Origin of the sequence: Loktanella salsilacus, from assembly GCF_024206795.1 — a bacterium.
GTDB lineage: Bacteria > Pseudomonadota > Alphaproteobacteria > Rhodobacterales > Rhodobacteraceae > Loktanella > Loktanella salsilacus.
The window spans coordinates 1734776-1789225 of record NZ_CP072994.1 but is presented as its reverse complement, the minus strand read 5'-3'; the positions used below and the strand labels follow the sequence as shown (position 1 = coordinate 1789225).

61 protein-coding genes and 1 tRNA gene (2 of these 62 only partly in view) are annotated in these 54450 nt (G+C 61.2%); 28 read left to right on the top strand and 34 right to left on the bottom strand.

Going from position 1 to position 54450, the window contains the following annotated elements; all coding sequences use genetic code 11:
- Window positions 1-189: the beginning of a nucleoside hydrolase gene (locus KBW81_RS08780; RefSeq protein ID WP_254246913.1), read on the bottom strand. It extends 747 nt beyond the left edge of the window; only the first 189 of its 936 coding nucleotides appear in the window; its start codon is at window positions 187-189; its stop codon lies beyond the left edge, outside the window.
- 165 nt (window positions 190-354) lie between these two features.
- On the opposite strand from KBW81_RS08780, the gene KBW81_RS08775 reads away from it, so the two are divergent.
- Entirely contained in the window at window positions 355-639 is a 285-nt protein-coding gene (locus tag KBW81_RS08775; RefSeq protein ID WP_254246912.1) for a hypothetical protein, read from the top strand.
- Window positions 640-687: 48 nt separating this feature from the next.
- On the opposite strand, the gene ilvN is transcribed toward KBW81_RS08775, so the two are convergent.
- The 4 genes from ilvN to yghU all read right to left on the bottom strand — a co-directional run bounded on the left by ilvN (window position 688) and on the right by yghU (window position 5361).
- Window positions 688-1260, bottom strand: coding sequence for an acetolactate synthase small subunit (gene ilvN / locus KBW81_RS08770; protein WP_090187604.1), 573 nt, complete (start codon window positions 1258-1260; stop codon window positions 688-690).
- 93 nt (window positions 1261-1353) lie between these two features.
- On the bottom strand, window positions 1354-3105 hold the full coding sequence (locus KBW81_RS08765) for an acetolactate synthase 3 large subunit (protein WP_090187607.1): 1752 nt from the start codon (window positions 3103-3105) through the stop codon (window positions 1354-1356).
- Between the two features lie 261 nt (window positions 3106-3366).
- On the bottom strand, window positions 3367-4443 hold the full coding sequence (locus KBW81_RS08760; RefSeq protein ID WP_254246911.1) for a YihY/virulence factor BrkB family protein: 1077 nt from the start codon (window positions 4441-4443) through the stop codon (window positions 3367-3369).
- A 54-nt stretch (window positions 4444-4497) separates the two neighbouring features.
- Window positions 4498-5361 carry a glutathione-dependent disulfide-bond oxidoreductase gene (gene yghU, locus KBW81_RS08755; RefSeq protein WP_090187613.1) on the bottom strand — a complete coding sequence of 288 codons (864 nt, stop codon included), beginning with the start codon at window positions 5359-5361 and terminating at the stop codon, window positions 4498-4500.
- Between the two features lie 173 nt (window positions 5362-5534).
- Between yghU and KBW81_RS08750 the strand changes: the two genes are divergently transcribed.
- The gene (locus KBW81_RS08750) at window positions 5535-6182 is read left to right on the top strand and encodes a Type 1 glutamine amidotransferase-like domain-containing protein (protein WP_090187616.1); all 648 of its coding nucleotides are present in this window, start codon (window positions 5535-5537) and stop codon (window positions 6180-6182) included.
- 18 nt (window positions 6183-6200) lie between these two features.
- Here KBW81_RS08750 and KBW81_RS08745 read toward each other — a convergent pair whose 3' ends face one another.
- Window positions 6201-7046 (bottom strand): arginyltransferase, encoded by an 846-nt coding sequence (locus KBW81_RS08745; protein ID WP_090187769.1) that lies wholly within the window; start codon window positions 7044-7046, stop codon window positions 6201-6203.
- 159 nt (window positions 7047-7205) lie between these two features.
- Between KBW81_RS08745 and KBW81_RS08740 the strand changes: the two genes are divergently transcribed.
- A complete protein-coding gene (locus KBW81_RS08740; protein WP_254246910.1) occupies window positions 7206-7901 on the top strand; it encodes a YoaK family protein in 696 nt (231 codons plus the stop codon).
- 14 nt (window positions 7902-7915) lie between these two features.
- On the opposite strand, the gene KBW81_RS08735 is transcribed toward KBW81_RS08740, so the two are convergent.
- Both KBW81_RS08735 and KBW81_RS08730 read right to left on the bottom strand, forming a co-directional pair.
- Complete coding sequence (locus KBW81_RS08735) at window positions 7916-8368, bottom strand: RDD family protein (RefSeq protein WP_090187620.1); 453 nt, start codon at window positions 8366-8368, stop codon at window positions 7916-7918.
- A 66-nt stretch (window positions 8369-8434) separates the two neighbouring features.
- On the bottom strand, window positions 8435-8875 hold the full coding sequence (locus KBW81_RS08730; RefSeq protein ID WP_411914363.1) for a DUF2852 domain-containing protein: 441 nt from the start codon (window positions 8873-8875) through the stop codon (window positions 8435-8437).
- A 321-nt stretch (window positions 8876-9196) separates the two neighbouring features.
- Between KBW81_RS08730 and KBW81_RS08725 the strand changes: the two genes are divergently transcribed.
- Both KBW81_RS08725 and KBW81_RS08720 read left to right on the top strand, forming a co-directional pair.
- On the top strand, window positions 9197-11968 hold the full coding sequence (locus KBW81_RS08725; protein WP_254246909.1) for a [protein-PII] uridylyltransferase family protein: 2772 nt from the start codon (window positions 9197-9199) through the stop codon (window positions 11966-11968).
- On the top strand, window positions 11965-12237 hold the full coding sequence (locus KBW81_RS08720) for a hypothetical protein (protein WP_254246908.1): 273 nt from the start codon (window positions 11965-11967) through the stop codon (window positions 12235-12237). Before KBW81_RS08725 ends, KBW81_RS08720 begins: the two co-directional genes overlap by 4 nt.
- A gap of 101 nt (window positions 12238-12338) precedes the next feature.
- On the opposite strand, the gene eda is transcribed toward KBW81_RS08720, so the two are convergent.
- Window positions 12339-12980, bottom strand: coding sequence for a bifunctional 4-hydroxy-2-oxoglutarate aldolase/2-dehydro-3-deoxy-phosphogluconate aldolase (eda, locus tag KBW81_RS08715; RefSeq protein WP_254246907.1), 642 nt, complete (start codon window positions 12978-12980; stop codon window positions 12339-12341).
- A gap of 74 nt (window positions 12981-13054) precedes the next feature.
- Window positions 13055-14860 (bottom strand): phosphogluconate dehydratase, encoded by a 1806-nt coding sequence (gene edd, locus KBW81_RS08710; RefSeq protein WP_254246906.1) that lies wholly within the window; start codon window positions 14858-14860, stop codon window positions 13055-13057.
- Window positions 14861-15014: 154 nt separating this feature from the next.
- Between edd and KBW81_RS08705 the strand changes: the two genes are divergently transcribed.
- The gene (locus KBW81_RS08705) at window positions 15015-16211 is read left to right on the top strand and encodes an RSP_2647 family RNA methyltransferase (protein WP_245754160.1); all 1197 of its coding nucleotides are present in this window, start codon (window positions 15015-15017) and stop codon (window positions 16209-16211) included.
- A gap of 14 nt (window positions 16212-16225) precedes the next feature.
- Window positions 16226-16765 carry an RSP_2648 family PIN domain-containing protein gene (locus tag KBW81_RS08700; RefSeq protein WP_254246905.1) on the top strand — a complete coding sequence of 180 codons (540 nt, stop codon included), beginning with the start codon at window positions 16226-16228 and terminating at the stop codon, window positions 16763-16765.
- A gap of 57 nt (window positions 16766-16822) precedes the next feature.
- Here KBW81_RS08700 and KBW81_RS08695 read toward each other — a convergent pair whose 3' ends face one another.
- The 7 genes from KBW81_RS08695 to KBW81_RS08665 form a co-directional block, all read right to left on the bottom strand.
- A complete protein-coding gene (locus KBW81_RS08695) occupies window positions 16823-17506 on the bottom strand; it encodes a M48 family metallopeptidase (protein ID WP_254246904.1) in 684 nt (227 codons plus the stop codon).
- Window positions 17507-17561: 55 nt separating this feature from the next.
- The gene (locus KBW81_RS08690) at window positions 17562-18167 is read right to left on the bottom strand and encodes a DedA family protein (RefSeq protein WP_090187638.1); all 606 of its coding nucleotides are present in this window, start codon (window positions 18165-18167) and stop codon (window positions 17562-17564) included.
- Window positions 18164-18535 (bottom strand): hypothetical protein, encoded by a 372-nt coding sequence (locus KBW81_RS08685; RefSeq protein ID WP_254246903.1) that lies wholly within the window; start codon window positions 18533-18535, stop codon window positions 18164-18166. The genes KBW81_RS08690 and KBW81_RS08685 overlap by 4 nt, the downstream gene beginning before the upstream one ends.
- A gap of 66 nt (window positions 18536-18601) precedes the next feature.
- Window positions 18602-19786 (bottom strand): vWA domain-containing protein, encoded by a 1185-nt coding sequence (locus KBW81_RS08680; RefSeq protein ID WP_254246902.1) that lies wholly within the window; start codon window positions 19784-19786, stop codon window positions 18602-18604.
- Window positions 19787-19960 (bottom strand): hypothetical protein, encoded by a 174-nt coding sequence (locus KBW81_RS08675; RefSeq protein ID WP_175499214.1) that lies wholly within the window; start codon window positions 19958-19960, stop codon window positions 19787-19789.
- Between the two features lie 18 nt (window positions 19961-19978).
- Window positions 19979-21319, bottom strand: coding sequence for a DUF2927 domain-containing protein (locus KBW81_RS08670; protein WP_090187643.1), 1341 nt, complete (start codon window positions 21317-21319; stop codon window positions 19979-19981).
- A gap of 346 nt (window positions 21320-21665) precedes the next feature.
- On the bottom strand, window positions 21666-22511 hold the full coding sequence (locus KBW81_RS08665; protein ID WP_254246901.1) for an AAA family ATPase: 846 nt from the start codon (window positions 22509-22511) through the stop codon (window positions 21666-21668).
- 225 nt (window positions 22512-22736) lie between these two features.
- On the opposite strand from KBW81_RS08665, the gene dksA reads away from it, so the two are divergent.
- Both dksA and KBW81_RS08655 read left to right on the top strand, forming a co-directional pair.
- Window positions 22737-23159: an RNA polymerase-binding protein DksA gene (gene dksA / locus KBW81_RS08660; RefSeq protein ID WP_090187648.1), complete on the top strand. Its 423-nt coding sequence runs from the start codon at window positions 22737-22739 to the stop codon at window positions 23157-23159.
- The gene (locus KBW81_RS08655; protein WP_254246900.1) at window positions 23125-24264 is read left to right on the top strand and encodes an FAD-dependent oxidoreductase; all 1140 of its coding nucleotides are present in this window, start codon (window positions 23125-23127) and stop codon (window positions 24262-24264) included. The genes dksA and KBW81_RS08655 overlap by 35 nt, the downstream gene beginning before the upstream one ends.
- Here the strand turns inward: KBW81_RS08655 and KBW81_RS08650 are convergent.
- The 3 genes from KBW81_RS08650 to KBW81_RS08640 all read right to left on the bottom strand — a co-directional run bounded on the left by KBW81_RS08650 (window position 24261) and on the right by KBW81_RS08640 (window position 25928).
- Complete coding sequence (locus KBW81_RS08650) at window positions 24261-24503, bottom strand: hypothetical protein (RefSeq protein WP_254246899.1); 243 nt, start codon at window positions 24501-24503, stop codon at window positions 24261-24263. The genes KBW81_RS08655 and KBW81_RS08650 overlap by 4 nt on opposite strands.
- Before the next feature lie 77 nt (window positions 24504-24580).
- Window positions 24581-25360, bottom strand: a complete 780-nt coding sequence (gene xth / locus KBW81_RS08645; protein WP_254246898.1) for an exodeoxyribonuclease III — start codon at window positions 25358-25360, stop codon at window positions 24581-24583.
- Window positions 25361-25601: 241 nt separating this feature from the next.
- A complete protein-coding gene (locus tag KBW81_RS08640) occupies window positions 25602-25928 on the bottom strand; it encodes a HesB/IscA family protein (RefSeq protein WP_254246897.1) in 327 nt (108 codons plus the stop codon).
- A 70-nt stretch (window positions 25929-25998) separates the two neighbouring features.
- Between KBW81_RS08640 and KBW81_RS08635 the strand changes: the two genes are divergently transcribed.
- From KBW81_RS08635 to KBW81_RS08600, 8 genes are all read left to right on the top strand, one after another.
- Entirely contained in the window at window positions 25999-27171 is a 1173-nt protein-coding gene (locus tag KBW81_RS08635) for a deoxyguanosinetriphosphate triphosphohydrolase (RefSeq protein ID WP_254246896.1), read from the top strand.
- Window positions 27161-29008, top strand: a complete 1848-nt coding sequence (locus KBW81_RS08630; protein WP_254246895.1) for a cation:proton antiporter — start codon at window positions 27161-27163, stop codon at window positions 29006-29008. Before KBW81_RS08635 ends, KBW81_RS08630 begins: the two co-directional genes overlap by 11 nt.
- A gap of 70 nt (window positions 29009-29078) precedes the next feature.
- Window positions 29079-30821, top strand: coding sequence for an arginine--tRNA ligase (gene argS, locus KBW81_RS08625; RefSeq protein ID WP_090187659.1), 1743 nt, complete (start codon window positions 29079-29081; stop codon window positions 30819-30821).
- Between the two features lie 58 nt (window positions 30822-30879).
- On the top strand, window positions 30880-31959 hold the full coding sequence (locus KBW81_RS08620; RefSeq protein ID WP_254246894.1) for an SPOR domain-containing protein: 1080 nt from the start codon (window positions 30880-30882) through the stop codon (window positions 31957-31959).
- A complete protein-coding gene (locus KBW81_RS08615) occupies window positions 31949-32938 on the top strand; it encodes a glycoside hydrolase family 3 N-terminal domain-containing protein (protein ID WP_254246893.1) in 990 nt (329 codons plus the stop codon). Before KBW81_RS08620 ends, KBW81_RS08615 begins: the two co-directional genes overlap by 11 nt.
- Before the next feature lie 12 nt (window positions 32939-32950).
- On the top strand, window positions 32951-33745 hold the full coding sequence (locus KBW81_RS08610) for a segregation and condensation protein A (protein WP_254246892.1): 795 nt from the start codon (window positions 32951-32953) through the stop codon (window positions 33743-33745).
- Window positions 33738-34358 carry an SMC-Scp complex subunit ScpB gene (gene scpB / locus KBW81_RS08605; protein ID WP_254246891.1) on the top strand — a complete coding sequence of 207 codons (621 nt, stop codon included), beginning with the start codon at window positions 33738-33740 and terminating at the stop codon, window positions 34356-34358. The genes KBW81_RS08610 and scpB overlap by 8 nt, the downstream gene beginning before the upstream one ends.
- An 82-nt stretch (window positions 34359-34440) precedes the next feature.
- The gene (locus KBW81_RS08600) at window positions 34441-35820 is read left to right on the top strand and encodes a GGDEF domain-containing protein (protein ID WP_254246890.1); all 1380 of its coding nucleotides are present in this window, start codon (window positions 34441-34443) and stop codon (window positions 35818-35820) included.
- Here the strand turns inward: KBW81_RS08600 and KBW81_RS08595 are convergent.
- The 8 genes from KBW81_RS08595 to KBW81_RS08560 all read right to left on the bottom strand — a co-directional run bounded on the left by KBW81_RS08595 (window position 35817) and on the right by KBW81_RS08560 (window position 41233).
- The gene (locus KBW81_RS08595) at window positions 35817-36914 is read right to left on the bottom strand and encodes a 2'-deoxycytidine 5'-triphosphate deaminase (protein ID WP_254246889.1); all 1098 of its coding nucleotides are present in this window, start codon (window positions 36912-36914) and stop codon (window positions 35817-35819) included. The genes KBW81_RS08600 and KBW81_RS08595 overlap by 4 nt on opposite strands.
- Window positions 36915-36979: 65 nt before the next feature.
- Window positions 36980-37056 (bottom strand) — tRNA-Pro (locus KBW81_RS08590).
- A gap of 68 nt (window positions 37057-37124) precedes the next feature.
- Window positions 37125-37781 (bottom strand): MerR family transcriptional regulator, encoded by a 657-nt coding sequence (locus tag KBW81_RS08585; protein WP_254246888.1) that lies wholly within the window; start codon window positions 37779-37781, stop codon window positions 37125-37127.
- Window positions 37782-37792: 11 nt separating this feature from the next.
- Window positions 37793-38095, bottom strand: coding sequence for an integration host factor subunit alpha (gene ihfA / locus KBW81_RS08580; protein WP_090187678.1), 303 nt, complete (start codon window positions 38093-38095; stop codon window positions 37793-37795).
- A 93-nt stretch (window positions 38096-38188) separates the two neighbouring features.
- The gene (locus KBW81_RS08575; RefSeq protein WP_254249025.1) at window positions 38189-39160 is read right to left on the bottom strand and encodes a beta-ketoacyl-ACP synthase III; all 972 of its coding nucleotides are present in this window, start codon (window positions 39158-39160) and stop codon (window positions 38189-38191) included.
- Complete coding sequence (gene plsX / locus KBW81_RS08570; protein WP_254246887.1) at window positions 39157-40254, bottom strand: phosphate acyltransferase PlsX; 1098 nt, start codon at window positions 40252-40254, stop codon at window positions 39157-39159. Before plsX ends, KBW81_RS08575 begins: the two co-directional genes overlap by 4 nt.
- Before the next feature lie 40 nt (window positions 40255-40294).
- Window positions 40295-40498 (bottom strand): 50S ribosomal protein L32, encoded by a 204-nt coding sequence (rpmF, locus tag KBW81_RS08565; protein ID WP_090187686.1) that lies wholly within the window; start codon window positions 40496-40498, stop codon window positions 40295-40297.
- A gap of 159 nt (window positions 40499-40657) precedes the next feature.
- The gene (locus tag KBW81_RS08560; RefSeq protein WP_090187688.1) at window positions 40658-41233 is read right to left on the bottom strand and encodes a YceD family protein; all 576 of its coding nucleotides are present in this window, start codon (window positions 41231-41233) and stop codon (window positions 40658-40660) included.
- A 110-nt stretch (window positions 41234-41343) separates the two neighbouring features.
- Between KBW81_RS08560 and bamE the strand changes: the two genes are divergently transcribed.
- Window positions 41344-41805: an outer membrane protein assembly factor BamE domain-containing protein gene (gene bamE / locus KBW81_RS08555; RefSeq protein ID WP_090187787.1), complete on the top strand. Its 462-nt coding sequence runs from the start codon at window positions 41344-41346 to the stop codon at window positions 41803-41805.
- A 73-nt stretch (window positions 41806-41878) separates the two neighbouring features.
- Here bamE and msrB read toward each other — a convergent pair whose 3' ends face one another.
- Window positions 41879-42271: a peptide-methionine (R)-S-oxide reductase MsrB gene (gene msrB, locus KBW81_RS08550; RefSeq protein ID WP_392338421.1), complete on the bottom strand. Its 393-nt coding sequence runs from the start codon at window positions 42269-42271 to the stop codon at window positions 41879-41881.
- Window positions 42272-42337: 66 nt separating this feature from the next.
- Here msrB and KBW81_RS08545 point away from each other — a divergent pair, with 66 nt between their 5' ends.
- From KBW81_RS08545 to KBW81_RS08535, 3 genes are all read left to right on the top strand, one after another.
- Window positions 42338-43063: a GNAT family N-acetyltransferase gene (locus tag KBW81_RS08545; RefSeq protein ID WP_254246886.1), complete on the top strand. Its 726-nt coding sequence runs from the start codon at window positions 42338-42340 to the stop codon at window positions 43061-43063.
- A 177-nt stretch (window positions 43064-43240) separates the two neighbouring features.
- Entirely contained in the window at window positions 43241-44380 is a 1140-nt protein-coding gene (gene ctaA, locus KBW81_RS08540; RefSeq protein ID WP_254246885.1) for a heme A synthase, read from the top strand.
- Between the two features lie 2 nt (window positions 44381-44382).
- Window positions 44383-45843, top strand: coding sequence for a carboxypeptidase M32 (locus KBW81_RS08535; protein WP_254246884.1), 1461 nt, complete (start codon window positions 44383-44385; stop codon window positions 45841-45843).
- A 182-nt stretch (window positions 45844-46025) separates the two neighbouring features.
- Here the strand turns inward: KBW81_RS08535 and KBW81_RS08530 are convergent, their stop codons facing one another.
- Window positions 46026-46811 (bottom strand): enoyl-CoA hydratase, encoded by a 786-nt coding sequence (locus tag KBW81_RS08530; RefSeq protein WP_254246883.1) that lies wholly within the window; start codon window positions 46809-46811, stop codon window positions 46026-46028.
- A 51-nt stretch (window positions 46812-46862) separates the two neighbouring features.
- Between KBW81_RS08530 and KBW81_RS08525 the strand changes: the two genes are divergently transcribed.
- Entirely contained in the window at window positions 46863-47282 is a 420-nt protein-coding gene (locus KBW81_RS08525) for a PaaI family thioesterase (protein WP_254246882.1), read from the top strand.
- Window positions 47283-47341: 59 nt separating this feature from the next.
- Here the strand turns inward: KBW81_RS08525 and KBW81_RS08520 are convergent, their stop codons facing one another.
- On the bottom strand, window positions 47342-47569 hold the full coding sequence (locus tag KBW81_RS08520; protein ID WP_090187705.1) for a DUF1127 domain-containing protein: 228 nt from the start codon (window positions 47567-47569) through the stop codon (window positions 47342-47344).
- Window positions 47570-47654: 85 nt separating this feature from the next.
- Between KBW81_RS08520 and KBW81_RS08515 the strand changes: the two genes are divergently transcribed.
- From KBW81_RS08515 to KBW81_RS08490, 6 genes are all read left to right on the top strand, one after another.
- Window positions 47655-49094 (top strand): aminotransferase-like domain-containing protein, encoded by a 1440-nt coding sequence (locus KBW81_RS08515; RefSeq protein ID WP_254246881.1) that lies wholly within the window; start codon window positions 47655-47657, stop codon window positions 49092-49094.
- A gap of 160 nt (window positions 49095-49254) precedes the next feature.
- A complete protein-coding gene (gene rplM, locus KBW81_RS08510; protein WP_090187709.1) occupies window positions 49255-49716 on the top strand; it encodes a 50S ribosomal protein L13 in 462 nt (153 codons plus the stop codon).
- The gene (gene rpsI / locus KBW81_RS08505) at window positions 49716-50219 is read left to right on the top strand and encodes a 30S ribosomal protein S9 (RefSeq protein WP_090187712.1); all 504 of its coding nucleotides are present in this window, start codon (window positions 49716-49718) and stop codon (window positions 50217-50219) included. The genes rplM and rpsI overlap by 1 nt, the downstream gene beginning before the upstream one ends.
- Window positions 50220-50409: 190 nt before the next feature.
- Entirely contained in the window at window positions 50410-51285 is an 876-nt protein-coding gene (locus KBW81_RS08500) for an ABC transporter permease (RefSeq protein ID WP_254246880.1), read from the top strand.
- The gene (locus KBW81_RS08495) at window positions 51282-52082 is read left to right on the top strand and encodes an ABC transporter permease (RefSeq protein ID WP_254246879.1); all 801 of its coding nucleotides are present in this window, start codon (window positions 51282-51284) and stop codon (window positions 52080-52082) included. The genes KBW81_RS08500 and KBW81_RS08495 overlap by 4 nt, the downstream gene beginning before the upstream one ends.
- Window positions 52079-53158 carry an ABC transporter ATP-binding protein gene (locus KBW81_RS08490; RefSeq protein ID WP_254246878.1) on the top strand — a complete coding sequence of 360 codons (1080 nt, stop codon included), beginning with the start codon at window positions 52079-52081 and terminating at the stop codon, window positions 53156-53158. Before KBW81_RS08495 ends, KBW81_RS08490 begins: the two co-directional genes overlap by 4 nt.
- Here KBW81_RS08490 and KBW81_RS08485 read toward each other — a convergent pair.
- The 3 genes from KBW81_RS08485 to ppk2 all read right to left on the bottom strand — a co-directional run.
- Window positions 53155-53667: an acyloxyacyl hydrolase gene (locus KBW81_RS08485; protein ID WP_254246877.1), complete on the bottom strand. Its 513-nt coding sequence runs from the start codon at window positions 53665-53667 to the stop codon at window positions 53155-53157. The two genes, KBW81_RS08490 and KBW81_RS08485, sit on opposite strands and share 4 nt — an antisense overlap.
- A gap of 103 nt (window positions 53668-53770) precedes the next feature.
- Window positions 53771-54388: a TetR/AcrR family transcriptional regulator gene (locus tag KBW81_RS08480; RefSeq protein WP_090187721.1), complete on the bottom strand. Its 618-nt coding sequence runs from the start codon at window positions 54386-54388 to the stop codon at window positions 53771-53773.
- Window positions 54381-54450: the end of a polyphosphate kinase 2 gene (gene ppk2, locus KBW81_RS08475; protein WP_090187722.1), read on the bottom strand. 800 nt of this gene lie beyond the right edge of the window; only the last 70 of its 870 coding nucleotides appear in the window; the start codon falls outside the window, past its right edge; the stop codon is at window positions 54381-54383. The genes KBW81_RS08480 and ppk2 overlap by 8 nt, the downstream gene beginning before the upstream one ends.

The window sequence follows — 54450 nt, the reverse complement described above, 5'->3', positions numbered from 1 at the left end:
GACAGCCATATCGTTGCGCCCGGCCAGCTCACATACGATACGCGCGTTCTTTTGCGTCAGCGCCAGTGGCACATTGCCCGCCACGGCGGTGATGCCCAGCACCTCCAGCTCTGGCGAAGCGAGGGCGAGCAGGATCGCGACGGCGTCGTCCTGTCCGGGGTCGGTGTCGATGATAATCTGGCGGGGCATGCGTTTTCCTTGCGATTTGGCGCAGTGTGGCGGGGTGGACGGGCAGGGGCAAGGGGGCCGTGTGGTCACGCGCAAAGGCTTGCACACCCATTTTGGACCTAAGCGGAACGAATGCTGCCCGGCATGCGTTTGCAAGGTATAGATTTTCAACAAAAGGTGACTGTTATGACCAAATTATCAACCGCTCTGCCCGTTCTTGCTGCCCTTGCCCTGACCTCTGCCTGTGCGGGCACGGGTGCGATTGACGCTGGCAACGGTCTGTCAAAAACGCTCGATCAGATGCAGCTGCAATACCCCGGTATGACGCAGGAAATTTATGCGTCCTTTGACGCCGATGGGAATGGATTGCTGGATAGCTTCGAACAACAGGCCGTGTTCCAAGAATCGTCTAGCCCCGACGGTATCGGTGGCACCGCGGGCGCGCTGAGCATGGACGCTGTCCCGTCCTAATGCATTGCAAGGATTGATCCGGCGCAGCGCCGGATCAATCTGTTTTGTTTAAACGTGGCTTTCCTTGCCCCGCGCAAGGGCGGCAACGCCGGTGCGGGCGACCTCTTGCAGGCCAAGCGGGCGCATCAATTCGGAAAAAGCGTCGATCTTTTCAGGCGTGCCGGTGATTTCGAACACAAAAGATTGCAACGTGCTGTCCACGACGCTGGCGCGGAAAATATCGGCAAGGCGCAGCGCCTCGACCCGCGCTTCGCCTTGGCCCGCGACCTTTAGCAAGGCCAATTCCCGCTCGACCGACGGGCCATCGACCGTCAGGTCGTGAACCTCGTGCACAGGCACGATCCGGCCCAGCTGCGCCTTGATCTGCACAATAACCTGCGGGGTGCCGGTGGTCACAATCGTGATCCGCGACAGGTGCCCGGTGTGGTCGATTTCGGCCACGGTCAGGCTTTCGATGTTATAGCCGCGTCCGGCAAATAGTCCGATGACGCGGGCTAGAACCCCTGGTTCGTTCTCGACGATGACCGCCAATGTGTGCCGCTCGATGGTATCCCCAAAGGTCGAGCGGAGGTCATAGGCGGAATGGCTGCTTGCGCCTTTTTTGATGTTCAGTGCCGACATGTTCGTATCCTTATGTCTCTGGCGAAAGGGGGGGGCGAAGACTTTTCACTGCGAAAAGTCTTCTGGGGTCAAATGCCTTCATTACGAAGACGTTTAGACCAGCACTGCCCCTGTTGCCGTGATCGATCCTTGCACCTGCGCATTGGCCAGCAGCATTTCGTTATGCGCCTTGCCCGACGGGATCATGGGGAAGCAGTTTTCGTGCTTTTCCACCAAGCAGTCAAAGATGACCGGGCCGTCATAGGCAATCATTTCCTTGATCGCTTCGTCCAGATCGTCGGGGTTGTCGCAGCGGATACCCTTGGCACCAAAGGCTTCGGCCAGTTTCACAAAATCAGGCAAGGCTTCGGACCAAGACTGGGAATACCGCTCGCCGTGCAGCAGCTGCTGCCACTGACGCACCATGCCAAGGCGTTCGTTGTTCAAGATGAATTGCTTCACCGGCAGGCGATACTGCATCGCCGTGCCCATTTCCTGCATGTTCATCAGCCAAGACGCTTCGCCGGCCACGTTGATCACAAGGCTATCGCGGTGCGCCATCTGCACGCCGATCGACGCAGGCGTGCCGTAGCCCATGGTGCCAAGGCCGCCCGATGTCATCCAGCGGTTCGGGTCCTCAAAGCCAAGGTACTGCGCGGCCCACATCTGGTGCTGGCCGACCTCGGTCGTGATGTAACGGTCGTGGTCTTTGGTCAGCGCCTCAAGACGGGACAGGGCGTATTGCGGGCGGATGATCGGGCCGTCCTGCGTAAACCCAAGGCAATCCTTGGCGCGCCATTCGTTGATCTGCTTCCACCACTTCGCGACGGATTCTTTCTCGGTCTTGCGGCCTTGGGCCTTCCAGACCTTGAGCAGGTCTTCGAGCACGTGGGCCACGTCGCCAAGGATCGGCATATCAACTTGGATCACTTTGTTGATCGAAGACGCATCAATATCGATATGCGCTTTCGTCGACTTGGGGCTGAACGCATCAAGGCGGCCAGTGATCCGGTCATCAAAGCGCGCGCCGATGTTGATCATCAGATCGCAGCCGTGCATCGCAAGGTTTGCCTCGTAGGTGCCGTGCATGCCCAGCATGCCCAGCCACGCAGGACCGGACGCTGGATAGCAGCCCAGACCCATCAAGGTGGACGTGATCGGAAAGCCTGTTGCCTCGACCAGCTCGCGCAGCAATTGGCTGGCCGCGGGGCCAGAGTTGATGACGCCGCCGCCGGTGTAGAACAGCGGGCGCTTGGCTTTGGCCATCGCCTCTGCCAGCTCTGTGATCATGGCAATATCGCCTTTGACCTGCGGCGCATAATGCGACTTGCGCTTGGACTTCTCGCTATAGGTGCCATTGGCGAACTGCACATCCTTGGGGATGTCGATCAGCACGGGACCCGGACGGCCAGAGGTCGCGACGTGGAACGCCTCGTGAATGGTATTGGCCAGCTTATCCGTGTCCTTCACCAGCCAGTTATGCTTGGTGCAGGGGCGGGTGATGCCAACGGTGTCGGCTTCTTGGAAGCCATCGGTGCCGATCATAAAGGTCGGGACTTGGCCCGTCAGCACGACGATAGGAATGCTGTCCAGCAGCGCGTCTGTCAGGCCGGTCACGGCGTTTGTCGCGCCCGGGCCAGATGTCACCAGCGCCACGCCGGGTTTGCCGGTGGACCGGGCATAACCTTCGGCGGCGTGAACTGCGCCTTGTTCGTGGCGGACGAGCACGTGCTGAATGCTGTTTTGCTGAAAGATCTCGTCATAGATCGGCAGAACGGCACCGCCGGGATAGCCAAAGACCACCTCGACCCCTTGGTCGATCAAAGCCTGCACCACCATTTTCGCGCCAGTCATCGTCTTTGTCATCGTCTTGTCCTTGTCAGCGGCACATCGCCTTTGGTCGTATCGCACAAAAAAGCCCCCGTGTTTGGCGGGGGCGCATGGGAAACCTGAATGGTCAAACCGTCACCGGCCCATGCGCATCTTTCCTAGAATGAGTACGACCGTTTTCATGCGGGTTTCCTTTGCATAAAGGTGTTCTAGGCGGCGATTGCGGCAGGGTCAACCGCCGCAATGGAGAAAATGTCGCCGCCCGCACATTTTTCGCAACATTCGTAAAGCGCAGCGCTACTTTTCGCGTTTTGCGAAAAGCGCAGCCCCCGCCAGAAGAAATAATCCACCAACCGACAGCTTTGACCCTTTGCGCGTGACAGGAGCGGGGCGGTTTTCTGGCGCAGGATGCGCGGCCGACGGCTGCGTTTTTTGCGCGGGTGTATCCGCAGCATGACCACCTTCCAGCAGGTCCGCATCGGCGGTGTTTGGATCCGTGCTAGCGGGGCTAGGGTTCTGTTTGGCCTGCGCTTCGATCTCCGAGTCGATCTCGGCCCCCAAAAGCACGATATAGGCGGACAGCCACAGCCACATCAGCAGGATGATCACGCCGCCCAGCGCGCCAAAGGTTTCGTTATAGCTGCCAAAGTTGCTGGCATAGAACCCAAAGGCCATGGACCCCAGCAGCCACAGGATGCAGGCAATCGCAGCACCCGGCGTGACCCAGCGCCAGCGGCGATCGGTGCGGGCAGGGCCATAGCGATACAGCACCGCCAGCCCGGCTGCGACCAAGATCAGCACGACAGGCCAGCGCACCAGCATGACGAACCATTCGGTGTCAGCGGGCAGGCGCAGAAAACTTAGGACAATCGGAATCGCAACCAGCACAAGGACGATGCCGAAAAAGCCTGCGATCAGTCCCAGCGTCAGGCTGCCTTTGACCAACAGAGTGCGCAGGAAATTGCGGGGTTCAGTGACGTCAAAGGCGACGTTCAGCCCCTCGATCAAAGCGGCCATGCCAGCGGTGGCGGAATAAAATGCCGTGCCCAGACCAATGATCGCAGCAAGGCCAAGGCCGCCGCTGTCGCTGCCGGCGACGGACTTTGCCTGATCAATGACGATCTGCGCAGCCTCTGTCGGGATAAAGCGGGTCAGGGTTTCCAACTGGGCGACGATGGTGGCCGGGTCGGTGAAAAGTCCCGCAAGGGCCATTGCCGCCACCAGCCCCGGAAAGATCGCAAGCAGGCCGTAAAATGCACAGCCTGCTGCAATTAACCCGACGTGGTCTTCGCCAAGTTCGGAAAACACACGCTTGAGCAGCGCAAGCCACCCCTTGGTCGAAATATCGGCGGGGTGGGCGGTGGCACCGGGCATAACACATCCTTGATCATTCCGTGATCAATGCCCGGCGCCCCCGCCTGGTTCCGCTTATTTCGCGTCTTTGCCAATCTTGTCTTGGGTTTGCGTGTCAAAGTCGCTGGCGGCGTGACGCTCATGCAGCTGCTCTGACGGCTCGCCAAAGGGACGGTTGACCATGCGGCCGCGCCGGTAAGCGGGGCGGTTCATCACGGTATCGGCCCAGCGCTGCACGTTGGTATAGGTGTCGGCCTCTAGGTATGCGGCGGCGGAATAGACCTCGTTCTTGACCAGCGAACCAAACCACGGTGCCGTCGCCATATCGGCGATGGTGTAATCCGCGCCGCTTAGGAATTCGCGGTCCGCCAGATTACGGTCAAGCACGTCCAACTGGCGCTTCACTTCCATCGTAAAGCGGTTGATCGGGTATTCGAACTTTTCCGGCGCATAGGCGTAAAAGTGGCCAAAACCGCCGCCCAGATAGGGCGCAGAGCCTTGCAGCCAGAACAGCCAGTTCATCGCCTCGGTCCGCGCTTTGCGGTCCTTGGGCAGGAAGGCGTCGAATTCTTCGGCCAGATACATCAGGATCGACGCGCTCTCAAACACGCGGGTGTCGGTTTTAGTGTCCAGCAATGCGGGGATTTTCGAGTTCGGGTTGATGTCGACAAAGCCCGATCCGAACTGGTCGCCGTCACCAATCTTGATCAACCATGCGTCATATTCCGCGCCGCTATAACCCGCCTCCAGCAGCTCTTCGAGCATGACTGTGACCTTTACGCCATTCGGCGTCGCAAGCGAATGCAGCTGGAAACGATGCTCGCCGCGGGGCAGCACTTTGTCATGGGTCGGGCCGGCAATAGGGCGGTTTGTCTTGGCAAATTCGCCGCCATTTTCGGCGTCCCAAGTCCAAACCTTGGGCGGGGTATAATCGGTCATCGAAAAGCTCTCCTGTCTTGCGTTAGGCGTTAGATAGGGCGCCGCGCGCAGAACGCAAAGTGCGCGGGTGCTGTGGTGGCTGTGCGCAAGGGGGAACGGTCCGCGATTTTTCTCTCTTGCCTGCGGGCGGCTAAGGTGCAGAAATGCCGTATTATTTTAGGATTACTTAACCAATGCGTCTTTTTCTATCGTCCCATCGCTTTGGTCACCATCCGGACGCCTTGGTGCAGCTTGCAGGCCAGCGGCGTAACACTTTGGTGATTGGCAATGCGCTAGACTATATCCCCGCCGCCGCCCGCGCGGTTTATACCGCCACGACCTATGACCCGGTGGCCGCGCTGAACGCCATCGGCTTGCCTGCCAGCTGGCTGGACCTGCGCGATTATATTGGCGCGCCCATTCGTCTGCATGATCAGCTTAGCACCTGCGGGATGGTTTGGGTGCTGGGCGGCAATGCCTTTGTGCTGCGCCGCGCGATGCGGGCCAGCGGTTTTGACGGGGTGATCCACAGCCTGCTGTCGCAGGACGCCTTGGTTTACGGCGGCTTTAGCGCAGGCGCGATCGTCGCAGCGCCCAGCCTGCGGGGCCTTGACCTGATGGATGATCCAAAAGTCGGCACCTTTGGCGATGAAGCCATATCTTACGAAGGTCTAAACCTGTTCCCCAAATCCATCGTGCCCCATGTGGGTTCCGGCCACCGCGACAGTCCGGGCGCTGACCGCGCTGCGCATTGGCTGACCGATCATGCGGTGCCGTTTGTGGCGCTACAAGACGGGCAGGTGATGTTGGTGAACCATGATGACGGCACATTGCTGGCCTAGGCCGGACGGCCTGCGCGCCTAAGGCGCGTCGTCTGCGGTACGCACGATACCCGCGCCGTGCGGCAACTTAATCCGCGCGACCTGCTCTGCAATTGGGTCAGTGGACAGCGGGTGCAGGGCGGAATCGTATCCCTCTGGATCGCCGATGTCGGACCACGTGCCGCCGCGAAACACCTCTAGCGCGTCATAGTTCGCCTTATAGCCCATCTTGGGGCTGCCGGGCACCCAATAGCCCAGATAGACGTAAGGCAGGTTCAATTCGCGCGCGACGGCAATGTGGTCCAAGATCAAAAAGCTGCCGGGGCTGCGCGGCTCAAGCTCTGGCGCAAAAAAGGAATAGACCATCGACAGGCCGTCATCCAGAATGTCGGTCAGGCACGCGGCCACAGGATCCGGATCGCCCGTCGCCGTATCGGTGTATTCAATCAGGCGGGACCGCACTGGCGTTTCTTCGACCATAGCGGCGAATTCGAACATATCCATATCCGCCATACCGCCCGTCGCGTGGCGCGCGTCCAGATAGCGGCGGAACAGCTCGTACTGCTCTTCCGTCGCCCAAGGCGACGTGGCCCGGCGTTTCAGCGTGGCATTGCGTTTCAGCACACGGCGCTGGCTGCGGCTTGGCTTGAAATCCGCAACCCGGATGCGGGCCGACATACAGGCAGAGCATTCGGCGCAGCTGGGCCGATACAGCACGTTTTGCGAGCGGCGAAAGCCTTGCTTGGACAGCGTGTCATTCAGCGCGGATGCGGATTCGCCCTGCAACGCGGTAAACAACTTCCGCTCCATCCGGCCCTCTAGATAGGGGCAAGGCTGCGGGGCCGTCACATAGAACTGCGGCGTGGTGGGAAGCATATGGCGCATGTCGTAAGATTGTAGCGTGACGCTGCCGCTGACAAGCCCCCGATGCTGGGGATTTACGCAATAGGCGAAAATCGCCAAAGCTGCGCAGATCGCAATCGGCTTTCGCAGGTAGGGGCTGTCCCGTATCATCCCCCTTTCACCAAACGAGATGATTGCACCATGTTGATCAGAGTCGGCGACGCACGTCCCGCGCATATCGATCTTGTTCTTGCGGGGCTTTTGTCCTCGATCGCGGGGGCGTTGAACGCTGCGGGGTTTTTAATCGCGGGCGCGTTTACGGCGAATATGACCGGCAATATCTCGGCCTTTGCGGATAACCTCGCGGGCGGGTCGGCTCTGCTTGCGCTCAGTTTTGCAGGCCTCGTTCTTGCCTTTATCTGCGGGGCAGGCATCGCCGCCTTCGTTATTCAGATGGGAGAGCGCAAACAGGTCCGCTCAATCTATGCCGTCGCCATCGTGGCAGAGGCTTGCATTCTTTTGCTGCTCAGCGCCGTGCTTGCGCTGTTGCCGCTTGGCGCGCAGCAACCGTTTCTGGTGATCGTCCTAAGCTTTGTGATGGGGCTGCAAAATGCGGTCACAACGATGATTTCACGTGCCCGCGTACGTACCACGCATGTGTCGGGCATGGCGACCGATATTGGCATCGAACTTGCGGCGATGGTCGGGGGGGCGCAGCTGCGCCGCGCCGCCTTGCCAAAGCTAAGCTTGCACAGCCTGACCCTTGGCTGCTTTGCCATCGGCGGCATTTGCGGGGCGGTGCTGCTTGGGGTGGTTGGCTATTGGCTATTTGTCATTGCGGCTGTGCTTCTGTTACTTATCGGATTGCCCGAAGCCCTGCGCGCCAAGCGTGCCTAGACCCAGCCTAAGCCTTATCCTGGCCGATTGATCGCCGCCGTACCCAGCATCGTATCACTTAGGCCTTGGCCGCGCGGGGTCAGGGCCATCATGCCCATGCTGATGAATTGCAGCGGCATCGCGGCCACCGACACGGTATAGCCCAGCGTATGAAACAGCGCGAGCGTGCCATTCAGACGCGCACCCGTATGATCGCGCAGCTCGATCCCCATCAGGCGCATCCCCCACGTGGCAGAGCGGCCAGCGATGGTGAACCAGCGATAGGTAAAGCCGACCATCAAGATCAGAAACGGGAAGAAAAACAGCGCGGTAAAGGCTGTGAACGGCACAATCAGGATAGAGGCGATCAGCACCAGCGACGCATCGACAACCCACGCCAGCGCGCGTTTCAGCGGCACGCCCGTATAAAAATCGGCGTCAGCATCTGGGTCGGGCAGGGCGGTTAGCGTGTCAGCGAAGGCGGTCATGGGCGGGTCCATCCTTGTGTAAAGTAGGGTCGCGGCCCCGCAAACCGGGGCCGCCAAAGGGACGATTTACTTGTCGCTTTGCGGCTCTTTCACAGCCGTATCACCGGACCGGTCCGCCATAAACTGGTCAAACTCGGCCTTGTCCTTGGCATCGCGCAGGCGGCCAAGGAAGGCTGCAAAGTTGTCCTGCTCTTCTTGCAGGCGGCGCAGCGTGTCTTCTTTATAGGCGTCAAAGGCGCTGTTGCCGGATGACTGCATCATGCTGCGACCAAAGGGGCGTGCGACGGGGCGGATATTGCTAGCGCGGGAAAACATACGTTTGCTCCAGATCATATAGGCAAGAAGGGCGAGGCCGACAGGCCAGACAAGCACAAAGCCTGCGACCATTGCGGCAATCCAAGCGCCGCGGCCGCGGGCATCAAGCCAAGCCTCGGCGCGGCGGACCCAGGCCATTAAACCGCCGGATTGGGGGCCGGACGCTTGGGGGTATGTGGGTGTCGAATACATCGGGGTTGCTCCTGTCGGGTTAATGTAAATGCTTTTCACATTACCGATATGTGGATGCGGATGCGTGCCCGCAAGGCCTGATGTAAATGATTTTTACATTGCCAGAAATTTTCATTTTATATCAGTTTCTTGTAGGTTTTATTAATTTCGGGCGTCCATGCCCCGCACGGTCGCATATGACCCGAGCCGCTATTCGCCGTCTTACCGCCCCGTTATCGGTCCAGCGCGACCTCAAACCCTTGCTCATCGCGCAACCTTTTGTCACGCTTGCACGAATAGGACCCGGTCCGACCCTTTGCCGACCAAGTGAAAGCCGAATTGATGACCCTTGCCGACCGCATCACCCACCACCCGCGCCCTTTCGACCCGGATCGGGCGGGCGATGCGATCGCCACCGCGCCTTGGGCGGCCGGACCCCTGCGCGATTTGATCGGCGGCACGGCGGGGTGCAGCCCCTATCTGTCCGGCCTGATCGCACAGCAATCGGACTGGCTGCAGGGCGCTGTGGACGATCCAGAGGCCGCCTTGGCCCAGACCCTTGCGGACATCCCGCAGATCCCCTTTGCGGACCTAGGGCCCGGCCTGCGCCGGACCAAGGCCCGCGTCGCCTTGCTGACGGCGCTGTGCGATCTGGGCGGCGTCTGGCCGCTGGAAACCGTCACGCAAGCGCTGACCGATCTGGCCGCCGCCGCCGTGGACGCCTGTATCGTGCCCCTTGTCGCGGCTGAAATCACGCGCGGCAAACTGCCCGGGATGACCGCAGATGACGCGGCTAGCGCCGCTGGCATGACCGTCCTCGCCATGGGCAAACAAGGCGCAGGAGAGTTGAACTACTCCTCTGACATCGACCTGATCTGCCTGTTCGATGACGACCGCTTTGAACCAGAGGACACCGCCACGGCCCGCGCCGCCTTTGTGCGCGTGACCCGCCGCATGTGCGCGCTGCTGTCCGACAACACCGAAGACGGCTACGTTTTCCGCACAGACCTGCGCTTGCGCCCAGATGCCAGCGTGATGCCGGTCTGCCTGTCGATGACGGCAGCAGAGCGTTATTACGAAAGCGTTGGCCGCACGTGGGAACGCGCCGCCTATATCAAGGCCGCCCCCTGCGCCGGTGATCTGGCCGCCGGACAACGGTTTCTGGACAGCCTGACGCCCTTCGTCTGGCGCAAGCACCTCGACTTTGCCGCCATCCAAGACGCCCACGACATGCGCCTGCGCATCCGCGATCACAAAGGGCTTGGTGGCAAGCTGATCCTAGAAGGCCACAACATGAAACTGGGCCGCGGCGGGATCAGAGAGATCGAGTTCTTCACCCAGACCCGCCAGCTGATCGCCGGTGGCCGCGACAAAAGCCTGCGCGTGCGCGGCACGTTGCAAGGACTTGACCGGCTTGCTGCCGCCGATTGGATCGCCCGCGACGTGCAGCAACAACTGACCGATCACTACACCGCCCACCGCACGGTCGAGCACCGCTTGCAGATGATCAACGACGCCCAAACCCACAGCCTGCCCAGCGATGACGCGGGCTTTGACCGCCTCGCGGCTATGATGGACATGGACACGGCGGATCTGCGCCGCGATCTGACTGAACGGCTGGAACAGGTCCACACCCTGACCGAAGGCTTCTTTGCCCCGGGCAGCGCCGCGCCTGCGGCCCCCGCCGATTGGGGGCAGGACATCACCGGGCGCTGGCCCGACTATCCCGCACTGCGCTCTGACCGGGCCGTGCAAATCTTTCGCCGCCTGCGCCCGGGCATCCTTGCCCGGCTGGCAGAGGCCGCAAAACCGGACGAGGCGCTGATCAACTTCGACGCCTTCCTCGCGGGCCTGCCCGCAGGTGTGCAGCTCTTTTCCCTGTTCGAGGCAAGCCCCGCCTTGACCCAGCTGATCGTCGACATCTGCGCGACGGCCCCTGCGCTGGCGCAATACCTGTCGCGCAACGCGGGCGTGCTGGATGCGGTCATCGGCGGTGATTTCTTTGCCCCTTGGCCGGGGGCAGAGGCGCTGACGCAAGGCCTGTCCGAGGCGATGTCCGTCACCGACGACTTTGAAACCGCGCTCAACACCGCCCGCCGCTGGGCGCGCGAATGGCACTTTCGCATCGGTGTGCATCACCTGCGCGGCTTGATCGACGCCCCCGCCGCAGGGCAGCACTACGCCGATCTGGCGCAGGCGGTCATCGCCGCGATCTGGCCCATCGTCTGCGCCGATTTCGCCCGCCGCCATGGTCCGTTGCCGGGGCAAGGCGCAGTGGTGCTGGGCATGGGGTCACTGGGGGCAGGGCGCTTGAACGCCCAGTCCGACGTTGACTTGATCGTCATCTACGACGCCGACGTCTGGGGTAATTCCGACGGCCCGCGCCCGCTGCCGGTGCGCAGCTACTACGCCCGCCTGACGCAGGCCTTGGTGACCGCGCTGCAGGCACCCATGGCCGACGGCAAGCTATACGAGGTCGACATGCGCCTGCGCCCGTCGGGCAAACAAGGCCCCGTGGCGACCTCTTGGTCGGCCTTCCGCGACTACCAGCAAGACGAGGCGTGGACCTGGGAACACCTTGCCCTGACCCGCGCGCGCCCCATTGCCGGCGCATCGATGCTGATCGCCGGGGTCGAAGCATTCCGCCACACATTGATGAACGCCAAGGGCAAAGGCGACACGGTACAGACCGACGTCGCCGACATGCGCGCGCGGCTGGCATCGGCGAAACCGGCACAGGGCAATTGGGACGCGAAAATGGGCCCCGGCCGCTTGATGGACGTGGAACTCGCCGCCCAAACCGCAGCCCTTGTCACTGGCAGCGATCTGCGCGATGTGCCAGGGCAGATCGCAGCGGGTGTCGCTGGCGGCTGGCTGAGCGCCGCACAGGGCGATGCCTTGGCGCAGGCGGCCCAGCTATTCTGGCAGTTGCAGGCGACGGGGCGGCTTTTGACCGGCGGCGTGCTTGACCCGGACGCCCTTGGCGAAGGCGGACGCCGCTTGGTGCTAAGAGAGACTGGATTTGAAACAATGGACGCGCTGGAACACGCTATGACACAGATATCCGCCGCCGCTGACGCCGCCATCTCGGCCCGCCTTGGGGCCGGATCATGAAGGGCGATGCCCTTGATCCTGCAGGGCTGATCCGCGAAGCCTACCGCATCGACGGCATCACCGCGCAGGATTGCCGCGTTATTTTTCTGGACTGGGCCATAAAATCGGACGCGCCGGACGACCTGCCCGCCGGGATCAAAAAACTGCTCACGCAATATGCCGATCAGCCCGCCCAACACCCGATGACGCAAACGCTCCGCGCGGGCCTCGAAGACGCCGCAACGCCCACGCGCCGCGGCGGACGGGCAGGGCGACAGCCAGCAAGCTGACTGTCCTTTTTGTCTGGCACCTTCTTCTGGTCAAAAATACCTCGGGGGTGCGGGGGCTGGCCCCCGCTCCTAGGCTTGAGATGCCGCGCTAACTAGACGCCTTAGCGCTTCAAGCCTGCCGCTTCGCGGGCCAATGCTTCAATCCCGGCCCAGTCACCCGCAGCCATCAGATCCTTCGGCGCAACCCAGCTGCCGCCCACACAAAGCGTGTTGGACAAGGCCAGATAATCGGGCGCGTTTTTCAGCGTGACGCCGCCGGTGGGGCAGAATTTGACCTGCGGGATCGGCGCGCCGATCGCTTTCAGCGCCGCTGCGCCGCCGTTCGCCTCGGCGGGAAAGAACTTTTGCACGGTATAGCCGCGCTCTAGCAGGCGCATCGCCTCTGACGCGGTGGCGACGCCCGGCAGCAGGGGCAGGTCGTTCGCTTCGCAAGCGTCAAGGATCAAGTCTGTTGCCCCCGGAGAGACGCCAAATTTCGCGCCTGCCGCTTTCGCGTTTTCCACATCGTTGGGCGTCAGCAGGGTGCCTGCGCCAACAACACCGCCGGGAATGGCAGCCATTTCGCGAATCGCGTCCAGTGCGGCGGGGGTGCGCAGAGTGACCTCTAGCGCGGGCAGGCCGCCTGCGACCAAGGCGCGGGCCAGATCGGCGGCAAGGCTTGCGTCATCCAGCACGAGCACGGGGACGACGGGGGCCAGTAGGCACAGGTCGCGGTTCAGGTCGGAGGCTTGTTCGGGAGTCATGTATATGTCTTTCGTCTCGATGCTGGGCCGGGGGCAGATGCCTCCGGCGGGAGTATTTCTGGCAAGATGATGAATCAGACGGCGACGCCGGCTCCTTCGGTGACTTGGCCGACATTTTGGCGGAAAACCTCGAATAATTCGCGGCCCACACCTGTGCCGTTGCCGGACAAGTCTGCCACTGCATCGGTGCGGCTTGCAAGGTCCACATTCAACACGTCAATTGTCCCGTTGATCGCATCAAGGCGGATGATGTCACCGTCATTGATTTTGGCGATCGGTCCGCCGTTGGCCGCCTCTGGCGCGAGGTGGATGGCGGACGGCACCTTGCCCGACGCGCCAGACATGCGCCCGTCAGTGACAAGGGCGACTTTCAGGCCGCGGTCTTGCAGCACGGCCAGCGTTGGTGTCAGGCCATGCAATTCAGGCATGCCGTTGGATTTCGGGCCTTGGAAGCGGACAACGATGATGGTGTCAGAGGTAAATTCGCCCGCCTTGAACGCCGCTTTGACGCTGTCTTGGTCGTGGAAAATACGGGCCGGGGCTTCGACGATGTGACGCTCTTCTGCGACGGCCGAGATTTTCATCACGCCGCGGCCAAGGTTGCCTTTGAGCTGGGTCAAGCCGCCGTGCTTTTGGAACGGATCAGCGGCAGGGCGCAGGATTTTCGTGTTCAGGCTTTCCCCGGCCCCTTTGGCATAGGTCACCCGGCCAGCATCAAGTTTGGGCTCTTGTGTGTATAGGTTCAGGCCATTGCCTGCGACGGTTTTGACGTCGTCATGCAGAAGGCCGGCATTTAGCAATTCGCCGATCATATAGCCAAGACCGCCAGCGGCGTGGAAGTGGTTCACGTCGGCCAGACCGTTGGGATAGACCTTCGCCATCAGCGGGGTCACGGCGGACAGATCGCTGAAGTCCTGTAGGTCAAGGATGATGCCAGCGGCGCGCGCCATGGCGGGCAGGTGGATCACAAGGTTCGTTGATCCGCCCGTGGCCATCAGGCCGACAAGGCCGTTCACAAAGGCTTTTTCGTCCAGAATATCGCAGGTGGGCGTGTATTCATTGCCAAGCGCGGTGATCTGGGCCGCACGCTCTGTCCCAGCCACGGTCAGCGCGTCGCGCAGCGGCGTGTTCGGGTTCACGAAGGATGCGCCGGGCAGGTGCAGGCCCATGAATTCCATCAGCATTTGGTTGCTGTTGGCGGTGCCGTAAAATGTGCAGGTGCCCGGACCGTGGTAGGATGCCATCTCGGCTGCCATCAGTTCCTCGCGGCCGATTTCGCCGGTGGCGAATTGCTGGCGCACCTTAGATTTTTCGTCGTTGGGCAAGCCGCTGACCATGGGGCCCGCAGGCAGGAACACGGAGGGGATATAGCCAAAGGTCGCGGCGGCCATGACAAGGCCGGGGACGATTTTGTCGCAAACGCCCAAGTAGATCGCGGCGTCAAAGGTGTTGTGAGATAGTCCCACGGCGGCGGATAGGGCGATCACATCGCGCGAAAACAGCGACAGTTCCATCCCGGTCTGGCCTTGGGTGACGCCGTCGCACATCGCAGGCACACCGCCTGCAACCTGCGCCGTGGCACCGGCGGCAATGGCGGCCTTTTTGATCAGCGCAGGGTAGGTTTCAAACGGCTGATGCGCCGACAGCATGTCGTTGTAGGCCGTGATGATCCCGATGTTCGGGGCTTTGTCTGCGACCAGCGCGTCCTTTTGATCGCCCATCGCAGCATAGGCGTGGGCCTGATTGCCGCAGGTCAGGTGCGACCGGCGCGGGCCGACGGCGGCGGCGCGGGCCATAGTGTCCAGATACTGGCGGCGCGGCCCTTCAGAGCGGGCGCGAATCCGGTCGGTGACTTCGGCAATTTTAGGGTGCAGGGCCATGGGTCTTCCCGTGTGTATGATGGATTGCACCCTTCTTAGCATGAACGGTTAGCGCTAACAACGCTTGTCAGGTTGATTTTCGACCCTTTCGGGCCCAGCTGCGGCTAAAACTGGCCACTGGCGTAGGCCGCCTGCGCAAGTTAAAGCAATGCTCATGAATATGCCCTCTTATCCCACCGTCCGCCTGACCCCAAAAGGGGATGCCCGCGCAATCCGCCACGGCTTCCCTTGGGTCTATGCCAATGAACTGGTCACTGACCGCCGCACACGCGGGCTGACCGCTGGTGCGCTTGCCGTACTAGAGGACGCCAACCGCGTGCCGCTGGGCCTTGTCACCGTGAACCCGGCGTCAAAGATCATCTGCCGGATGATTGACCGCGACACAGAAGCGGTGATCGACACTGCTTGGTTCGCTGCCAAGCTGACCCGCGCGCTGATCCACCGCGAGCGGATCTATGACGCGCCCTTCTATCGCCTTGTCCATGCAGAGGCCGACGGCCTGCCCGGCGTCGTCATCGACCGCTTTGGCGATACCGCTGTGATCCAGCCGAACGCCGCCTGGGCCGATGCGCTGATCGAGCCGCTGTGCGATGCATTGGTGCAGGTGACGGGTGTGACCACGGTTGTGATGAACGCTTCTGGCCGCGCGCGCAGCCTTGAAGGGCTTGACGACCGCATGGGCATTCTGCGCGGCGATGCGCCGACGGCAGCGATCCCGGTGCCGATGAATGGCGCGACCTATATGGCCGACCTGATGGGCGGGCAAAAGACCGGCCTGTTCTTTGACCAACGCCCGAACCACGCCTTTGCCGCCAGCCTGTCGCGCGGCGCGCGGGTGTTGGATATGTTCAGCCACGTCGGCGGCTTTGGCCTTGCCGCTTTGGCAGGCGGGGCGGCATCTGTGCTGGCCGTGGACGGATCAGAGCCTGCACTGGCGCTGGCCGATCAAGGCGCGGCCGCGATGGGCGTGTCGGACAAGTTCACCACGCGCAAGGGCGACGCCTTTGACACACTGGCCGCGTTGGCCGAAGAGGGCGCGCAGTTCGATCTGGTCGTCTGCGATCCGCCTGCTTTTGCGCCGAACAAATCCTCGCTCGAGGCCGGTTTGCGCGCCTACGAGCGGATTGCCCGTCTGGCGGCCACGCTGGTCGCTGATGGCGGCTATCTGATGGTGTGTTCGTGCAGCCATGCCGCTGATCTGACGCGGTTCCGCAATGCCTCTGCCCGCGGTATCGGCCGCGCTGGTCGGCGTAGCCAGGTGATCCAGACTGGCTTTGCCGGGCCGGACCACCCGCTGCTGCCGCATCTGGCCGAAAGCGGCTATCTGAAAGCGGTGACGTTCCGGCTATAGGGGGGGCCCTGCCTGTGAAGGTCCTTCTTGACGCCTGCGTTCTATATCCAACCGTGATGCGCGAAGTGCTGATCGGTTGCGCATCAGCAGGGCTGTTTCAGCCCTGCTGGTCGCCGCGCATCTTGGAAGAATGGGCGCGGGCGACGGTCAAACTGGGACCAGAGGCCGAAGTCTTTGCCCGCGGCGAAATCGCGACGCTGACCGCGCAATTCCCCCGAGCCTCTGTGACGCCGGACGATGGTATGCTGCGACGGCTGTGGCTGCCGGACGTGGATGACATCCACGTTTTGGCTGCCGCCGTTGCGGGACATTGCGATGCGATCCTGACCATGAACGCCAAGGATTTTCCCGGCAATCTGCTGGCCGAAGAAGACCTGTTCCGCGCTGATCCCGACGGGTTTCTGCTGCGCCTGCATGACGAAGCGCCTCAGGTCGTCAGCGATATCGCGCACAAAGTCTTGGCGGAGGCGAACCGGCTCTCACCAGAACCTTGGACCATCCGCGCCCTGATGAAAAAAGCCCGCCTGCCGCGTTTTGGCAAAAGGCTAATGTAGCCGAATTTTCGTCGAAAATTCGGAAGACTCCAATTTTTCGACGAAAAATTGCCGGCGTTACGTGTTCCAGCGCGCCTCGTTCTGCTGGATGGCGGCAATGCGCAGAGCGGTTTTGGGGTGGCTCAGCATCCAAGCAGGCGTGCCTTTACCTGCGGTTCCGGTCAGGTGCTCTAGCTTGTGAAATAACGACTGCTGCGGCGCTGTGCCGATCCCGCATTTCACAAGTAAGGCAGAGGCATAGGCATCCGCCTCAAACTCGTCCGCGCGCGACAGCCGCGCGGCAAGCAGCGCCATCAGCCCGTTGCCGATCCAGCCGCCAATGCCCGGCAAGAACCGGTTCAGCACCATCGCAATCGCCGTGCGCATCGCGTTTTGCGCGGCGAAATCGGTCATGCGGCGGCGCGAATGGCCAAGGGCGACGTGCCCCAACTCGTGCGCAATCACGCTGGCCAGCTCCTCTGCCGTGACCTCGCCTGCGCGGTAGCGGTCAAAGAACCCGCGCGTGATAAAAATACGGCCATCCGGCGCGGCAAGGCCATTGACCATCGCGACCTCGTAAATGTGCACCTTGATCCGTTTGATATCCAGCGCCTGCGCCATCCGGTCCGTCAAGGCGCGCAGGCGCGGATCAGCCAGTTCGGTGGATGCACCGTCCAGCTCTCGCCGCGTGCGCCACGCCGAAAAGTGGTACAGCGCAAGGCCGTAAGCAAGGGCGAGCAGGATGGGGGTAAACTTGAGCATGTTACCCATATGGGGGCACAGCAGCGCAATTGCCAAGGCATCATGGCACCTTGCGTCAATCCGTAGCCATCACCGCCTTATGCCGCGCGCGCAGCAGCCACAGCCCCAGCAGTGTTACTGCCGCCAGCGCAAGGATCAATCCCGACACATTGCCCATCAAGGACGTAAGTTCAGCAACCCGGTCCGCGAAACTATAGCCAAGCCCAACATAAAGGCTGACCCAGACGATTTCCCCGGCAATGCCCCATAGCGCAAAACGCAGCCACGAAAACTGCGTCAACCCGCTGACATAATTGATATACGGCCCCAGCGGTGCCACCAACCAGCACGAGAAGAACACGCTCGACCCGCCCCAGCGGTTCATAAAGGCCTGCCCCTTGCGATGCATCGCTGCGCGTTTCGGCCGCGCAGCCAACCAGTCGCTGAGACGCGTTCCCATGCCGCGCGCCAGCCAATAGCCGCTGTTGTCCCCCAGTACCGCGCCGGAAAAGGCTGCGATCATCACCGCCATCAGCGACAAGTCCCCGGTCTGGGCAAAGCCGCCAGAGGCCAGCATCAGCAAGGACGACGGCACAGGCAGCGCGAGGCAGGACAGGAAGGTCACGCAAAACAGGATCGGCACGCCGTAATCGGCGATCAGGGCAAGGGCGAGATCGCTCATCTCTCGCGCTCCACCAAGGCGTTGCGCCAATCTGTGACAGCCGCGTCGATACGCACCTGCAAGTCGTCCAGCGTCACGCCATTTTCTTTGGCAATCGCGTCCAGCGATTTGCGGCGCGGTTTTTGCGCGGGGTCCAGAAATAGCGCGGGAACAAACACCTCTGGCGGGATGTGGTAGGATTGGGCGACATAGCGCGGCGTCATCCACCCCGCGAGCGCCTGATCGCGGTGCGCAGGATCGTTCCAATACAGCGCCTGCGATAGCGTCTGAAATCCAAAGTACAGCAGCGCCACCACGGCAATGGCAAAGGCGATCAAGGCCGCCCGGTTGTGTTGCCAAAGGTGGCGGATCATCATAATATTATCCATGTGCGCGGCCTGATCGTTCTGATCATGCCAGTATAGAACGCAACAACAGGTTAATTCCGCCGCAGCTTAGGTCAACAACTTCATCGCAGCGCCAATACCGCCAAGGGTCATGGGCTGCATCCGGCCGGGGCCAAAGAGTTGCTGGATCATCTGGATCGATTGGGTGTGGCCCCAATAGCGTTCGGGCAGGGGATTGATCCAGACATGGGCGGGCCATTGCTGGCGCGCACGGTCCAGCCAGACCGCACCTGCCTCGGCGTTCCAATGTTCATTCGCGCCGCCGGGGCTGGCAATTTCATAGGGCGACATGCTGGCGTCGCCGACGAAAATGCATTTGTAATCAGAGCCATACTTGCGCAGCACATCCCAAGTCGGCGTCTGCGCGTTCCAACGGCGGCGGTTGTCGGTCCACACGCCTTCATACAGGCAGTTGTGGAAATAGAAGTGCTGCATGTGCTTGAATTCAGCGCGGGCGGCGCTGAACAACTCTTCCACCACCTTGACGTGCGGGTCCATGCTGCCGCCAATGTCTAAGAAAAGCAGCACCTTAACCGCATTGCGCCGCTCTGGCCGGGTTTGCACGTCCAGATAGCCATGTTCGGCCGTCTTTTGGATCGTGCCGTCCAGATCAAGCTCTTCTTCCGCGCCGTCCCGCGCCCATTTGCGCAGGCGCTTTAACGCGACTTTAATATTGCGGGTGCCAAGATCGACGGTGTCGTCCAGATCGCGGAATTCGCGTTTGTCCCAGACTTTCACAGCGCGCTGATGCCGGCTTTCGTTCTGGCCGATCCGCACGCCTTCTGGATTGTAACCATAGGCGCCAAAGGGGGATGTGCCCGCTGTCCCAACCCATTTGCTGCCGCCCTGATGGCGCTCTTTTTGCTCGGCCAGCCGCTGCTTGAGCCGCTCCATCAACGCGTCAAAGCCGCCGGTCGCTTCGATTTCGGCCTTTTCTTCGGGGGTCAGGTGCTTTTCCGCCAGCTTTTCCAGCCAATCGGCGGGAATATCGACGGCGTCCATGACCTGTTGGTCGCTGATTGCCTCGAGCCCGGCAAAGCTGGCGGCAAAGGCGCGATCATAGCGGTCGATGTGGCGTTCATCTTTGACCATGATCGTGCGGCCAAGGTGATAAAACGCGTCGACATCATAGGTCGCAAGGCCCGCTTTCATCCCCTCAAGGAACGCCAGAAACTCGCGGATCGACACCGGCACACCATGGTTGCGCAGATTGTCAAAGAACCGCAGGAACATCTAGGCGACGGCGGCGCGCTGCATGAAAACCAGCACGAACAGCCCGACAATGCCCAGCATGACCGCAAAGGCCGTGCCCCATTGCAGCATATCCATGACCGTGCCGCCGCGCTTTTTCGCGCGGATTGCGCCGATCAGGGCACCAATAATGATACCGCCAAGGGGAAAGATCATCGGGTTGCGCCTTTGTTTCTAGGGGCGCAGCCCGCGGACTTCCGCCAGGCGAGCGCGCACATTTGCATCACTGCCAAAGCCGTATCGCGCCCATCCCAGACTGTCCACCCGCACCGCTTCGGCTGCGACACTGTCACCTTGCATGTCCAGCGCCTCGGCTTTGAACATCATCAAAAACGCAAGCAGGGCAGCGTTGTGGTGGCGCTGTGCGATAGGAATAGCGCTATCCACCAAACTAATCGTGCCTGCCGCATCGCCCGCAGATAGGGTAAAGGCGGCCTTTTGCACCGCGATATGGGCGCGGTGAATTTGCAGCGATGGCGAGGTGCTATAGATCTGGTCGGCCCGGTTAAACGCGGCCAGCGCAGCGGATGCATTCACGCCAACCTGCAAACGGCCCATCGCGTAATAAGAGAACCCTTCGCGGGTGCCGCCCCACCGGAACTGCTGCGCCATATTCACGGCGCGCTCTGCCGATTGACGCCGCGTCCCAGCAGAGGCATTGGTCAGCGCCGCTTCAATTGCGGAAATCCATTCGCGCGATGTGTCTGGAAAGACCCCGGTGCCGCCGCGTTGGCCTGCCGGGTTCAGCCGCGCCAGCACTGGCGCAATCACGTCGGATGCTTGCTGCCGGCTCATGCCGCTGTGCATTTCGGGCGCATAGGTCGCGCGCAGGATCAACATGTCAAAACCGGTCAGAACGGCGTGAATGTTGTCGTCGTTAAAGACCGAGTCGGGCAGGCGGTACAGATCGTTGAGTGGCCCCAGCGCTTGGGCCAATTCTTCGTGCAGGCAATCGCGGATTTCCTGCGGGGCTGCTTCGGCGGGGATAAAGATCGCAGCCTTTGTACGGGTCTGCAGCGCGGTCCAGTCGACGGCGCTGGTCTTGCGCATGGCAAGGTATTCGTCCCAGTTGCGCACGTTTGGTACAACGAAACAGGCCGCATTCGGCACCGCGCGTTGCAAGGCTTTTTGCGGCACGGTCTGCACGATGATATTGGCGTCGGCCTGATCGGTGCGACTAATCGGGATCGCCGCCTCTTTGCGCAAACGGCCCAGCAACGATTCTAAATCAGCGATCAGGGTGGCTGGCGCCCCCGGTGCGACGCGGACGCTGATCGGTCCTTCAAAACGGGACATGGCCGCGATAGCGCGGCCGCTTTCTAGGCGAAACGACAGGTCCAAAAAGTCCTGTCCCATTTCGGGATTATTGCGGGTGACAGGCACGACGTAATTGTCCGTGAACCCGCGCATCGCTGGCAGCGCACTGGCGGTCGCGCCGCGTGTCGGCGGGGCCGCAGGAGCAGGAGAGCAAGACGCCAGCAGCGCCGCCATCATAAAGGTAGACGCGCGGTTCATGATGCCGTCGCCCCCGCATCGCTGTGATTGCAATACAAACCGGCGGGCCGCGCAGAAGCAGCTACCAGTCTCACCAAACAACAGCGCATAGCGGGCAGCAAATGTGCCTGAGTCAAAATCGCTCTCCTCTTTACGTACAGATCCTGTGTGCAGCAGGACTGCGTTATCTTCGCGCCTAGATTGCGGCATTGCCGTGAATTACGCTTAAAGGCGGCTTTCGTAAGGCCGGACCGCAGTCACGAATCGAGTCCACGGCACCGATTCTTGCCTCATTGATAGCAGAGGTTGCGGCAAAGGCGCGGTGATTTGTGCGCCCTGCGGGTAGGGCGCACCGTATCTATCGGTCTTAGCGGGCGCTGCGAGCCATAAATGCAAGGCGTTCAAACAAATGAACATCCTGTTCATTTTTCAGCAGCGCGCCATGCAAACGGGGCAGGGCGTTTTTCGAATCGCGCCGCAGATCCTCTGGCGAAAGGTCCTCTGCCAGCAGCAGTTTGAGCCAGTCCAGCACCTCTGACGTGGACGGCTTTTTCTTTAACCCTACCGTGTCGCGCAACTCGTAAAACTGCGTCAAAGCGGTCGTCAGCAGGGCATCTTTGATCCCCGGATGATGCACGGCGACAATTTTGCGCATCGTGTCGATGTCGGGAAAGCGGATGTAGTGGAAAAAGCAGCGCCGCAAAAAGGCGTCTGGCAGTTCCTTTTCGTTGTTGGACGTGATGATCACGATGGGCCGCACGGCGGCGCGCACCGTCTCGCCTGTTTCGTAGACGTGGAATTCCATCCGGTCGAGCTCTTGCAGCAGATCGTTTGGAAATTCGATATCGGCCTTGTCGATCTCGTCGATCAGCAGCACGGACCGATGTTCGGCCGTGAACGCCTGCCAAAGCTTGCCGCGTTTAATATAGTTGGCGACGTCATTGACGCGTTCGTCGCCAAGCTGGCTATCACGCAGCCGGCTGACGGCGTCGTATTCATACAGGCCCTGCTGCGCGCGGGTCGTGGATTTGATGTGCCATTCGATCATCGGCATATTCAGTGCTGCGCTGACTTGTCGCGCCAGCTCTGTCTTGCCGGTGCCCGGCTCTCCTTTGACCAGCAAAGGGCGCTGCAAGGTGATCGCCGCATTCACGGCCATTGTCAGATCATCGGTCGCGACATAGGCGTCGGTGCCAGTAAAGGCTTGGGTCATTCGCATCTCCTGTCTTTGGCGCAGGGTGTGGTGTTGCCCTGCGGGGGGCAAGTGTTATTCCAAGTTTACCAAGGGTTAATTTTAGATCGAATTGGTATGTATCACTGCCGTTTAGGGGGGTGACAGACTCGCCCGATGGGGGTAAACGGACGCCAATCTAGGGGAGTTTGCCAGATGTCCGGAGTTACCGCCGTTAAAGTATCTGGCGCAAGTGGGGACACCAATATGAAAGCAGAGACCTTCCTGCCGGACAATTATACGCCGGCCGAAGACGAGCCATTCATGAACGAGCGTCAGGTCGAATATTTCCGACGCAAACTGCTCAACTGGAAATCCGACCTGATGGAAGACACCCGCGACACCGTCGCCGGTATGAAGGATCAGACCCGTAACATTCCTGACGTGGCCGACCGCGCCTCTGAAGAAACCGATCGGTCGCTTGAACTGCGCACCCGCGATCGTCAGCGCAAGCTGGTGTCCAAGATCGACGCCGCCCTGCGCCGCATCGACGAAGGCGAATTTGGCTACTGCTCTATGACCGGCGAGCCGATCAGCCTGAAGCGTCTGGACGCACGTCCCATCGCCACGATGTCGCTCGAAGCGCAGGAACGCCATGAGCGCCGCGAAAAAGTGCACCGCGACGACTGATCAGATGATTGCCCATTCCCATGTCGCCGTCATTGGCGGCGGCATAGGCGGATTGTCCACAGCGCTGGCCCTTGCGATGCAGGGGGCCAGCGTTGTTGTTTACGAACAGGCCCCCGCAATTGCAGAGGTCGGCGCAGGTCTGCAAATCACCCCCAACGGCGCGCGTGTTCTGAACTGGCTTGGCTTGACCGAGGCGCTGGAGGCTGCCGGTTTGCCCGCCCAGGCCGTGGTGCCGATGGACGGGCTGACGGGGCGCGCTGTCACGCGCTTTGATCTGTCCGCGCAGGACCCGGCGTACCGCTTTGTCGCGCGGTCCGATCTTATCGACATGCTCGCCACGGCCTGCCACCGGCGCGGTGTCCAGATCGTGCTGAACAACCGCGCCGAAGACCTGCCAGAGGCTGATTTGGTCATCGGGGCTGACGGCATCCGGTCTGTGACGCGGGGCATGCTCAACGGCGATGCGACGCCCAAATTTACCGGCCAAGTCGCTTGGCGTGCTGTGATCAAGGCAGAGGCCGCGCCTGAGGCCCGCATCTGGATGCTGCCGCGCCGCCATGTCGTGACCTATCCGCTGCCCGGCGGGCGACTGAATATCGTGGCCGTGCAAGAACGCAGCGACTGGGCCGACGAAGGCTGGCACCACCCGGACGAGCCCGCGCATCTGCGCGAGGCTTTTTCTGACGGCTGCGGTGCGTTGCAATCCATCCTGATGCAGGTTGAAAATCCGAACCTTTGGGGCCTGTTCCAGCATCCCGTCGCACCGGTATGGGTGACGGACCGCGTTGCCCTTGTCGGTGACGCTGCCCATCCAACGCTGCCATTTCTGGCGCAGGGGGCAAATCTGGCATTAGAAGACGCTGCGGCTCTGGCGCGCCAGCTTGCGCTGCATGGGTTAATTGCTGGCCTGCCGCGGTACCAAGCGTTGCGCCAACCCCGCGTGCGCCGCGCGATTACAGCCGCCAGTGCGAATGCCGGAAACTACCACCTGCGCGGCGCGCGCCGCCGGGTCGCGCATCTGGGACTAAAGGGGTTGGGGCTGGTCGCGCCGGGGGCCTTCATTGGCCGGATGGACTGGCTTTACGGTTACGACGCAACGGCTTAGGGCCAGTTGCGGCCCGTCTCTGCTGTGGCGCGTTCCAGCACAGTCATAGTGACATAGTCTACGCGGTAGACGTCCCGTTCAATCCTGAAATACACCCAGCCATCCTGCGCAGGTGGCAGGCCGTACCAGCGGGCATCCATGACCATGGAATATTTACCCTTTTGAATGACCTCTCCAATCGTGACCGGAGGCGGCAATTTTTTAATCGGGACTGACACGCAGGCCCCGGCTGCTGCCATACGGCATTGCGCCTGTGCAGGTGCTGCTGCGACCGTAAGGTATATGAAAAACAATAACTTACGGTGCAAAGCTTATCCTATGCCGCTAGGTCGACCCAAACAGGGACATGGTCACTCGGTTTTTCCCGCCCGCGCAGGTCTTTTTCGATATAGCAATCGCGCATCAGGTCGGCGCATTGCGGTGTCATCAGTATGTGATCAATGCGGATGCCGTCGTTTTTGTTCCACGCACCCGCCTGATAATCCCAAAAAGAATAATGCCCCGGCCCACTGGTGCGGGCGCGGAATCCTTCGGTGAACCCAAGGTTTACGATCCGGCGAAACGCGGCGCGGCTGTCAGGGCGAAACAGCGCATCCTCGCGCCACGCATCGGGGCGGGCGGCGTCTTCGGCCTGCGGAATAATATTATAATCGCCCGCCATCAAAGCGGGCATTTCCTGCGCCAGCAGGTCCTTGGCGCGGGCGTGAAGCCGGTCCATCCAGGCAAGCTTGTAGTCAAACTTTGGCCCGGGTGCAGGATTGCCGTTCGGCAGATACAACCCGCACAGCCGCACCGCGACGTCGCCGACGACCGTTGCCTCGATCCAGCGGGCTTGCTCGTCTTCGTCGTCACCGGGCAGCCCGCGCGTGACGTCTTCCAGCGGAAGCTTGGACAAAATGGCGACGCCGTTGAACCCCTTTTGTCCGTGGGTCTCAACATTATAGCCAAGGTCTTCGATGATTTGTCGGGGAAAGCCGTCGTCGACGGATTTGATTTCCTGCAGCAGCGCCACATCAGGGGCGCTGTCTTGCAGCCATGTCGTCAGTTCTTCGATACGTGCTTTGACGCCATTAATGTTGAAAGTCGCAATTTTCATAAGCCGCCCCAATTTTTCGCCACGCTAACGGTGGCGGCGGCGCGGCACAAGATCAGCGGTCGTCGCGCACGCGGACCGGGATGCGCACAGGCTGCTCTGCAACCTGGCCTGCTGCGGCAGCAGCGGCGATTCCGGCAAGAATGGTGATGGCGATGATGGCAGTCATGGCGGTCTCCGTCTGGTCAGTTATTACTGTAACAACATTATGGCGTGAAAGATAGTTCCACGATGTCGCATCACATCACATTGAAAATGACGTCCCGCACCCGCAGGACGACGTCGCATTCGGGTTCTGGATCACGAAACGTGCGCCAATCAATTCTTCGGTAAAGTCGATCACGGCCGAAGCAAGGAAGGGCAGCGATACAGAATCGATCACCACAGTCTCTCCGCTGGCTTCTAGCTTTAGGTCGTCGACTGTCGCGTCATCCAGCGCGATTTCGTATTGAAATCCGGAACATCCGCCACCTTCGACGGCAACGCGCAGGGCCTTGCCCTGCGAAGACGCGCCAATTTCGGCGAGCCGTTCAAAGGCGCGGGGGGTCACGGTTGGGGGCAGGGTCAGCATGTTGCACCTATCGGTCAGCGGTTCCATTCAATATAGGAAGGACAGGCACAGGTCACAAGCAGGCAACATCATGGCAGCCCCATATGCGACAGATCCCGCCGCCGCACGCGGACGGCTTTACCCTGAAGAGGAAAGTCATTTTCGCTCGCCCTTTCAACGGGATCGGGACCGGATCATCCACGCAAGCGCGTTCCGCAGGCTGAAGCATAAGACCCAAGTGTTTATCGAACATGAAGGCGATTATTTCCGCACGCGCCTGACCCACTCGATCGAGGTCGCGCAAGTCGCCCGCACCGTCGCCGCCGCGCTGGACCTGAACGCAGAGCTGACAGAGGCTGTCGCGCTGGCCCACGACCTTGGCCACACCCCCTTTGGTCACACCGGAGAGGAGGCGCTTGACCGCCTCATGCAGCCTTACGGCGGCTTTGACCACAATGCGCAGGCGCTACGGATTGTGACCGATCTAGAGCGGCACTACGCCGAATGGGACGGTCTGAACCTGACGTGGGAGACGCTGGAAGGCATCGCCAAGCACAATGGCCCGGTGCCAAAACCTTATCCATGGGCGCTGACTGCCTACAACCAGCGACATGATCTAGAGCTGGACACCCATGCCAGCGCAGAGGCGCAGGTCGCGGCCCTGTCAGATGATATTGCGTATAATAACCATGACTTACACGACGGTCTTCGTGCAGAACTGTTTAGCACCGACGAGCTGGCTGAGATGCCAATCCTCAAGGACTGTTTTGCCCGCGTCGACGCGCTTTATCCCGGCTTGAACTATTACCGCCGCCGCCACGAGGCGCTGCGCCGGTTCTTTGGTGTGCTGGTCGAAGACGTCATTGACGTCAGCCGCAAAAATTTGGCCGATTTTAACCCTGCGACGGTGGCCGATATTCGCAACGCCGGGCGGATGATGATCCAGTTCTCTCCTGCGCTGTGGAAAGATTTAAAAGTGATCCGTAAGTTCTTGTTTGAACGCATGTATCGCGCCCCGGCCGTCGTCGAAATGCGCCATGCGGTCACGCATATGATTGACGAACTGTTCCCATTTTATCTGCACAATCCGGGCGAGCTGCCAAAGCAGTGGCGCAAAGAAGTGGCCGAGGCGCAGAGCGATGAAGCCTTGGCAAGAATTGTAGCGGACTACATCGCTGGCATGACAGACCGTTTCGCAATCCAAGAACATGCCCGCCTGATCGGCGGCACCGACGTTCCACCAGGAGTCACCGATGGCCATTGAGACCGTTCCCGGCGCGCTAAGCCCCGTTATTGCAATCGCGCTTGTCGGCGGACTTGGTGTGGGATCGCAATGGCTTGCGTGGCGTTTGCGCATGCCCGCCATCGTCTTGATGCTTGTCGCCGGAATCGTGATTGGCCCCGTTCTGGGCATCTTTGATCCGGCACGCGACATTGGCCCGCTGATGGGGCCTATCATCGCGATTGCTGTGGCAATTATCCTGTTCGAGGGTGGCTTGACGCTGAACTTTCACCAGCTGCTGGATGCGGCGGTCGGAGTGCGGCGGCTCGTCTTTATCGGCGCACCGCTCGGGTGGGTTTTGTCAATGTTAACATTGCACTATGGCGCGGGGCTCACGTGGTCTTCGTCGTGGGTCTTTGGCGGCATTCTCATCGTCACAGGCCCCACCGTGATCGCGCCCTTGCTGCGCACGGCGCGTCTGTCGCGCCGCCCATCCCAGTTGTTGCAATGGGAGGCGATCGTTAACGATCCTATCGGCGCCATGGCTGCCGTTTTGGCCTTCGAAGTTGTCTTGGTCATTAACACAGCTGAAACCGTTGGCGGCGCAATCTGGGAACTCGGGGTCGGAATCGGCTTTGCCCTCGCGCTTGGTCTGGCGGCGGGCTACGGCCTTGCGGCTGCGTTCCGGCGCGGCTGGGTGCCGGAGTATATGAAGGTGTCGATCCTGTTTGCTTTGCTGCTGGGGATCTTTGGAATTTCGGACGCGGTGCTGCACGAAAGCGGGCTGCTGGCTGTAACGGTGATGGGTATCGTGATCGCGAATGCAAACTTGCCATCCTACGAAGAGTTGCGCCGTTTCAAGGAACACGCGACGATCCTGCTGGTGTCGGGCGTGTTTATCCTGCTGGCGGCGAACCTTGATTTTGGGGCGCTGGGACTGCTGACATGGCGCTCTGTTATCTTTGTCGGGTTGATTATTTTTGTCGCCCGGCCCGTGACTGTCTTTGCCTCGCTTTGGGGTTCGGGCATTCCGTGGCGCGAACAGGTGTTGATCGCCTTTACCGGCCCGCGCGGCGTTGTGCTGGTTGCGGTGGCGGGGCTGTTCGCCGAACGTCTACTGGCGCTGGGGTTCGAGGATGCAGCCCTGATTGGCCCGCTGGCCTTTGTGCTGGTCGCGGCGACAGTGGTGTTGCACGGCTTTACGCTCAAGCCGTTTGCGCAGTTTTTGGGCCTGACAGGCGCAGGCAATCCGGGTGTTGTGATCATCGGCGGTTCGACGTGGACGACTGCATTGGCAGAGGCCTTGATCAAGGCAGAGGTGCCAGTGCTGATGACCGATCCCAACTTTGGCCACCTGCGCGCGGCGCGGGCGGCGGGGATTGCGACATTCTCGGGCGATATTTTGTCCGAGGGGGCAGAGCAGCGGTTAGAACTGGTCAGCTACGCGACTTTGCTCGCGGCGACGGACAACGACGCCTATAATACGCTGGTTGCCACTGACCTTGCGCCGGAATTTGGCCGCGAAAGCGTGTTTCAGGTCGCCCGCACCAAGACCGACTCGGCGCGGCATGCGCTGCCTGCGACGCTGGGCGGGCGCACCTTTGCCCATGGCGCGACTTTTGATGAAATGAACCGCCTTGTGAACCAAGGCTGGACGTTCCGCATCACCCGCCTGACCGAAGAGTTCACGCTGCAACACTGGATCGACAAGCGGCCCGCATCCCATCTGGTCGCGCGTATTTTGCCGAACGGAGAGTTCAAAATGCTGTCCGATCCGGCCGATATGCGCGGCGTGCCGGACACCCGGATCATCGCCTTGCGCCCGCCAGAGGCGGCCGAGGACGGCACCCCCGCAGTCCAGCCGCCAGCAAGTGCGTAACGCCAGCCTGCGTTGACCTTTGCCGTGGCGGTGGTATGACCGCCACGATCACTGAACGAAAGCTAATGCCATGAACATCTTTGCCGACCTGCGCACCCTTGTCATCGACACGCTGGCCGGGATGGAGCGAGACGGACTTCTGCCTGCCGGCCTGGCCACCGATGCCGTGTCTGTCGAGCCGCCGCGCGATGCAGGTCATGGCGATATGGCGACGAACGCCGCGATGGTGCTAGCGAAACCCGCTGGCATGAAGCCGCGTGACATTGCAGACGCGCTTGCCGCGCGGCTGACAGACGATCCGCGGGTCGCAAGCGTCGATATTGCAGGCCCCGGTTTCCTGAACCTGCGGCTGGCCGATACGGTCTGGCAGGGGCTGGTGGTTAACGCTTTGACCGATCCGGGTTTTGGCCGCAGCACGATGGGCGGGCAGGAAAAGGTGTTGGTGGAATACGTGTCTGCCAACCCCACGGGCCCGCTGCATGTGGGTCACACGCGCGGCGCCGTCTTTGGCGACGCGCTGGCCAGCCTGCTGGACTACGCGGGTTATGACGTGACCCGTGAATATTATATTAACGATGGCGGCGCGCAGGTCGATGTCCTCGCGCGGTCGGTCTATCTGCGGTATCAAGAGGCGCATGATCTGTCCGTCGATTGGCCAGAGGGCACCTATCCCGGCGATTATCTGATCGACGTCGGCGAGGCGCTGAAGGCCAAGGTCGGCGATATCTGGCTGGACGCGCCAGAGGATGTCTGGCTGCAAGAGGTGCGCCTGTTCGCGACCGAAGCCATGATGGACCTGATCCGGTCGGACTTGGCCAAGTTGAACATCACGATGGACAACTTCTATTCGGAAAAGTCGCTGTACGGCACCGGCAAGATTGAAAAAGCCATCGCCCAACTGGACGCTGCTGGCCTGATTTATCGCGGCACGCTAGAGCCGCCCAAGGGCAAGATGCCCGAAGATTGGGAGCCGCGCGAGCAGACGCTGTTCAAGTCCACGGAACACGGCGATGATGTTGACCGGCCTGTGCAGAAATCTGACGGGGCTTGGACCTATTTCGCGCCCGATATCGCGTATCACTATGACAAGATCGAACGCGGCTTTGACTCGCTGATCGACGTCTTTGGCGCGGACCATGGCGGCTATGTCAAACGGATGAAGGCGGCGGTTTCCGCGCTGTCGGGTGGCCGCGTGCCGCTGGATGTGAAGCTGACGCAATTGGTCAAGCTGTCGAAAAATGGCGAGCCGTTCAAGATGTCCAAGCGGGCAGGGACGTTCATTACCCTGTCTGACGTGGTGGACGAGGTCGGTGCCGATGTGACCCGGTTCCACATGCTGACGCGCAAGAACGACGCGCCGCTGGATTTCGACTTTGCAAAAGTGACCGAACAGTCCAAGGACAACCCGGTTTTCTATGTGCAATACGCCCATGCCCGCGTGAACTCTGTCCTGCGCAAGGCGCGCGAGGCGGGGATCGCGGTGGATGATGCCACGCTGGCCGGCGCTGATCTGACCAAGCTGAACCACGCGGCAGAGCTTGCCGTTGCGCGTAAAGTCGCCGAATGGCCGCGCATGGTGGAAATCGCGGCAAAAGGCCACGAGCCGCATAAGATCGCGTTTTACCTGTACGATCTGGCCTCTGACCTGCATGGTTTGTGGAATTTGGGCAACGCAGAGACTGATCTGCGCTTCATTCAGGATGGCGACAATGCAACATCGCAGGCCAAGATTGCGCTGATCCGGGCTGTTCAGGTTGTGATCGCAGGTGGTTTGGGTATCCTTGGCGTCACACCGGCCGAAGAGATGCGCTAAGCGTCCGATAAGGTCAGAGGCAAGCGGGTCGCAAGAACCCGCCAGAAACGAGGCAGTAATGGCAGTATATGACGAGGCGCAAGCCCGCGGCAGTCTGACGGACTTGGCCGGTCGCTACACCCAATATGCTGGCGCGGCTGTCAGCCTGACGCTGATGATCGGCGTGGCCGTCTGGGGCACCAAGACGATCCTGCGCGATGTCAGTGGCGTACCCGTCGTGCGCGCCATGCAGGGCGATATGCGCATTGCCCCCGAAAACCCCGGCGGCGATGTCGCCGATCACCGCGGCTTGGCCGTGAATACCGTCGCCGGATCAGGCGAAGCCGCCGCCCCAGAGGACAGCGTGACGCTGGCCCCGCGGATGGTCGAACTGGCAGCCGAAGATTTGGACACCGCGCCGCTAACGGGTGCAACGCCGGACGCCGCCCCGGATACGGACGCGGTTGCCGCCGCGACCATCGCTGTGCCGACAGGCCCGATGAACGCGGATGACATCCTTGCGATGGCGGACCAAATCTCGGCTGGGATCGCGCCGATGGCACCCTTGGCCAATATGGACGACGCAAACGACAGCCCCGTCCTGACGCTGGACGGCGAAGCTGTCCCGGGCGAAGAAGACGGCACCACCGAGATCATGAACATCGACGCCCAAGACCCCATCGCGATGGCCTTGGCAGAGGCGATGTCGTCTGATGTCGCAGCCCCAGAGGCAACTCCTGTGGCCGCAGGCGCGGTACGCTCTGTGCTGCGCCCGACCGTGCGCCCGATGCGCGCGGCCCCTGCCGTGGCCACTGCCGCTGATCTGGCTGCTGCGCCTGTCACCGTGGCCGCAGTTGCATCGCCAGAAACGCTGCCATCCGTCGCGGTGCTGACCGACGATCTGCCCGTGGGCACCAAACTGGTGCAGCTTGGCGCTTTCCCGACGGCAGAGGATGCGTCGAAGGAATGGATCAGCCTGCAGGGCAAGTTCGGCGAAATGCTCGCCGGTAAGACCCAGATCATTCAAGAGGCATCATCGGGCGGCGCGACCTTCTATCGTTTGCGCGCCAGCGGCTTTGACGACCTGCCGTCTGCACGCCAGTTCTGCGAAACCTTGGACGCAAGCCGCGCGGCTTGCACACCTGTCGTTGTCCGCTAACGGGGCGATCTTTGGCCTGTCCGGCCTAAAGCTGACAGAGGCAGAGGCCGCGTTTTTCAAGGACGCGAACCCTTGGGGCTTTATCCTGTTTGCCCGCAATGTGGATAGTCCGGACCAGCTGCGGGCCTTGACGGCCGATCTGCTCGATTGCCTTGGCCGCGCTGCCCCGATCCTGATCGATCAAGAGGGCGGCCGCGTGCAGCGCATGCGCAGCCCGCATTGGCGCGAATACCTGCCAGCGCTCGACCAGATGGCACGCGCGAGCGATCCCATGCGGGCCCATTGGCTGCGCAACCGCCTGATTGCCGCCGAACTGCACGATGTTGGGATCGACGTGAACTGCGCCCCTTTGGCCGATCTGGTCGAGGCGCAGACGCATCCCGTGCTGCGCAACCGCTTGTATGGCGAGACGTCGGATATTGTGGTCGAGGCCGCGCGCGTGTGCGCCAATGCCTTTGTCGCGGGCGGTGTGCTGCCTGTGCTGAAACACATCCCCGGCTATGGCCGCGCCAGCGTGGACAGCCACAAAAGCCTGCCGCGTGTGGATGCGCCCCGCGCTGACCTGATGGCGCGCGACTTTGCGCCGTTCAAGGCGCTGAACAACATCCGCATGGGCATGACCGCGCATATCGTGTTCGACGATATCGACCCTGATGCACCCGCGACGACCTCTGCCACCATGATGCAGGTGATCCGGGATGATATCGGCTTTGGCGGGTTAATCATGACCGACGATATCGGGATGGAGGCGCTGTCGGGCACCCCGGCGGAACGCGCCGCCGCGTCGATCGCGGCGGGCTGTGATATCGTGCTGCACTGCAACGGCGATCTGGCAGAAATGCCTGCTGTCGCCGCCGCCGCTGGCCCCATGTCCGCCCCTGCGCAGGCGCGCGCGCTGCATGCGCTGAACCAGCGGGCCGCGCCGCAGCCGATTGACATTGCCGCCGCCATTCGCGAACTTGAGACCCTTCTGACGTAAGGGACGCAGGCCATGGCACAGGAACCCTTTGACCTTGGCGAGGCCAGCGTCGCCGAACGCGTTGCCGCAGAGGCGCTGATTGTCGATGTCGGCGCATTCGAAGGCCCGCTCGATCTGTTGCTGACGCTGTCGCGCACGCAAAAGGTTGACCTGCGGCAGGTGTCGATTCTCGCGCTGGCGCGGCAATATCTCGCTTTTGTGCAGCAGGCTAGGTCGCTGCGGCTGGAACTGGCGGCGGATTATCTGGTGATGGCCGCTTGGCTTGCCTTCTTGAAATCCCGCCTGCTGCTGCCCCCCGATCCCACCGACGACGGACCCTCTGGCGAGGAGCTGGCCGCGCATCTGGCCTTCCAGCTAGAGCGGCTAGAGGCGATGCGCACCGTCGCCGCCCGTCTGATGGGGCGTGACCAGCTGCGGCGCGATTTCTTTCCGCGCGGCATCACCGAGGACGTCGCCCGTGTGCGCCGCGTCACCTATACCGCCAGCCTGCTGGACCTGATGCAGGGCTACGCCCGCATCCGCACCCGCGACGATTTCCGGCCCTTCGTGATGGACCGCGAAAACCTGATGACCATGGAAGAGGCGCTTGACCGCCTGCGCGAGATGATTGGCTTTGCGGGTGACTGGACTGATATCGCCAGCTATCTGCCCATGGATTGGCAAGAGGACCCCGTCCGCCGCCGCACCGCCACCGCCGCCACCTTTGCCGCCAGCCTAGAGCTGGCGAAAGAGGGGCGCATCGACATCCGGCAAGGCGATACCTTTGCCCCGATCCACATTCGTAAAAGGACGCCGCGCGATGGCTGACCCCCGTGACAGCCTGTTCGAGGCCCCGCCGATGGCCGATCAGGAACGCATGATCGAAGCGATCCTGTTTGCCACCGCCGACCCGATGACCTTGGCGCAACTGGCGGGCCGCATGCCGCATGGCTGCGATCCGGCCACCGCGCTGGCCTATGTGCGCAAACGCTACGAGGGGCGCGGCGTGACCCTGATGCGGATTGGTGAAGCATGGGCCTTTCGCACGGCGCCTGACCTTGGCTATCTGATGCAGCACGAGGTCGTCGAGACGCGCAAACTGTCCCGCGCCGCCATCGAAACGCTGGCGATTGTCGCCTACCACCAGCCCGCCACCCGGGCCGAGATCGAAGAAATTCGCGGTGTATCCGTCAGTCGCGGCACGCTGGATCAGTTGATAGAGCTGGATTGGATCCGTTTGGGCCGGAGGCGCATGTCGCCGGGGCGGCCAGTGACGTTCATCGTAACCTCGCATTTTCTGGACCATTTCGGGCTGGAAACTGCTCGCGATCTGCCGGGTCTTAAGGAATTGCGCGCTGCGGGTCTGCTGGAAAACCGGCCACCGCCGGGTACAGAAGAGCCGGACGCTGATGATAGTCAGGACGATTTGTTCGAAGAGTAATTCAAAGTTTATCTGTTAAATATCCATACATCTTATGGTTGCTAGTCTCCCTCCATGCCAGATTGGCGAGGGTGATGCGGTGTTGAATTATACTGAAACGATGGACTTCTCTGACGACCGGCTCAAGATTGTGGCCCGGCTGTCGCAAAATAGCTTTTGCCTTTTCGTGTTCATGTGTGCCTGTGCCCTGATCGGGCTGGCGTTCAATCTGGCTGGGTCTGCGGGGCTGCTGCAGGGGCCCTTTAGCGACGCAGCAACCCATCCGGTCACCGCGATATGCCTATGCTGTCTGGCTGTCGCCCTTCACCTTGGCGGGCGGGGCGCGCGGCCGACGGGATCTGTCCGGTTCCTTTGTGCCTTCGCCTGCGGGACCGTGTTGCTGCATCATACACTGACTTGGCTAGAGGTATATCCAGCGACCCCATCACAGCTTTTTCACGGTCGTGTCTCTGTTGAAGCGACTTTGGCGATTGTATTTCTATCGCTTTGCACCGGCTTGCGGGGGCGCATGAAAACGCAGGGTATCGTGTGTTTGGTGGCGTTCCTTTTGATCGTCATGAACTGTATCATCGGCGCGACCTTTGGTGTGACATTCGTCGGCGGTGATCTTGCCGCGCTGACGTTAGCGTCAATGTGCTTTGCAGCATTACTGGCGTTGTCCAACAACGCCAACGACCCGTTTGTGCGGGTACTGCTGCTGTCGTCAGAGGTAGGGGTGCGTGCGCGGGTAATGGCCATGGTTGGCACATTGGTGCCATGGGCCACGGGCATGTTTTTGTACCGCCTGTGGGGCATGCCAAAGCTTGAATTTCCGATTGTGGCCCTGATGATCACAGTCATCATTGGCACGACAATCATTTTGGCGATTTTTTCGGGGTATCAGCATCAGGTCGGCGACGAACTGCGGCAGGCCGCTGAACGCAGGCTTGTCGAACAGGCGGTCACGGATGGGCTGACGGGGCTGCGCAACCGCGCTGGGATTACGCAGGTTCTGCGCCGCCGCATGCTTGATCTGAAACAATCGGGCCGGCCCGTCGGCATTGTGATGTTCGATCTGGACCATTTCAAACGGATCAATGACACCCATGGTCACGATGAAGGCGATCGCGTGTTGGTGGGCGTCGCCCGCTGCCTAGAACCGCTGCTGCGCCAAGGCGATGTGCTGGGCCGGTGGGGCGGTGAAGAGTTTATGCTGATCGCCGATCTGCGCCAACCAGAAGAGCTGACACAGCTTGTCGAACGTCTGCGCGTCGCGATCCATGATTTGTCGCGCCAATTGGGTAACAAGAGCAAGACGACTCCGATCCGCGTCAGCGCGTCATTCGGTGTCGCTGACATGCAGGCAACGGACGCGAGCTATAATGATGCGGTGAAACGGGCGGATATGGCGCTGTATCAGGCCAAGGCGGCGGGGCGAAATTGCGTCGCCATCGCGCCCCTTTTTGCAAGCCGCGTCGCTTAAGCCGGCTTTGCCGCAGCGAAATGCTTTGACAGCTTTAGCCCCTGACCTTGGTAATTCGATTTGATCCCGGCCCCATAAAGCGCCTGCGGATGCGACGACATATGCTCGTACACCAAGCGGCCAACGGTCTGGCCGTGTTCCAGCACAAAGGGCGCTTCGTGGCAGCGGACCTCTAGCACGCCGCGCGATCCGGTCCCGCCAGCGGCAGCCCAGCCAAATCCGGGGTCGAAGAAACCGGCATAATGCACGCGGAATTCCCCAACCATCGCCAGATAGGGGGCCATTTCAGCCGCTTGCATCGGCGGGATCGCAATCGATTCGCGGCTGACCAGGATATAAAACGCGCCGGGGTCTAGGATGATCCAGCCGGTATCGGTGTGGACCTCTTCCCAGTAATCGGCTGGGGTGTAGTGGTTCAGCTTTGACAGGTCGACCACCCCGGTATGCGGCTTGGCCCGGTAGCCAATCAGCGTACCCTGCGCCGGGCGCAGATCGACGGAAAAGCCAAGGCCGTCCGAAATCTCGGGCGGGGTGTTCACGATGGGGGTTTGCTCGTGCAGGGCCAGTAGCTCTGCGTCGCTCATCAAGGTTTGGCCTTGGCGAAAGATGATCTGGTTCAGCATCTGCCCCGGCTGCGCCACAACAGAAAAGCTGCGCGGGCAGATTTCGACAAACAGCGGACCGGTATAGCCATCAGGGACCCGGTCAAAGGCTTCGCCGCGGTCGGTGATGATCCGCGTCAGCAGATCCAGCCGGCCAATCGACGATTTCGCACTGGCGGCGGCGGTCATGCCTGCGGGCAGGTCCAGCCGTTCCAGCAGCGGCACGACATAGACGCACCCTTTTTCCAGCACAGCACCGCCGGTCAGCGGCACCGCATGCATGGTGAAATCCTGCAGGCGTTCGGTGACCGTGCGGTTGCGCCCGGTCAAAAAGGATGCGCGCACGCGGTAGGCAACATCGCCAAGACGCAGATCAAGGGATGCGGGTTGGATTTGGCCATCGTCAAAGGGGACATCGGCGGCAATCGCGCCGCTTTTGATCAGATCAGCGATCTGATGATCGGCCAATACGCCTTTTGCAAATGTGGTCATGCACGATCCCCCCAAGCATCAGATAGCAAAACGCCCGCGGCACAGGTGCCAGCGGGCGGTTTGTTTGGTCGGGCTAGCAGGACTCGAACCTGCGACCTTCCGTCCCCCAGACGGACGCGCTACCAGGCTGCGCTATAGCCCGACTGAGGGCTGTTTACCCGATACGGGGCAGAGGGCAAGAGGGGATTTGCGCCTAAGCCTCGGTTATTTTCAACCCGTCGTCATGCGGCTGTGCAGTTGCGCCAATCGCGCCACCACGGGTTCAAGTTTGGCAGCCCGGTGCGCCAAGGCGGTGTGATCAAGGCGCGCCAAATCATGCAACACGCGCGATGCGCAGGCGGCGCGCGGGGCAGGCATGGCGGGTAGATCAAGTGTTGGTGTGACCTGTACGGGGGCCGCAGGTAAGACGTGCGGGGGAATCGCGCTTTGCAGCGACACGATATTATCGGGCGGGGTGACGTCAGAACGGCCAAGCAGTTCCATGGCAGGGCTGTCTGCAATGGGCGCGGTTTGTACCGGCATCGGCTCTGGCATGATATTCGCCACGATGTCGATGATATCGCCATCGTCAGTGACGTCAGGATCGCCCGCTGGCTCTGCTTCGGCCATGTCCATCACGGCTTTTAACCCGCTATCGCGCAGCACCTTTTGCGCGCCTTTGATGGTCAGACCTTGATCGTGCAGCAGCACTTTGATGCCGCCGAGCAGGGCGACATCGTCAGGGCGATAATACCGCCGCCCGCCAGCGCGTTTGACGGGTTTCACTTGGGTGAATTTGCTTTCCCAGAACCGCAGCACATGGGCCGGGGTGTCCAGACTTTCTGCGACTTCGGAGATCGTGCGAAAGGCGTCAGGAGCCTTGGCCAATGGGTCGTCCCTTATGGTTTGTTGCCCGCTGCAACCTTGTCTTTCATCAGGTGGCTGGGCCGAAAGGTCAGCACCCGGCGCGGATGAATTGGTACTTCTTCGCCCGTCTTAGGGTTCCGGCCAACGCGGGCCGCCTTATCACGGATCGAAAATGTGCCGAAGGAAGAGATTTTAACCGATTCGCCAGCAACCAGCGCATCGGACACTTCTTGCAGAACACTCTCGACCAGCTCGGCGCTTTCATTGCGCGACAGGCCTACTTGCGTGTGGACTGCGTCAGCCAAGTCCATGCGCGTCAACGTTTTATCGGTCATGTTGTCCCCCAAGATTTCAAGAACCTTACGGTCGCGGCAAATTAAATGTCAATAACAAGCCGTTGCGTGCCGCTCTGCTTTTGGTTGAATCGCCTACCAGCGCAGGACAACAGCGCCCCAGGCAAGCCCGCCGCCGATGGCTTCGGTGACCAGCAAATCGCCGCGTTTGATCTGCCCGCGCGCGACGCCAACCGACAGCGCGAGCGGGATCGACGCGGCAGACGTATTGCCGTGATCTTGGACCGTCACGACTACGCGGTCCATTTCGACGCCTAGTTTTTTCGCGGTGGATTGGATGATGCGGATGTTGGCCTGATGCGGCACGACCCAATCGACGTCATCCGCGTTAAGGCCCGCCTTGTGCAGGGCTGCGTCGGCCGTCAGGGCCAGCTTTTCAACGGCGTGGCGAAAGACTTCTTTGCCTTCCATGCGCAGCTTGCCGGTGTTTTGGGTGGCCACACCGCCATCGACGTACAGCAGGTCGCGGTAGCGGCCGTCGCTGTTCAGGTCGGTGGACAGGATGCCGCGATCCGTCGCCGTGCCAGTGCCGTCTTCGGCCCCCAGCACCAGCGCGCCCGCGCCGTCCCCGAACAAAACGCAGGTGCTGCGGTCGGTCCAGTCCATGATGCGGCTAAATGTTTCGGCCCCGATGACCAGCACGCGGTTCGCCTGACCGGACACGATCAGCGCGTTGGCCTGTGCCAGCGCATAAACGAATCCTGCGCAAACGGCTTGCACATCAAAGGCATAGCCGCGGGTGTTGCCGATGGCGGCCTGCACCATCGTCGCGGCGGATGGAAAGGTCATGTCGGCGGTCGATGTCGCGAGGATGATCGCGTCGATCTGGTCGCCTTCTAGTCCGGCGTCGGCCAGCGCGGCGTTTGCAGCGCGGGTCGCAAGGTCGGACGTGGTCTGGCCTTCGGCGGCAAAGTGACGCCGTTCAATGCCGGACCGGCTGCGAATCCATTCGTCAGATGTCTCTAACGTTTCCGCGAACCATTCATTTGGCACGACCCGGTCAGGCAGATAGTGCCCGACGCCTTGAACGACTGCGCGGCGCATTATGGCTGCTCCTGTGTGGGGGGGGCAGCACGGTCAGATTCGTGCGGCAAGGATGCGGCCAGCCGGGATGCAAGGCGGTCAGAAAAGTGCTGATCCGCCAGCCGGTGCGCTAAGGAAATGGCAGCAGCAACGCCCGTGGCATCGGCTGATCCGTGGCTTTTGATCACGGTTTTGGTCAGGCCCAAAAACACGCCGCCATTCACGCGGCGCGGATCGATTCGCTTTTTCAACGACCGCAGCGCGCCGCGGGCCAGTAGGGCACCCAGCATCGACAGCGGCGTGCGCTTGAGCGATTCGCGCATGAAATCAGAAATGAGGTTCGCAATGCCTTCGCCTGTTTTTAAGGCGACATTGCCGGTAAAGCCGTCGGTGACGATCACATCGCAAGCATCACCGGGCAAATCGCCGCCTTCGACAAAGCCGACATATTCGAAATCGCCCTTGGCGGCAGAGGCACCAATCAGCTCGTGCGCGACTTTCAGTTCGGCGCGACCTTTATGTTCTTCGGTGCCGACATTCAGCAGGCCGACGCGCGGACGTTTCAGATCAAAGGCGTTGCGGGCGTAAGACGTGCCCATCAGCGCATAGATCAACAGATCGTCCTGATCGGCGCGGATATCAGCGCCCGCATCCAGCATGACGTTAAAGCCCTGCTTGTTCCGCGAGGGCCACAGGCAGGCAATCGCGGGGCGGTTCACGCCGTCGATCTTGCGCAGGCGCAGCATCGACATGGCCATCAGCCCGCCGGTATTGCCGCAGGACACCACAACGCCAGCCTCGCCCGTGCGCACAGCCTCGATCGCGGACCACATAGAGGTGGCCTTGCCATGGCGGACAACGTGGCTGGGTTTGTCGTGCATCGTCACAACATCGCTGGCGTCGCGCAGGATGACGATATCTGTCAGCCCGTGTTTGGCCAGCAGCGGGGTCAATTCCTTAGCGCGGCCATGCAGCATGACCTGTGTGCCCGGATTCTTTTTCAGAAACAGGGAAAGGCCCGCAACTACTGTTGCAGGCCCATTATCGCCACCCATGGCGTCGATCGACAAAACGCGAGAGCCATCCACACCTTGCAGGGCCGTCCCTGAATCAAGCATGGTGATGCCCCTCTGTTCGTTTTGATCGCCGGTTTTTGGCTTACGCCGCGTCTTCGTCGATTTCGACGGCGTCAGCGGTGATCACTTCGCGAGTCGCGTAGTGGCCGCAGGACGGGCAGATGTGGTGAGGGCGCTTTTCTTCACCGCAGTTCGTGCAGTTGTTTGGATTCGCGCTGGAAAGCGAATCGTGAGCACGACGCATGTTGCGGCGGGATTTGGAAACTTTATTCTGCTGGACGGCCATGTCGCAACCTATCTGTTAAGTGAGGGGCGCGAATGGCCCGTGTTTTGGTTATCTCGCGGCGGTCCTATGTCATCAGGGCCGCCCTGTCGAGGGGGGTATACAAGAGGTCGCGAACATACTGCGAAAGCATGTTTGTGCAACCCTTTTGTAACAGTGGTTTTACGCGTTGTTTTCACCGCTGTCATCTTCGTCTTTTGCAAGCTGATCGCGCAGCGCGCCCAGACCGGCAAAGGGCTTTGCATCATCGTCTGTCATCGGGGCCACGCCCTTGGCCGCGACCAGCACTTGTCCCAGTTCTGCACCTTCGGCGCGGGGAAAGGCGGGCAGGGCAAGGCTCAGCGCCTCGATCATCACCGCGCCCAGATCTAGGGTCTGGGGCAGCGGCTCGACCGCGTCGTCGTCGGGCATCTCTGCTTCTGCGCCGTCGGGATAGGCGAAATCGCGGGCGTACACGCGGCGGATCACTTCATCCATGCGGGTGGTCACAGATGCGAGAGTAGCAACGCAGGGCTGCACAACGGTCGCGCCCAGCTTGGCGGTCAGCTGCCAGTCGCCGCGGCCCAGCGGGGTGATTTCCCCGGCAAAGACCAGCTTTTTAACGGCGGGGATACCAAGGTGGTTTGCAATCGCTGTGCGCTGCTCTGGTGTTGGGGCCAGATCAAAGGTGCTGGCGTGGCGGTTGGTCAGATCGGCCAGCCGCAGGATTTTCGTCGGCAATTCAGGCGCGTCTGTCATCGGGCGGTTCCATTCTTGAACAAGGGGCGTCGCATGTTGTAGGTGAGTTAAAAGGCGTATCGCGCCAAGGCAAGGGCGCTATGCCCATCGGTTACGAGGAAGAGCGCGCCATGACGAACGGATCTAAAGTAGGGTTTCGCAGTCTCATCATCGGATGCGGGCTCGCCTTTGCTGTCGCTTGTACGCCGATTGTGCGCAACTATGGTTATATCCCAACGGACGCGGAATTGTCTGCGGTCGCCGTCGGTGTGGATACCCGCGACACCATCACCGAAACCTTTGGCACGCCCACGACAACGGGCACGGTCGGCGAAAGCGCGTTTTATTATGTGCAAAGCCGGTTTGAAACGCTTGGGCCCGGCGCCCCGGTCGAGGTTGACCGCCAAGTGCTGGCGATCAGCTTTAACAGTGCGGGCACCGTGTCGAATATCGAACGCTTTACCCTGCAGGACGGCAATGTCGTCGCCCTGTCGCGCCGCGTGACGGAAGACAGCGTCGCGAGCAACACATTCCTGCGCCAGTTGCTGGGCAGTGTGGGCCGGTTTAACGCCGAAGACCTGATCAGCGAATAACGCAGCTTTAAGCGCGCACATTTGAAAAAGGGGCGGCCGCAATGGCCGCCCCTTTTTTCGTTTTGGGCGGAGTTTAGTTGTCCGGCTGAAACGTCATCGCGACGCCGTTCATGCAATAGCGCAGGCCCGTTGGCGCGGGGCCGTCGGGGAAAACATGGCCCAGATGGCCTTCGCAGCGGGCGCAGTGCACTTCGGTGCGGCGCATAAAGAGCGCGCGGTCTTCTTTTTCGCCCACCGCATCGGTGTCGATTGGCGCATAAAACGACGGCCAGCCGGTGCCAGATTCGAACTTGGTGTCCTGATCGAACAGCGGATTGCCGCAGGCCTTGCAGGCAAAGACGCCTGCGTCCTTGGGGAAATCGTCATGGCTGCCAGCCCGTTCGGTGCCATGCTTGCGCAGGACCTTGAACGCCTCTGGCGATAATTCCGCTTTCCATTCCGCGTCGGTTTTGGTGATCTTGTCCATCTGTGTCATCTTTCCTGCAAACTTATAGGGTGACATGTAGGGCTTAGGCGACGGCTCGCCAAGGAGATGGGTTGCGTGACGGCATCGTTTCACAAAGGACGCCTTGGCGTGCGGCTTGCGCGCACGCCAGATGATCTGGCGGCCTGTCAGGCGCTGCGCCACGCGTGCTTTTTCGGCGCGCCGGGGGTGGATGCCGACGCCTATGATCCGCTATGCCAGCATGTGATGATTGGCGGGGACGCCGGATTGGTTGGCACCTGCCGCGTTATGGTGCTGCGGGACGGGGCCGCTTTGGGGGCCAGTTATACCGCCAGCGCCTATGATCTGTCGCCCTTGGCAAACTACGCCCGCCCGGTGATGGAAGTCGGCCGCTTTTGCGCCGCCCCCGGTGCCAGCGCGGATGTCTTGCGGCTGGCATGGGGGGCGCTAACGGGCATTGTCGATGCCGAAGAGGCCGGGCTTTTGATTGGCTGTTCCAGCTTTCCCGGTGCAAATCCGGCGCAGCATGCCGCAGCGCTTGCGCTGCTGGGGCAGTATCATCGCGGCCCGGTGTCGCAGCTGCCCGGCGTACGGGCGGCGCAGGTGATGCCGCTGACAGGGCCCGTACCGGACCGCCGCGCCGCACTGGCGGGCCTGCCGCCGCTTTTGCGCAGTTATCTGGGGCTGGGCGGCTGGGTTGGCGATCATGCGGTTATCGATAAGGTCATGAATACCGTGCATGTGTTCACGGCGCTGAGCGTGGATGCGGTGCCTGCGGCGCGGGCGCGGGCGCTGCGGGCCTTGGCGGGGTAGCGCTGCCTCCGGCGGGAGTATTTGTTGCAAGATGATACCGGAGGCGCGAGGCATTTCGATCTGCTGCCTCCGGCGGGCGTTTATTTAGCCAGATGAAGGGGCAGGCCGCGTCCCTGTGTCGCTTGCCCCTGCCTTTGGGCGGGCTTAGGTTGCGCCGCGATAACAGGAGTTTCTTGCATGGCCACCAAACCCCGCAGTATTTTTGAAGAGGTCGGCACCTCGCAAAAGCAAAGCGCCACCCCCGGAGGTATCGATCAGCGCGGGCATGGCGCGCGCGGTGCGATCCGGGGCTGGCTGATGGTGCTGTTTGCGCTGCTTGCCGTCATGATCGCCGTCGGTGGGCTGACGCGGTTGACGGATTCGGGTCTGTCGATCACTGAATGGGCCCCCGTGACGGGGGCTGTGCCGCCGCTGGATGATGCGACGTGGCAGTCAGAGTTTGCGAAATATCAAGCCAGCCCAGAATATCAGTTGCAGAACACCGGCATGAGCATGGCCGAATTCAAGACGATTTATTGGTGGGAATGGGGCCACCGGCAGCTGGGCCGGGTGATCGGTCTGGTCTGGGCCGTTGGATTCTTTGGCTTTCTTGCTGCACGCAAGATTCCCGCTGGGTGGACCGGACGACTGTTTTTCATTGGCGCGCTTGGCGGTCTGCAGGGCGCGATTGGCTGGTGGATGGTGTCATCGGGGCTCGAAGGTGCGCGCACGGATGTGGCGTCATACCGGCTTGCGACCCATCTGGGGCTGGCCTTTGTCATCTTTGGTTTCATCACGTGGTATATCTTGAAGATTGGCCGCCGATCGCCTGATTTGTTGGTGGCGCGGCGGGCTGGGGATGCGCGGCTGTGGACGCTTGGCACTGCGCTGATGGTGCTTGCCTTTGTGCAAATCGTGCTGGGCGCACTGGTGGCTGGCATTGATGCGGGCCGCGCCTATCCCGACTGGCCGCTGATGGCGGGCGGGTTTTTGCCCCCTGATATGTGGCAGCTGACGCCCGCCTGGCGGAACCTGTTCGAAAATGAGGGGACGGTGCAGTTCATCCACCGCATGATGGGTTACATCCTGTTTGCTTATGGTCTGTTCGTCTGGTGGCGTAGCCGCCGCAGCGCGAACCGGCGCACCCGCAGCGCCTATGCCATGATGATGGCGATGATGGTGGTGCAGATGGTGCTGGGCATCGCGACCGTGATGACCATGGCGACACCGCATGTGGCCATCGTTCACCAAGTCGGCGCTGTCGTCCTGTGGGTCTTGATCCTGCGCGCGCGGTTCTTGTCCCGCTACCCCTTGCCGCAATCCGTCAGAGAGGCGTGAGTATGAGCGATTATAATGATTTGATGGGTTTCGTGCGCGAGACGGAGGCCCTGTCACAGGTCGCGGGCCGTCTGGGCTGGGACCAAGAAACCGTGATGCCCGGCGGCGCGGTTGAACAACGGGCAGAAGAGCATGGGGCCATGGCCTCTGTCCTGCATGCGCGGCGGATTGATCCGCGCATCGGTGGCTGGCTGGAAACGGCTGTGGCTGAGGACGATGTCGCCGCAGCGCAGATCCGGCACATCCGCCGCAGCTTTGAGCGGGCGGCCAAGGTGCCAGCGCAGCTTGCCTCTGCCATTGCGCGGGAAACCAGCCGGGCGCACCGGATTTGGGCGCAGGCCCGCGCGGACGAGGATGTCGCGGCCTTTCTGCCTGCGCTGGACAAGGTGCTGCAGCTCAAGCGCGAAGAGGCGCAGGCGATTGCGGGCAGCGCTGATCCCTATGACGCGATGCTGGATGATTACGAGCCCGGTGCCACGGCAGCGCAGCTGTCGGCGATGTTCGGCGCGATGCGCCCGCGCCTTGTGGCGCTGCGCGGGGCGATCCGGGATAAGGCCCCCGCACCGATGCTGCGCGGCACTTTCCCCGAAGGTGAGCAGATGGCGCTGACCCGCGATCTGGCGCTGGCCTTTGGCTATGATTTGAACAACGGCCGCATTGATAAGGCGCTGCATCCGTTCTCCTCTGGGTCCGGTTTGGACGTGCGGATCACGACGCGGACCAATGTGGATGATCCGTTTAACTGCTTTTATTCAACGATCCACGAGGTCGGGCATGCCTGTTACGAGCAGAACATCGACCGCGATTACCTGCTGACGCCGCTAGGTGCAGGGGTGTCCATGGGCGTGCATGAAAGCCAAAGCCGGATTTACGAGAATCAGATCGGCCGCAGCCGTGCCTTTACCGGCTGGTTGTTTGGGCAGATGAAGGACCGCTTTGGCGATTTTGGGATCGCTTCTGCGGATGATTTCTTTGCCTGCGTGAACCGGGTGGCGGATGGGTTTATCCGGACCGAGGCCGACGAGGTGCAGTATAACCTGCATGTACTGCTACGCTTTGATCTAGAGCAGGCGCTGGTATCCGGCGATCTGCTGGTGCGCGACCTCGAGGCCGCTTGGAACGACCGCTTTGCCAGCGATTTCGGCTTTGCTGTCGATAAGCCGTCGCACGGTGTGTTGCAGGACGTGCATTGGTCCGAGGGGCTGTTCGGCTATTTTCCGACCTATTCGCTGGGCAATGTCTATGCGGGCTGTCTGCATACCGCATTGCGGGCAGATGTGCCCGATCTGGACGATGATCTGGCGCGGGGCGATACGTCGCGCGCGACGGGGTGGCTAAGCGACAAGGTGCAGCGCCATGGCGGATTGTACGCGCCGCGCGATGTGATTGGGCGGGCGTCGGGCGAGGCACCGTCCGAGGGGCCGCTGCTCGATTATCTAGAGGCGAAGTTCGGAGCGATTTAGGGGCTTTGAGCTTTTCGGGGGCGTTGCTGGGGGCGCTGCCCCCCGGCTTTGCCGTCCCCCGAGGTATTTCTGACCAGAAGAAGGTGGGGGTCCGATAGACGCTTGTGTTGCCGGGGGCGCTGCCCCCAGCGCTGCGCGCTTCCCCCGGGATATTTGAGACGCGAAGAAGGGGCTGGGCCGCCTTAGGTGGGCCAGTCGGGCAGGCGTTTTGTCAAGAAGGCGTCGATGCCTTCGGCTGTTGCGTCCAGGCCCATGTTTTCCACCATGACATCGCCGGTGAAGGCATAGGCCTGCGCGGTGGTCATGTGGGATTGGGCGTAAAAGGCCGCTTTGCCGATGCGCACGGCGGCGGGCAGTTTTTGCGCGATGCTTTGCGCAAGGGCGCGGGTGTCTTCGCCGAGCTCCTCTACCGGGGCGGTGCGGTTGATCAGGCCTTGGTGCTGCGCCTCTGATGCGAGCAGGAAGCGGCCCGTCGTCAGCATCTCGAACGCCATTTTAGTGGGAATGTTGCGGGTCAGGGCCACCATGGGGGTGGAGCAGAACAGGCCGATATTCACGCCGTTGACGCCAAAGCGGGCGCCGTCTTCGGCCACGGCCAGATCGCAAGTGGCGACAAGTTGGCAGCCCGCGGCGGCGGCAAGGCCGTGAACCTGCGCGATCACGGGCTGGGGCAGGGACTGGATGCGCGTCATCAGGGCGGTGCAGCGGTCGAACAAGGCTTTGAGGCCAGCGGCCCCTTTATCCGGCTGGGCCCGCAGGCTGCGCAGTTCATTCAGATCGTGGCCCGCGCAAAAGGCCCGGCCTGCGCCGCGCAGGATCACCACGCGAATTGTATCGTCGGCGGCGATTGTATCAAAGGCGTCGTGCAGTGCCTGCAGCATGGCCATTGAAAGCGCGTTCAGCCGGTCCGGTGCGTTCATCGTTAAAGTCGCGATATGTGCGTCGTCGTCTCTGGTCAGGATTGTCATGGGCACCCCTTTGCGGTTGTCTGGGGCGAGGTTAGGGCAGGGAGGCCGCTTTTGGAACTTAAGATGGATATCGCCGCGCTTGAGGCGTTTTTAGTGGAGGCGTTTCCGCAAGTGTCCGCGGATTTCGGCATCGAGCGGCTGGACGCAGACGGGCTGTGTGTGCGGCTGAAGGTGGCAGAGCGGCATTTGCGGCCCGGCGGCACGATATCGGGGCCAAGTATGTTCGCGCTGGCGGATGTCGCGGTTTATTTGGCGATTCTGTCGCGGCTTGGGCCGGTGGCGCTGGCGGTGACGACGAATTGTAGCATTGATTTCATGCGTAAACCGGCCAGCGGCGTTGATCTGCTCTGCGAATGCCGCTTGCTGAAGCTGGGACGGCTGCTGGCGGTGGGTGATGTATTGATACATTCCGAAGGTTTGGATCAGCCGGTGGCGCGCGCCAGCCTGACCTATGCGATCCCGCCAAGCTGATGAATAGACGAAAAAAGGCCAGCCCGTAGGCTGGCCAAGTCGCTCGGGGTCGTCTCTGATTAGCGCTGAAAGAAGGCCTTGTCGGCCTCGCGGCGCGCTTGTCCGGGGGTCATGCCGATATCGCGCAGGGTATGCGCCTCGACCTTTGAGAGCGCTTTGCGCGTCTTTCGGCGCATGTCCCAGACGGTCACGGCGACGGCAGCAATCACGCAAAACTGGGCCAGCTTTGGCAGGGATGCCTGGCTATTCAGAAGCGAGAGTTGTGCGGCGTGCAGTGCGACGGCCATGGGATCATTCCTTAAATTGTATTGACACAAAATAGCGATTTGCTATGGTGTAGGGATACAAAGCGAAGTCAGGGGCGTCCAGAAAATGATTGTATCCGATACAAAGTGGACGCCAGAACTTTCGCTGGGCGGCGCGCGGTCAAAATACGAGGCTTTGGCCCATGCGATCCGTGAAGGTGTGTTGACGGGGCAGCTTCAACCCGGCGCGCAACTGCCGCCGGTGCGTGATTTGGCGTTTCGTGTTGGGGTGACACCGGGCACCGTGGCGCGGGCGTACCGCGTCTTGGTCGATGACCGGATTTTGGTGGCGGGCGTGGGGCGCGGCACCTTTGTGGCGGACCGGCCGGCCCATATCCCGCCGGGCCTGACCGAGGATATCGCGCAGAATATGGCGCCGTCGCTGCTGGCGGATTTCCATGTGGAACAGATCTCTCCAGGGTATCTTGTCAGCCCGCGGATGCCGGATATGGGGCAGGCGGCGCTGATGGCGCGGGTGCTGGCCGAGGTGGCGGCGCAGCCGTCGCAGCTGTTGATGCGCTATCCCAGCCGGACCACGGATGCGGGGGCGCGGGCGGCCTTTCACGCCGTGCTCGACCTTGATGCCGTGGGCCCTGCAAGTGTCGAGGATATTGTGCTGTCCCATGGCGGGCAGAACGCGGTGGTCATGATTATGCAGACTGTGCTGCATGGCCCGGCCCCTGCGATTATCGTCGACGAGCTAAGCTATAATGGCTTTCGCAGCGCGGCAGAGCTGTGCCGGGCCGAAGTGTTTTCCGTGCCATGGGATGACGAGGGGCCGGTGGTCGAGGTCTTTGCCCAGTTGGTGCGCCAGCACCGGGTCCAACTGTATTGCACGGCGGCAGAGGTGTGTAATCCGACGACGCGGGCGACGTCGCCTGCGCGGCGTGCACAGATTGCCGCGATTGCGCAGCGCCACGGTGTGCATGTGATTGATGACGATTGCTACAGTCGCACGCAGCGCGTCGGGCCAAGCTATCGGGCGTTGCTGCCGGATCTGGGGTGGTATGTGACCTCGCCCTCCAAATCGCTGACGCCGTCGCTGCGCATTGGCTTTGCCGTGGCCCCGCAGACCTGCGCGCGGGCGCTGGTCCGTACGGCGACGGGGCACAGCTTTGGCGTGTCGCAGCTGGTCTGTCATACCTATGCGCATGTGATGGCCGCGCCGGAATTGCCGGGGATTATCGCGGCCGTGACCAAGCGTATCTCGCAGGATGTGGCAAGCGCGGTGCAGGTGCTTGATGGTTATGATCTGGCTTGGGCTGAGGGTGCGCCCTTTGTCTGGCTGACGCTGCCGTCGCCTTGGCGGGCTGGCGCATTTGTCGACGCGGCCAAGACGTATGGCATCGTGCTGAAATCCGCAGAGGCCTTTGTGCAGCGCGATAGCCGCATGGTGCATGCGGTGCGGATCGCGGTGAATGGAGAGGTCGGCCATGCCGAGTTTCACAGTGCGATGATTCAGTTGCGCGGGCTTTTAGACGCGCCGCCAGCCAGAATCGCAGTGTAAACGGGTTGTTGGGTTGGGGTATTATTATACCTTAATTGTAAGGCGCTGTTTTTCCTTGGTAAAATACGGTTTAGCGCGCTTGACCGTGCGTTCCTTGCAGTTATAACCCGCTCATCCGAATGACGGGTCAGTGATGGCCCCCAAATTACTCTGGTGAGATATGAAAACCTTTACCGCTACCCCAGCGGATATCGACAAGAAATGGATCATCGTCGACGCTGAAGGCGTCGTCCTTGGTCGTCTTGCATCGATCATCGCTATGCGTTTGCGCGGCAAGCACAAGCCAACCTTCACGCCGCACATGGACATGGGCGACAATGTTATCGTGATCAACGCTGAAAAAGTGCAGATCACTGGCAACAAGCGCGAAGAAAAGAACTACTGGCACACCGGCCACCCCGGCGGCATCAAGTTCCGCACCACAGGCGAGATCCTGGATGGCAAGCACCCCGAGCGGGTCGTCACGCAGGCCGTCAAGCGGATGCTGCCCGGTGGTCCACTGAGCCGCCAGCAAATGACTCACCTGCGCGTTTTCGCGGGCACTGAGCATGGCATGGAAGCCCAGAAGCCCGAAGTTCTGGACGTCGCGTCCATGAACAAGAAGAACACGAGGACCGCATAATGGCCGATCAGATCAACTCTCTTGAAGAGCTGGGCAATGCCGTGACTGCCGATATCGGTGGTGTGCAGGGCTCTGAAACTCCGATGGCTGCCCCGCGCGAGCCTGTCCGTGACGCACAAGGCCGCGCCTATGCGACTGGTAAGCGTAAGGACGCTGTTGCACGCGTTTGGATCAAGCCGGGTTCCGGCAAGGTCACCGTGAACGGCAAGCCGATCGACGATTACTTCAGCCGTCCTGTTCTGCAGATGATCCTGAAGCAGCCGTTCCAGATCGCTGGCGTTGTTGGCCAGTTCGACGTGATGGCAACTGTTGCTGGCGGCGGTCTGTCCGGCCAAGCTGGTGCGGTCAAGCACGGCGTGTCCAAGGCACTGCAGCTGTATGATCCAACCCTGCGCGCAGCCCTGAAAGCTGCTGGCTTCCTGACCCGCGACAGCCGCGTCGTCGAGCGTAAGAAGTACGGCAAGGCGAAAGCCCGTAAGAGCTTCCAGTTCTCCAAGCGTTAAGCTTCGGATTTATGGTTTGGGAAAGGGCGGTCCGAATGGGCCGCCCTTTTTCGTTGCGTGATGGATAAAAGGGCGCAGGGGGCGCTGCCCCCCGGCCTTTGGCCGTCCCCCGAGGTATTTTTGACCAGAAGAAGGGCGGGCGTGCGATCCGGGATTGATCTTTCGCGCGGTTGGCGAAACGATTGGTGTCATGGCAAAATTCGCGACTCTTACCCAAGACCAGACCCGGAGTATCAAGCTGCTTGGCTTGCCCTTGGTCTATGCACTGCTGCTGCTGGCCGTTCCGCTAGGGGCGATCGTGTTGTTCAGCTTTTGGACGCAGGATTTCATGACCGTCGACACGACGTTCACGACCGCCAATTACCGCGAGATTTATGACAGCCCGATTTATGGCCTGCTGCTGCAGCGGTCCTTGATGGTGTCAGGTATCGTGACGGCGGTGACGGTGCTGCTGGCGTATCCAGTCGCCTATTTCATCAGCTTTCATGTGCATCCGAGCAAGAAAAGCATCTGGCTGTTCCTGATCACCATTCCGTTCTGGACTAGCTATTTGATCCGGGTGTTTTTGTGGAAGGTCATTCTGGGGTATAACGGGGTGATTAACTCTGGCCTGCTACAGCTTGGGATTATTGACGAGCCGCTGACCTTTATCCTGTATAACGTGAACGCCGTCATCATCACGCTGGCGCATGCCTTCGCGCCCTTTGCGATCCTGCCGATTTTCGTCGTGCTGGAAAAGATCGACCGGTCGCTGCTGGAAGCCTCGCAAGACCTTGGCGAATCGAAGTTTTCCACGTTCCTGCGCGTTACATTGCCGCTGTCGATGCCGGGCGTTGTCGGCGCGGTTCTAATCGTGTTCATCCCAACGATTGGTGATTACGTCACGCCAGAGCTGATGGGCGGCGCGAGCGGCAAGCTGATTGCCAATATGATTCAGACGCAGTTTTTACAGCTTAATAACGCGCCGCTTGGTGCCGCGTTGGCGATTGTCGCGATGCTCTGTGTGACGGCGATTTCGCTGATCTTTGTGTTCCTGAACCGGAAATACTTGCGGGGGCGAACATGAAGTTGCGTGTCTATGCCATTGCATACCTTATCTTTTTGTATGCGCCGATTATCCTGCTGCCGATGTTTGCATTCAATGATGCCACGATTATCGCTTTTCCACTGTCGGGCTTTACGACCGAATGGTTTGCCGAACTGACGCAGAACCGGGCCTTGCATGCAGCGGTGCAGAATTCGCTGATCATCGCGGTTTGCACGGCGGTCTTTGCCACGATCCTTGGGCTTTGCGCCGCGCGCGCCGGCGCGATGTCGGACTTTCCGGGCAAAAAGGGCATCACCGGCTTCATCATGCTGCCGCTGGTGCTGCCAGAGATTATCGTCGCGGTCGCCTTGTTGGTGATCCTGCGGCAGGTGCTGGGGCTAAGTCTTGGCAATTGGACGATTATCATGGCGCATGTGCTGATCTGTACGCCGTTTTCCATCGCGATCCTGAACGGTGCCTTTGGCGCGCTGGACCCGTCGATGGAAGAAGCCGCGCTTGATCTGGGAGAGAGCCGTTGGAGCGCCTTCCGTTTAGTGACGCTGCCGCTGGTGATGCCGGGGATCATCTCGTCCATGCTGATTTCCTTTACCATCAGCCTTGATGAATTCATCATCGCGTTCTTTTTAACCGGCTCCAATCCGACGATGCCGGTCTATATCTGGGGCTTGCTGCGCTTTCCAAAGTCGCTGCCCGTCATCATGGCGCTGGGGACGATCCTTGTGGCGCTGTCGGTCATCTTGTTGACCATTGCCGAAATATTCCGCCGCCGGGGCGTGCGCCGCGCCGGTGGCACCGATACCGGGGGCTTTCTGTGACCGACCTGATCAAACTGCGCGGCGTAGATAAATACTACGGCGATTATCATGCGTTGCGCGATATCAACCTGACGATTCGTGAGGGGGAATTTTTCTCTCTGCTGGGGCCATCGGGCTGCGGCAAGACGACGTTGCTGCGCGTGATTGCTGGGTTCGAGGGGGTGTCGGGCGGCACGGTCATGATCTCTGATAAGGACATGGCTGACGTGCCGCCGAACCAGCGGCCGACCAATATGGTGTTTCAGTCTTATGCGATTTTTCCGCATCTAAGCGTCGGCGAAAACGTGGCTTTTGGCCTGCGCAAATCTGGGCTGAACAAGGCTGACAAGGCATCTGCCGTTGAAGAGGCGCTGAGCATGGTTGGCCTTGCGGGCTATGGCAAGCGCGCTGCCCATGCGCTGTCGGGCGGGCAACGGCAGCGGGTTGCATTGGCGCGGGCGTTGATCCTGAAGCCGAAAGTGCTGCTGCTGGACGAGCCGCTGAGCGCGCTGGACAAGAAGATGCGCGAGCATATGCAGGTCGAGCTGATCCGCCTGCAACGTGCTGTGGGCATTACTTTTATCCTGGTCACGCACGACCAGGAAGAAGCGCTTGTCATGTCTGACCGCATCGCTGTGATGTTCGCCGGAGAGATCGGGCAGCTGGACGATCCAGAGACATTGTATCGCAGGCCCAACTCTCGCCGTGTGGCGGAATTTATCGGCAAGATGAACTTTTTACCCGGCCGCGTGACAGCTACCGGTGACACGATCACGCTGGATATCGCGGGTTTTGGCGTCACAGATGTGCCTGCCGTGCAAGCACCAGAGGGCGCGACATTGGGCGAGGCCGCGATTGGCATCCGGCCTGAAACGCTGGCGATCTTGTTCGATGGCGAAAAGGCCAGCCGTCATGAAGCGGCGGCCGTGGTGGACGAGGTCGTCTATTATGGCGACATGACCTACTACGATGTTCGCGTGAACAACGTGCCAGAACCCCTTACGATCGCTATGAAAAACATGATTGGCCGCCCCGTGCTAGACGTCGGGGCGCAGACCCGCATCGCCTGGGACGAGCGGGCCATCGTCGTTTTTTAAAGCGGCATGGCGTAGCGGATCGACAGCACTTCTAACCCGGGATTGGTGACGTCTGTATCGGCGTTGGACCGGTGGTCATAGGCCACGGTCACCGTCGCGCCGCCCTCAAAGGCAAAGCCGACGCCGATGCTGGACCGGAATTGCAGGCTGCCGCCCAGATCCGGACCGTCGCTTTGGAAATAGATGCCGGGCATCAATGTCGATTCTAGGAAGAACGGGCCGGACCAGATGTCAGTGCTGGTCCATTTTCCCCCGGCACCAATCCAGCCTGCGCCGTCTTCGGTCACGGACGCGCCGATGGTGGTCTGGAATGGCCCGTGTTTTTGGCCCGCGTCATAGCCAACGTAAAACTCTTTGCCGATGCGGTCTTCGTCAAATCGCACATCGCCCAGTTGGAATGACAAGCGCGCCGGTGCGTCGGTGGTGGCTAAGCATCCGGTCGGGCAGTCATTCAGTGCCATATCGGTCAGGCTGGTGATCACGAAAAACGCGGCGAGTGCACCGTCCATGCAATTGCTCCTGCTAGGTCACTATAAGGTTAACATTGTTTTGAGGCATCCCGCCGGGGCTGGCAAGGTTCAACCCTGCGCGCCTTAAACCAAAGCAATGGGATCAAGCGTCTGGCGGTAGAATGCCAAGGCCGCGCAGATAGATGCCGATGCCGGTTTCTAGCAAATCTTGCGGTGGATAGGGGCTTTTGGTGCCGGGGCTGCCGCGGGCGAAAAGTTCGACAACGCCGTGGGATAGCGCCCAGATATGGGCCGCAAACATCTGCGGCGGTGGGCGGCGGCTTGCCGGAATATGCTGGGACAGCTGCTCTGACGCTTTTTCCATCACACCCAGCGCGCGGGTGGCGATTTTGTGCAGCGCAGGCGATCGGTTGATCGACACGCCGCTTTCGAACATCGCGACATAGTGGCCCGGATTTTCCCGGGCGAAGTCCAGATAGGCAGCCCCGGTGGCCAGAAAAGCCTGCAAATCCGACGGGATGCCGCTGGCATAGGCGGCCTCCATCCGTTCGGCAAACAGATGATAGCCTTGCAGCGCGGCCTCTGCGATCAGGTCATCGCGGCCTTGGAAATGGCGGTAAACGGCGGCGGGTGTGACGCCAGCCTCGCGGGCGGCTTCGGATAGGGTGAATCCTGTGGGGCCACGATCCTCGATCAGGCGCAGGCAGGCCTCGACCAAGGCCTGCGCCAGATTGCCGTGATGGTAGCCGCGTTTAACCATGGCGGGGGGTAGGCGCTCCGGCAATTTTTGGGTCCAGATCACCGATGGAGGCGGCGGATTTG

Coding starts and splice junctions, on each gene's coding strand:
- KBW81_RS08635 (WP_254246896.1), top strand. CDS start 25,999: ATGGCAGCCCCATATGCGACAGATCCCGCCGCCGCACGCGGACGGCTT.
- KBW81_RS08520 (WP_090187705.1), bottom strand. CDS start 47,569: ATGGCCGTCGCACTGCACGCCGCACAACTCTCGCTTCTGAATAGCCAG.
- KBW81_RS08630 (WP_254246895.1), top strand. CDS start 27,161: ATGGCCATTGAGACCGTTCCCGGCGCGCTAAGCCCCGTTATTGCAATC.
- KBW81_RS08750 (WP_090187616.1), top strand. CDS start 5,535: ATGCGTCTTTTTCTATCGTCCCATCGCTTTGGTCACCATCCGGACGCC.
- KBW81_RS08620 (WP_254246894.1), top strand. CDS start 30,880: ATGGCAGTATATGACGAGGCGCAAGCCCGCGGCAGTCTGACGGACTTG.
- KBW81_RS08760 (WP_254246911.1), bottom strand. CDS start 4,443: ATGCCCGGTGCCACCGCCCACCCCGCCGATATTTCGACCAAGGGGTGG.
- yghU (WP_090187613.1), bottom strand. CDS start 5,361: ATGACCGATTATACCCCGCCCAAGGTTTGGACTTGGGACGCCGAAAAT.
- KBW81_RS08665 (WP_254246901.1), bottom strand. CDS start 22,511: ATGACCCAAGCCTTTACTGGCACCGACGCCTATGTCGCGACCGATGAT.
- KBW81_RS08515 (WP_254246881.1), top strand. CDS start 47,655: ATGATTGTATCCGATACAAAGTGGACGCCAGAACTTTCGCTGGGCGGC.
- KBW81_RS08650 (WP_254246899.1), bottom strand. CDS start 24,503: ATGGCAGCAGCCGGGGCCTGCGTGTCAGTCCCGATTAAAAAATTGCCG.
- KBW81_RS08765 (WP_090187607.1), bottom strand. CDS start 3,105: ATGACAAAGACGATGACTGGCGCGAAAATGGTGGTGCAGGCTTTGATC.
- KBW81_RS08670 (WP_090187643.1), bottom strand. CDS start 21,319: ATGAACCGCGCGTCTACCTTTATGATGGCGGCGCTGCTGGCGTCTTGC.
- ilvN (WP_090187604.1), bottom strand. CDS start 1,260: ATGTCGGCACTGAACATCAAAAAAGGCGCAAGCAGCCATTCCGCCTAT.
- KBW81_RS08495 (WP_254246879.1), top strand. CDS start 51,282: ATGAAGTTGCGTGTCTATGCCATTGCATACCTTATCTTTTTGTATGCG.
- KBW81_RS08610 (WP_254246892.1), top strand. CDS start 32,951: ATGGCACAGGAACCCTTTGACCTTGGCGAGGCCAGCGTCGCCGAACGC.
- xth (WP_254246898.1), bottom strand. CDS start 25,360: ATGAAAATTGCGACTTTCAACATTAATGGCGTCAAAGCACGTATCGAA.
- KBW81_RS08640 (WP_254246897.1), bottom strand. CDS start 25,928: ATGCTGACCCTGCCCCCAACCGTGACCCCCCGCGCCTTTGAACGGCTC.
- KBW81_RS08500 (WP_254246880.1), top strand. CDS start 50,410: ATGGCAAAATTCGCGACTCTTACCCAAGACCAGACCCGGAGTATCAAG.
- KBW81_RS08595 (WP_254246889.1), bottom strand. CDS start 36,914: ATGACCACATTTGCAAAAGGCGTATTGGCCGATCATCAGATCGCTGAT.
- bamE (WP_090187787.1), top strand. CDS start 41,344: ATGACGAACGGATCTAAAGTAGGGTTTCGCAGTCTCATCATCGGATGC.
- KBW81_RS08695 (WP_254246904.1), bottom strand. CDS start 17,506: ATGCTCAAGTTTACCCCCATCCTGCTCGCCCTTGCTTACGGCCTTGCG.
- ihfA (WP_090187678.1), bottom strand. CDS start 38,095: ATGACCGATAAAACGTTGACGCGCATGGACTTGGCTGACGCAGTCCAC.
- KBW81_RS08655 (WP_254246900.1), top strand. CDS start 23,125: ATGAGCGCCGCGAAAAAGTGCACCGCGACGACTGATCAGATGATTGCC.
- KBW81_RS08685 (WP_254246903.1), bottom strand. CDS start 18,535: ATGGATAATATTATGATGATCCGCCACCTTTGGCAACACAACCGGGCG.
- KBW81_RS08730 (WP_411914363.1), bottom strand. CDS start 8,875: ATGTATTCGACACCCACATACCCCCAAGCGTCCGGCCCCCAATCCGGC.
- KBW81_RS08530 (WP_254246883.1), bottom strand. CDS start 46,811: ATGACAATCCTGACCAGAGACGACGACGCACATATCGCGACTTTAACG.
- KBW81_RS08745 (WP_090187769.1), bottom strand. CDS start 7,046: ATGCGCCATATGCTTCCCACCACGCCGCAGTTCTATGTGACGGCCCCG.
- argS (WP_090187659.1), top strand. CDS start 29,079: ATGAACATCTTTGCCGACCTGCGCACCCTTGTCATCGACACGCTGGCC.
- rpmF (WP_090187686.1), bottom strand. CDS start 40,498: ATGGCCGTCCAGCAGAATAAAGTTTCCAAATCCCGCCGCAACATGCGT.
- rplM (WP_090187709.1), top strand. CDS start 49,255: ATGAAAACCTTTACCGCTACCCCAGCGGATATCGACAAGAAATGGATC.
- dksA (WP_090187648.1), top strand. CDS start 22,737: ATGAAAGCAGAGACCTTCCTGCCGGACAATTATACGCCGGCCGAAGAC.
- edd (WP_254246906.1), bottom strand. CDS start 14,860: ATGGCCCTGCACCCTAAAATTGCCGAAGTCACCGACCGGATTCGCGCC.
- rpsI (WP_090187712.1), top strand. CDS start 49,716: ATGGCCGATCAGATCAACTCTCTTGAAGAGCTGGGCAATGCCGTGACT.
- KBW81_RS08720 (WP_254246908.1), top strand. CDS start 11,965: ATGAAGGGCGATGCCCTTGATCCTGCAGGGCTGATCCGCGAAGCCTAC.
- KBW81_RS08560 (WP_090187688.1), bottom strand. CDS start 41,233: ATGACAGACGCGCCTGAATTGCCGACGAAAATCCTGCGGCTGGCCGAT.
- KBW81_RS08705 (WP_245754160.1), top strand. CDS start 15,015: ATGAATATGCCCTCTTATCCCACCGTCCGCCTGACCCCAAAAGGGGAT.
- KBW81_RS08740 (WP_254246910.1), top strand. CDS start 7,206: ATGTTGATCAGAGTCGGCGACGCACGTCCCGCGCATATCGATCTTGTT.
- KBW81_RS08725 (WP_254246909.1), top strand. CDS start 9,197: ATGACCCTTGCCGACCGCATCACCCACCACCCGCGCCCTTTCGACCCG.
- KBW81_RS08485 (WP_254246877.1), bottom strand. CDS start 53,667: ATGGACGGTGCACTCGCCGCGTTTTTCGTGATCACCAGCCTGACCGAT.
- eda (WP_254246907.1), bottom strand. CDS start 12,980: ATGACTCCCGAACAAGCCTCCGACCTGAACCGCGACCTGTGCCTACTG.
- plsX (WP_254246887.1), bottom strand. CDS start 40,254: ATGCTTGATTCAGGGACGGCCCTGCAAGGTGTGGATGGCTCTCGCGTT.
- KBW81_RS08735 (WP_090187620.1), bottom strand. CDS start 8,368: ATGACCGCCTTCGCTGACACGCTAACCGCCCTGCCCGACCCAGATGCT.
- scpB (WP_254246891.1), top strand. CDS start 33,738: ATGGCTGACCCCCGTGACAGCCTGTTCGAGGCCCCGCCGATGGCCGAT.
- msrB (WP_392338421.1), bottom strand. CDS start 42,271: ATGGACAAGATCACCAAAACCGACGCGGAATGGAAAGCGGAATTATCG.
- KBW81_RS08675 (WP_175499214.1), bottom strand. CDS start 19,960: ATGATCTTTCCCCTTGGCGGTATCATTATTGGTGCCCTGATCGGCGCA.
- KBW81_RS08535 (WP_254246884.1), top strand. CDS start 44,383: ATGAGCGATTATAATGATTTGATGGGTTTCGTGCGCGAGACGGAGGCC.
- KBW81_RS08775 (WP_254246912.1), top strand. CDS start 355: ATGACCAAATTATCAACCGCTCTGCCCGTTCTTGCTGCCCTTGCCCTG.
- KBW81_RS08480 (WP_090187721.1), bottom strand. CDS start 54,388: ATGGTTAAACGCGGCTACCATCACGGCAATCTGGCGCAGGCCTTGGTC.
- ctaA (WP_254246885.1), top strand. CDS start 43,241: ATGGCCACCAAACCCCGCAGTATTTTTGAAGAGGTCGGCACCTCGCAA.
- KBW81_RS08690 (WP_090187638.1), bottom strand. CDS start 18,167: ATGAGCGATCTCGCCCTTGCCCTGATCGCCGATTACGGCGTGCCGATC.
- KBW81_RS08680 (WP_254246902.1), bottom strand. CDS start 19,786: ATGTTCCTGCGGTTCTTTGACAATCTGCGCAACCATGGTGTGCCGGTG.
- KBW81_RS08545 (WP_254246886.1), top strand. CDS start 42,338: ATGGGTTGCGTGACGGCATCGTTTCACAAAGGACGCCTTGGCGTGCGG.